Raw genomic sequence first — 57,671 nt, 5'->3', positions numbered from 1 at the left:
ATGATGCCTAACAGCACCTAAAGCACTTCCACCCATTAAATAATATTCTATATCATATTTCTTACAAAACTCATCAAAATAAAACGCTATTTCTAATATTTTATATTGAAAATCTTTAATATCAACATTCATAGTAGTAATTTAAACTAGTTTATCACGCAATATAGTAGAAGAAATACCTTTAGTATAAGGAAAATAAACAACTTTAGCTCCATTCTTATTCAACTCAGCTTCTACTTCCTGAAACAAAGAATTACCTTTCCAGTCATCACCAACAAACATCACATCGAAATGCAAACGATGATAAGCAGACATTTTATCTCGATTAACTTGAGGAACTACTTTATCTACATATTTGCAAGCCTCAACAATTGCCTTACGATTATCATAAGAGATTATAGGACTTTTATGCTTATACTCTCTTACCAATTCATCGGTACTAACACCAACAATTAAAAAATCACACAATTCCTTAGCTCGTTTTAGTATGTTTAAATGACCAATATGAAACATATCAAACACTCCAGAAGTGTATCCAATAATAAAATTTTCGTGACACATAATTATATATTATTTCAACAAACTATTATACAAATCCACCCACCTTAGCATAACATTTTTTACAGTAAAATAATGGAGACAATTAAAAGCATTCTCTGAAAGTTTACAACGCAATTTTTCATTAGTAATTAAGTCATAAATCGAGCGAGAATATTCAGATATGTCCAAAGACTTAATAACTTTTGAATTAACATCATTAATTAAGAAACCTCGAATAGCCATACAATCATCAAAAGCAATAGGGACTACTTTCATCTGCATAGCTTCAAGCAGACTTAGTGGAGCACCTTCTAATAAAGAGGTAAACATTAGTATTGACGAACGTTCAAAATATTTCTTTGAATCATCACGCCCAACCAATTTCACATTTACAATATCATTTTTATTTATAAAGTCTTTATAAACAGATTCCCACTCTCCATAACCAACTATAGTTAAACACCAATCTCTCACGTCATAAGTAGATAAAAAATGTTTCCAAATTTTTAATGCTAGTAATATACGCTTAGATATTTCATCAAATCGAGCCACAATTAGCAATTCATTTGTTTTAGAATAGTTACGCTCAACATAATCAAATGAGAGAAAATTGGGAATTGAGACCATCTTAGAAGAATCCTTCAAATTAGCAATAGATCTATAAATGGGTATATAAGCATCAGATAGGAGAACTAAAGCATCTGAGTATTTATAGATAGATTTATACTTCCTTTTGGTAGTATATTTAACTAGAAAACGAGTAATAGGGTAGAAGAATAACAATAAAAGATAAATAAGCCACTTAAAAGAAATCCGCCTATTAAGAACTTGAAACAAAAGAGATTGCTTATTATATCTAATATTCTCTGTTCCTGGAAGATTATGCAAAACTGATATAATTTTCACTTTTAATCCCGCAACAGCTTGACCAAGGAATTTCATATTAACAGCTCTTGATGCCTGATTATGAATAATAGAAATCTCATTATCAATAAGAAAAGAACGGAAACCATCTAAATCATTATAATCAATTTTAAATTTCGCATCAAAGACTAATTGAGAGGAACTATATTCAGAATCTTTAAAATAAGCTATAAAACAATGAATTCCAACACTAGACAAATATTTGGCAGACAACAAAGTGACTTTTTGATTGCCACTACCTGATTCAGAAGGATCTAATAAACTAATAAACAAGATATTCATGATCTATACTTATCAAATAATTTACGATATATTTTCTGAAAAGGAATATAGTGATTCTTATAACCATCTATAACACATATGCTTTTATAAAAATTTATCGTGTGCAAACCATCCGAGTAATATGACGAGGAATCAGGATAAAGGGATATTACTTTTGTTTCATTATAGGACTTATCTGAAATATCCTCAACTTTATACAGAATAATACCTTTACCATACCCTTGTAAACAATCCTGAGCTGGTCTGTATACAGTATTATTTACGTACATGAAATCACCAGCCATTCTGCTCCCAAACAAATTAGATTTTATTAATATTGGAGACAAATCGTATCCATATAATCTATTATTTGAAGTCCACATATACAAATCCTTATTATATGCATTTCTTGAAGTTGCAAAAAGATAAAAGGCTCCATTATAAGGCAAGATTGTAGCATCCGCAACTGCAACAGGAAGCATAGTACTGAAATGTTCACAAGAATGTAACAAAGTATTATACTTATAAACATTAAGTTCTGTAGAATACGAATTTTCAGGAACAATATAAACCTCATCAAGAGTATCACCTCTAATAATCAAGGGATAAGAGTTATGTATATTATCATCTATCAACGTATATTTTTCAATTATTTCACCTATACATTTATCGACAGACAAATGACATATTGTTGCTACATTTTTACTACCTAACAAGATATCTTCTACAAGCAAATCAATAGTGCAGTCAGATACATTTAAAATGAATGGATCTGCATAACAATGAAATTTAGAGTCTCTCCTTAACCAAGTGATATTAGACAAATCAATATTATCACTGACTAAATCTTCTGGAATAGCATTAAAAAATCCCACATTCCATTCTTTATAAGATATTTTTTTCTTTAAATCAAAAAACATATAAATAATTAATTGGTTTTACCACAAGAATACTTACCCGACATTACTATCCAAAAAAACAGACCTCCCCAAAGATATGTATTAATAATAGCACTTTCGGACAAACTCAAAAATAAATATTGAAGCATTACAGGAATGAGAATCAAATTATAATCAAACTTAGAAACAGCCTTACAATATAGATTATACAAATATGCTAAAGAAAAAATTCCAGAAGACAGCAGCAATGATATATACGCAACATCTATTATAATAGACTCATCAATATTAGTTGCACCAATCAACAAATTATTCGGAGTTAATTCGCCAAATACGAGCAAAGAATACCTTAATCTACCAGAACTAATTTCATGAATAAAAGAATACTCTGATTCATTAAACAAAACAACAATAAAAAAGAATAGTATCACAAATGGATAAGACAACAATATATATTTATTAAAGAAACTTTTTTTTAAATTTGTTTTTTGAACAAAAGATAAAACAAGCAGAATACAGCCAGAGAACAGAACCGTACGAGAATAAAATGATTCATATATAACAAAGACTATAAAAGCGACAAGAAATGTATTAATTTCTTTCTTTAAAACCACAAGAAAAATAACCAAGAAAAACAAATACAATGAAAACAGGTTAGGATTTCCATATCCCATATCACTAACAACGCCTCCAGACTTATAGAAAAAAATCAGAATATTCTTCATGCAACACTCCTAAAATCAATAAACCGTAATTTATAATTAAGAATAATACAGTTAGACAAAAAGAATATTTAGCCATTTTATCAATATAAAGATTCCTAGATATTGATACCAGCAATGACACAAACAACATTTTAGATGCTTCCACACGAAACAATGAAAGTATAAAAAATAGAACTATCCAATAAATATTATCATCTATCTTTGTAAAAAGCAACGAAATAAAAGAAATACCAATAATAAGTATAGATAAATTAGCTGTAGCAAAGTCTGATATATTTAGTGTCATTTTAAGATTAACAAGAAATATTATAATAAAGAACAATATCTCTAAAATTCTATTCTTCTTAATAACAAATGAGCCAGTCATAAAATACTATATATTTCATTCATTGTTTTTTCAACATCAAACATCAAAGAACGTTTTGCTGCTTTATCTTGATAGACAAAGACCTTATTATAATCATTGACAAATAATTTAATTGCATTATACAGAGATTCATCATCATTGTCTGCCAAAACCCCATACTCGGAATTTGACCCTAAAAGCTCTACTGGACCAACTGTTTTTGTAGACACAATTGCTTTTCCCAGACATAATGCTTCCGCCACAACTAAAGAAAATCCCTCTGCCAAAGAACAACTCACAAATAAATCCGCACACTTTATATAGACATAAGGATTAGGCTTATAACCTAAAAGGTGTACATTATCATCCAAATGTAAATCATGGATCATTTTACTAAGATCTGACTCCAAACAACCTGCACCAACAATCCAAAAATCTATATCATATCCATTATCTACAAAAATTCTAGCAACTCTTATAATACTATCAAATTGTTTTTGTCTAACCAATCTTCCTACTAGACAAACCGTAAATTTCCTTTTCTCAACTTTAAACTCATTTGCCCGCAAGACAATTGTCTTACAATCTATCAAATTATATATTACTTTTGTGGATGTAGTCACATTAAAAAGTTGTTGAAATTTATTTTTCGCATCATTAGACACAAAGATCACATCATCCATTAATTCATAACATTTCTTCTCATGCTTATTACTTTTGAAATACCTTTTTGTCCAATGGAAATTAAACAGATCTACGTGCACCCAAGATAAATGCCTAATTCCTTGCTTCAATATAAAGCTATGATACACCAAACTCCGTCCTTCTAAAAAAGATATTATCGTATCATACTTTTCACCTTTCATCTTATCAATTATTATCTGTCTTCTAAAAAATAATATATAAAAATAATATAAACCAAAATAGGACATTATTTTTCCTATCATTCTTTCTAATAAGGGTCTATTAATATTATAGAATAATATTATTTTTCTCACTTCTAAAGGCACTAGATTTGCATAATTTCCAAAATCATGTTCTAACAAAAGATCTATATCATATTTACTATAATCAAAATTATTAAGCATATCCACCAATAATTTTTCCGCTCCACCATCATAAAGGCTTTGCATCACGAACAGAATTCTTTTTTTATTGCCACAAGTCATATATAAATAATTTAAATTCAAATTACATCAAATATATTCTAGTTACTTAACATGATTCAATAACCCTACATTGCTTATATACTATTTTTACTCTATTAATAACAAAAACAACTATTTAACAACAAATCGTTTTAGAGCCGCATGCAATATCATACGCTCACTTGATTGCAACAAACTATAAATAACACTAAAGCCAATAAATACGGAAAGCGAAAAAACTATCAAGAAACGAAAAACTGAATCATTAGGTTCGATTAACATCAATATAGAACCGACTAACACCAATGAGAATGTAAAAATTAATATAGGCCTAACAACATCTCGAAAGTAATTTCTCATATTCAACTGTATTTGCCTATGAATATCACACAAACTATAAAACCAATATCCTACATTTGCTAAAACCGCAACAATAAATGGGACAAGCGGATTAGCATTCAATCTTAACAAAAGATAGCTTATAGGTAATATCGCCAACGTGAACATTCTACCATATACTTGACTGTTTTTTATATGTCCAGTTGCATTTGCCGCCATCCATAGAGGTGGTATAAATACTCCTATCAAGGATTCACACAGAACAAGACGAGTGAATGATATAGTATGGCTTGGAACCTCACCTAACCAAACCTCCAGTATAAACTCTATCTCAACCATTACAGGTATAGCTATCAAGGCCGCTAAGAAATAAGCATATTTAGAGCTTTTCTCAATTAGTGTCACCATGTATTCACAATCACCGGAAGCATATGATTTAATTATTTGAGGTTTAACCGCTGTCATCATATTCTCAGTAAAACGTGTAACAACTGCGCTTACTTGCACAGAAACCGCTCGTGCCGCATTTACAGCGGGACCAAAGAATATATTTAAAAGGATATTTGTTCCTTGTACACCTGCAGACCAAGCGAAACAGCCAAATAAATTTTGACCTATAAACTTTGACATCTCTGCGACCAAACTATAATTCCAATAAAACCTAAATTTACATTCGGTAAATGACCTTACACTATATATCGCATAAATTAGCCAGACGAAGACAGAAACTATAGCCATAAGCAAACCATACAATATCAACGAATCGATTGTTCCAAAAGCTTCAAGCAAATAGACTATGAATAATCGAGCACAAGCCTCAAAAAGACCAAGATAGGCATATATATTCATTCGCTCATGCGCAACTATAGCCCCCATTAATGGGACTTGATTAATAGCGGAAAGTATGGAGATCAATGAAAAATGATATACCCAAACGGCAGCACCTAACCTCTCTGGAGGTATCACTAACTTATTGTATACAAACCAAAGTCCCAATGTTTCACCAAACAGCAATAATAATACGGATAACAGCCACATGAGGGTTAGGCTCTGTCTAAAAGCACATCCTGTCTCCATTAAGTCTTGTTTTCCCAAACCTATATTCATATATCGTTGGGTAACATTAGATAAACTAGAAATAAAAAAGCTCATGATGGAAACTACCCCTCCCACCACATTATAAATGCCGAAATCCTCTACACCCAAAACCCTCAACACGACCCGACTGGTGTACAGCGTCACCCCCATAATCAGAAGCATGCGCATGTAGAGGAACAACGTGTTCTTAGCTATTCGCTTATTGTTTTCGGAATTTGCAGACATAAAATCGTAATCGAACAATCCAAAGCACACACTTTATTAAGACACACCAGACAATGCAGAGAATAATATTTCATGACTTAAGAGCAATTAAAGCACATATTTTTTTATGTATTTTACAATAAAATGCAATATACAACCCAATAATACACTAGAAATCACATACACTACAAAAGCAAAAAAAGGATTATCTATAATACGCATTAAGGAATAACGTCCTTCACTAACAACCTCAAACATCAAATATATCTCAAAACTAATAAAAAACAAAAATGAAACATATTTATTAGGAACAGATTTTTTACATTGAAATGATAATCATCCACAAAATAAAGGAATGCAAACATTAAAATCAGAAATGGATAATATGTAACTGAAAGTTTAAAAAATCTTTGTTTCAGAAAAGACATATCATATTCCATCCGGCTATTATTATTCCATACAATACCAAATAGCATACCAGACATTGCGATAAACAATGTTACAAAGACACCTCCGAAATAATGTCCTAAAAATGAAATTGAATTATAATTATGACAAAAATGGCATAGCAATATACCGGTAATAGCAAGAGCCCTTAAATAGTCGAAGGCAACAATACGTTCTCTCATCTCTCTATTAATAAATCATTTAAATATTATGCAAACTCAATACAAGGCGTACACTCTAGGGGAGGCTCTTTGCAGTACCCTAAACCTAGTCATATTAACAATCAATTTTGATTTTAACATTATCTGTGTCCAATGTAATGTTATTAGGAACTTTATTCACATAATTCCTACACCCATTATCAGATCACACCGTGGTCTCACCAATGTACAAGCTATTTCCAAAGCATACTCAACCGAGAAATCCCTGTTACCTTATCATGTAAAGGTGGTTTACCAGTACAGGTAATAGTGATTTACCTGTACTGGTAATAGCGATTTACCAAATATGTCAGATCTCATCCGGGCTCTCGCTATCGCCACCGCCATCAGCAGGCTTTCCGCCCACCCAAATTTGCGTACTTACGCTACGAGGCGTTTTCAGTATGTGACCCGCACTACCATACTGCGTCGTCACAGTCAGCGTGTACTCACCTTCCGCCAAATCAGCCGGCAGGAGCAACGTGAGCGAAGAAGGGTTGTTGATGGTGATCTGGTCGTCCGTCAGTTTCGTGGTGGCACCTTTGGAGTCGGTCAGCGTAACACCTACCGACTCGTGGTCGCCAACCACTTTCAACATCGCCCCACGGACGAAGAAGTTGTGACCCGCAGTGGCGCTGCCGTCTTTCAAGCCCGTCTTACGATCCTCGGTCTCCAGGATGTACATGATGTTAGACTTCTCGCCGAGGATCTCCACCACGGTCTTGGCGATCGCCTCGCGCAGAGCCTTGTCTTGCGTGAAAGAGACGTAGATGGAATTATTCTCCTTGTTCCAAACGCCGCCCTCAACCACGCCTTTCAACTGGGGGACGGCACGGAACAGACCCGTGTTCACGCTATAGCCGTTTAAGATCAAGTCCATTACTATCCGATGGTAGAGGGTCACAGAGTGACGCATCGTCTCCGGGCGTAGACCGGTGTCTTGCTTGTACATCTCCTCCAACACGTCATCCAAAGTTAAACTTCCGGCCGAGGCCAGTAACAAGATCTTGTCCGTCTTGTTGTCGGTGGTCACCGCATTATCGATGAGCCAGCCTTTCAATACTTTCTTCATGGTATTTTGATTTATAGGAAGGACGGAATTGCCCTTCCCGGCTTTCCTTGTCTAGAACCTCTTGTCGAATGCCGATTCCCTCTTCTGCCGATTCCGGGCGATCAGCCAATCGATCACCAAGTGAAGAACCGTCCATAGAGACAGGTTTAAAAATAATATACAATTGACATTCAAATGATTAGCCAATACAATATTCAATGCGATAAAGAAAACGGACACGCAAATGATCGTCACCATCACCATCCGCACCCGCATACCCGTGCGCAACAACTTATGATGGAAATGGTTCTTGTCCGGCAAGAACGGGTTCTTGTGCTCACGAAGGCGGCGCAGCACCACACGTACCACGTCCAGCAACGGTACCAAGACCGTGGAAAAGGCAATCACCAAATAAGGATTCGAACGCTCCGTAGAGGTACTATTCGATACGCATAAATGAATGATCAGGAAACTGATCACGTAGCCCAACGTCAAACTCCCAGCATCGCCCATGAAGAGCTTATGCCCGCAGTTGGCATTGCCAAAGACATTGTAGCACCAGAAAGGCATGAGGATTCCCAGCGTACAGATAGCGAGCAAGGCATAAACACATTGATCTTGAATGAAAAAGAACACGCTCAAGACCGATAAGGCGATACAGCACAAACCGGAGGCCAGACCATCGATCCCGTCAATCAGGTTGATAGCGTTTGTCACATAAACCACGGCGAAAACCGTGACTGGCACACCCAGCAAGGCCGGGACCGAATAGATCCCGAATAGGCCTCCCAGCGTATCGAGCCAATTGCCGGACAACACCAGCAGGAGGGCCGACACGACTTGTACGATGAACTTGTAGCGGTAACCCACCCCGACCAAGTCATCGCAGACACCCACCAGATAAAGAAGTGTCATGCCCACGAACAAGAAAAGATACTCATGGAGCATCTCGATCGAGAAGCTAGACAGATCCGAGGGCCACAGATAAAGGCGAAAGCCTATCACCAAGGCAAACGACATCAAGACCACGGGAAAAAACGACAGGCCACCCAAGCGGGGAACCGGGGTCGTGTGTACCTTTCGAGAATCCGGGACATCATACAGTCTTTTCTTGTGGGAGATCACCAAGATCCTCGGGATGATCACCATGCCCAAAGACACGGAGATCAGATATCCGGACAGTAATAACAATAATAGAATTTGCACCTCACTCATACGATCTCACTTAATGAAGGCAACCCCTTCACCTCGCCGGCATGCCACGCTTGGTAGTCCTCATGGGAGAGTTGGGATGCTGTTAATAATTTGTAATCTATGTCGTCTCTTCGCAAGATGTGCTTGCGGGCATACGAGCGGAGCGAACGATCCGTAACGGACACCATCACCACCGGGAACGGGTAGCCGAGCAAACGCATTGGCGTAATCTCGCTGTCCGGGAATACATGGCGCAACTGATAGGCCGAGCACTCAAATGCCACCCAGTAAGGCCCCGTGCAATACAGGTGAATCGAGTTTTGGTTCGCACGCTCGCGGCTCATGATATCATTTAAATGCTCGTTCAGCAACCGCACCAAACGAACGCCGGAAGGAAGGGAAGACATTGATTTTTGATTTATGATTTTTGAATTATTCATTATTCATTGTTCATCATGTCTCAGCCATCGATCGTAATCGTCCAAGCGACGGATTAAAGTCTGTTTGCTTTTCTTGGGCGAGGACTCACACCGCCAAGGATCCACCACCTCATGCGCCATCTGCCGGTAAAGGGCGCTGTCCGTGCAACCGTAGAGCGTCACCAGCAACAAAGCACGGGATTGCGGAGCTTTCACCACCGGGAGCATACCACGCATCGTGTCATGCAAACGTGTGAACTCCTCCTCATCGCCCAACAACTTGTAGGCAGAAAGAAGCAATGAGTAGATCTTGCAACGCATCACGTCCGTCTCCGCACGGAGCGAACCGTAGGATCTCAACACCTCACGGGCCAAACGAGTATCCTCCTCTGATACGTTGCCGGAGGCATGGTAACGTCCCAAGGCATCGTGCAAGCCTTCCCGCAGGCGGTCGTTGTCCAGATGGGTATAGACGTGCTTGCCCTTGGTGTTCAGCTCGATCAGCTCGTACTCGCCCGGCTTCACCTCCAACAAGGGGACCCACATGCAATCGAGGATACGAGCCATCACATCTTTATGACCGCCACCCGGCTGGATCACCACCTCCGCCTCCATACCGGTAAAATAACCGGACGTGATACGCACACGGTCGCCCTTCAGCAAGCGGTCGCTGTCCGGTACGTACACCGGAAGCTCGTTGGAATAAGATTCCGCCACCCAACGTAAATTCCCCATCTCGTCATCCGACAGATAAGGGAAATGAGTCATGCCTCCGGAAGAGACCCGGGGAAGGAAATTGTATAGGGGAAGCGTGCGCTTCATCTGAAAGATCTCCTCAACCGAGGACCGGACAAACACGTAGTTGAACAGCAGGGGTCGTTTCGTGTTGACCATCTTTCCGTCCACCTTCCTCACCTCCACATAGGAGGGGGCGAAATACTCGAACAACGTCTCCCCACGACGCTTGCGCCGGGAAAGCTCGGCATCCAAGCTTTTAGCGGGGCTGATCTTGTCACGTCGTGCCACACCCGTAGTAGGAAGCGTGAGCACGTACCAGCGTACAGTCTTCAGGTCATGACGCTTGCCAACCCGCGCCGTACCCCTCTCCGAGCGACCGTCTCTCAAAACATTCATCATTATGATTATCTTTTCCTAAGATTATAGCAGGATCTCCACTCAAGCCTCACGACAATTCAAAGCCCTACCAAGAGCACCATATTTACTCCTGATAAACAACACTTTATGTCTTTAAAAATGGCTTTTCTGAAAATCACCACCGCTTGAAATATTAAGCTACTCGGGAAGTAGCTTAAAAGGTTGGAAAATGGTTATTACCCAGTTGTAGAGACGGGGCGTGCTCCGTCTCCCACCGTCTGACAGTAATTTAGAATACCATTTTGAGGGGATGAGACGGGGCACGCCCCGTCTCTACAAGAATGTATGTTCGATTTTTAGGAGGGACGTGATGATGTAGGAAATACGAGATCATTTCGTCTCTATTGCCATGTCTATGCACTAGGAATAAGAACGAAGATTTAAGGAGAATCAAGGTCGGAGCACAAACTAATGAACAAACTAAGCCTTATGATTGCTTGTTATTTGTTATTTTTTATTACTTTTGCGCCGTGAAAGAATACGCTACTTCCCGAGTAGCAAGCCTCTTACCCCACTTTGGGTATCGGTTTACACACGCTCTCAAAACAATTCCGGTTCACCTTCGATAAACGTTCCAACGAGAAGCTCTTCAAATAGATCTGTGTTGTCTTAATAGACTTATGCCCCAACAACTCACTGATAACCTCGATCGATACATCTTGTTCTTTCAAGAACGAGGCGAATGAATGACGGATCGTATATGAGGTGACCGGAAGCGTAACGCCCGTCGATCTCGCCAACGACCTCAAGTCACGGTTAAAGCGGGACAAGGTCCTGTTATATTCTTTGTAGGCTGCCTCACCGGTTCTCCTTCCACTCAAAAAAGGAAATAAATAAAGGGATTCCTTTGCCGTACAAGCGGACAACTCATCCAACAGCCGCAACGCCCCGGAGGGAATCTCCAGCTGTATGAGAGACCCGCTCTTTTGTCGGTGATACTGCAATATCCCATCCCGGATATTCTCCCATTTCAAATGCGCAAGATCCACAAACGCTATCCCGCTGAACGCGAACATCAACCGAACGGTCAACTGTACACGCCGCAAGGATTGATCCTCCAATTCAGCGTTAAACATACGCTCCAGCATCTCTTGCGGCAACGCCTTCTTCCGCTTGCTTTCAACGCCCGTGAAGACATCTTTGAACAGGTTGGGTACAAAGGGAGCCTCGTTCGCCTCCACGGCTAAGTTATAAATGTGACGAATCCGACGCATATAGGTAGACACCGTATTCAACGAACGGCCCTTGTCCAACAACCATGACTGATAGCACAAAAGCCTGTTCCTATTAATATAGGCATAAGGAATCGCCTCCATACCGCAAAAGCACTTGAACGAGTTCAAGGCATCTTGATAACTCTTCGCCGTGGAATACCGTTTTTTCTCACGCAGACAAGCCATGTAGATGGACAGGCCCATAACAAAATCTTCTTCTTTTTTCATATCTTCTCCTTAATAAAAAAGCCAAAAATACTACCTTTGTACACTATTAATTAAGTAAACCATATTTAGAGTAAAAACATTACCATGAAGAGATTTTGGAGTATTCCACTTATGCTCATGCTATTCGCATGCCAAACTCCCAAAGAGAGTAGAGAGGAATTATCGCTTGCCGGTTGCTGGGAATTACGATTGGATTCAACAGATGTCACCGAGCAAGTTCAATTACCGGGTACCACGGACACCAACCAAAAAGGATACCCTAACAATGATAAGGAGGAGACAACTCATTTGTCTAGGCCCTTCCGCTATCAAGGTAAGGCTTGGTATCAGAAAGAGATCACGATTCCAGAGAATTGGGAAGGCAAGAGCATTTGGTTAATCTTGGAGCGAACAAAACCGACCCAAATATGGGTAGATAGCATATATGTCGGTTCATCCGACCATATTTCCACCCCTCAAGAATACGATCTGTCCGCATATCTCCGGGCTGGGAAGCATCACTTGACTATTCTAGTCGATAACGGTTTGAGCGTTCCGCCCCAATTATTGGACAATTCACACGCTTATACGGAATCCACGCAGACAAACTGGAACGGTATTATCGGAGACCTGAAATTGGAAGCCCGTCCACAATTCCATATCCGCCGGATACAAGTATATCCACATGCGGATCAAAAAACGGTGGACGTAAAAATAAAGCTTTCAAATCCATTCGAGCAAATGATCGTAGCCGCCGTTCAAATAGAGATGGAGGCTTTCAACACAGGCTTAGAGCACCATATCAAATTCAATAAGAATATCGTAGTTCAACAAGACGAGATCATATTCCAAATACCGATGGGTGATGACGCCTTGGAATGGAGCGAGTTCTCCCCTACCCTGTATCGCTTGACCGCGAACATCCAAGGAGAGAATATCCAAGATAGCCAAAGTACTACTTTCGGATTAAGAGATTTCAAAGCAGAAGGAACACAATTCAACATCAACGGATTGACCACCTTCCTTCGTGGAAAACACGATGCTTGCGTATTTCCGCTTACAGGCCATGTACCGATGGATACCGCAGCATGGAGACGCTATTTCCGCATCGCCAAGGAATACGGTATCAATCATTGCCGTTTCCATTCATGGTGTCCTCCTAAAGCTTGTTTCGAGGCGGCCGATATCGAAGGTTTTTACCTCCAACCGGAACTACCTTTCTGGGGAAAGATGGAAAAGGGCGATACCACTTTGATCCATTTCCTCACCAAAGAAGGATTACAAATACAGGAGGCTTACGGGAATCACGCCTCTTTCGTCATGATGGCGATCGGCAACGAGCTTTCCGGGGATCAAGAAGCGATGGTAGACATGATCGCCCGTTTCCGTAGTGAGGACGGACGGCATTTATACGCATCTGGATCGAATGACTATCTAGGCTTCAACGGCCCTGCGGCGGGTGACGATTACTTCACGACCTGTCGAGTCCCCGGCGCTAACGTATTCAGCAACCATACCCGGGGTTCCTTCTCTTTCGCAGATGCGGAGGATGGCGGTTATATCAACCATACCTATCCAAACTCGGTCATGAATTTCGAATCCGCTATCGAACAATGTTCATTGCCTATCATCGGACATGAGACCGGGCAATTCCAATGTTATCCGAATTATGAGGAAATCAAGAAATATACCGGGGCACTAAAACCTTGGAATCTGGAGATATTCCGCAAACGACTGGGCGAGTCCGGTATGGCCGGACAAGCGGATGATTTCTTCAAGGCTTCCGGTAAATGGATGGCGCAACTTTACCGGGCCGAGATGGAAATGGCGTTCCGTACTCCGGGAATGGCCGGCTTCCAATTATTGGATTTACAGGATTATCCGGGACAGGGCACGGCGTTAGTCGGTATCTTGGACGCTTTTATGGATAATAAGGGCTTGATAACCGCCAAGGAATGGAAAGAGTCTTGCGATGATGTCGTATTACTGGCTCTCCTACCTAAATTCTGTTACTCTGGGAATGAGGCGCTCAAAGGCTCCATCAAGGTAGCGAACTATACACCTACCACTTTAAAAGGGAAACATCTAACTTGGACCTTGACGAATAGTCAAGATCAAGTAATCGCCCAAAACAACATACCGCTGCAAATCAATCAAGGTACGTTGGCCGAGGTAGGCCCATTAAATATCGCTTTACCTGCCATTCAAGAGGCTGAGACCTATACTTTACGGCTGGCGATCGAGGGCACGGATTATCACAATCATTATCCGTTATGGATTTATCCGGAACATAATAACGTGCAAATCCCTACGGATATCAATGTTATTAAGAAATGGGATAAACAGGCCGAGAACTTATTGGCGAACGGGGCGAAAGTATTGTGGTTCCCGGATGCCAAGACTTACAAGAACGTGACGGTAGAAGGATTATTCCAGACAGATTACTGGAATTACCGGATGTTTAAGTCCATCTGCGAATGGGTAAAGAAACCGGTCTCTCCGGGTACCCTCGGATTATTAATGAATCCCTCTCATCCGGTTTTCGCTCATTTCCCGACGGATTTCCATACAAACTGGCAATGGTTCACGATGATAAAGAATAGCCATCCGTTGATACTGGACCAGCTTCCGGATAATTACAGGCCAATCGTACAGGTGATCGATAACGTGGAGCGTAATCATAAATTAGGGATGATCCAAGAATTCAATGTCGGCCCGGGCAAGTTATTAATCTGTATGACAGACTTGGAAACCCAACAAGAATACCCGGAAGTCCGCCAATTATACCATAGCTTATTAAGTTATATGGATTCCTCCGAGTTCTCGCCTCAGATGACATTAACGCCCGCTCAATTGATTGAGTTATTCACGCATCAAGTCGGAGATTCGAAGATTAAGGAATTAGGGAATATCTCGTATGATGAGTAAGCGACCTCACTTTTGACGTATATTCACATAGAGACGCAGCGTGCTGCGTCTCTTTCCCTATAATATTCATAATCATCAAACAAGATAGTCTTTCGTAACGGAACGCTCGCAGGATAGTAACTCCTTGGGAGTACCACTAAACAAGATCTCACCCCCCATTAGTCCGCCTCCAGGACCTATCTCGATCACATAGTCCGCCGCTTTCAAGACATCCAGATTATGTTCGATCAAAAAGACACTATTGCCTTGATCTACCATAGAATCGAATAAGGAGATAATATGCCTGACATCTTTCACGTGCAAGCCATCCGTCGGCTCATCCAAGACAAAGACCTTGCTTTGGGTTCCTAGATAAGACGCCAGTTTCACCCGTTGCAACTCACCTCCCGATAATGTGGATAAGGCTTGGTTCAAATGCAAATACCCCAGACCAACCAGCATAAGCGGACGGAGTTTCTCCGCTATCACCGTTCCCGCAAAACGAAGGGAAGCCTTGCGGACTGTCAAGTCCATCACCTCGGCGATCGTAAGACCATCCACTGTATACCGCAAGGCTTCCGGGGAATAACGCAATCCTCCACAAGCCTCACAAACGGTCTCGATCGAATCCATAAAAGCCATATCAGACACGATCACGCCTTTTCCCCCACAAACCGGGCAACCGCCTTTTCCGTTAAACGTGAACATACTAAGCCCAGCCTTACTTTCCTTAGCGAAAAGTTTACGAATATCATCCGCAACTCCCAGATAAGTGGCCGGAGTGGAACGCAAGCTGATCCCGATATTCTTTTGGCTGATATAAATCACCTCCTCGGGGAAATCCCGGCGGAAGCATTCCATCAACGAGCTTTTCCCTGAACCGGCTACACCGGCGATCACCGCCAGTACTCCCATAGGAAGATCTACCGTCACGTCCTTCAAGTTATGAAGACGGGCATGCTTTACCGTAAACCAACCGGACGGGATCCGGAGGCTTTCCTTCAGAGGGGTATTTTCTCCTAGCATACGGCCGGTCAAGGTATCGCTACGGAGTAAGCCCGCATAATCTCCCTCGTACAAGATACGGCCGCCCTCCATACCCGAACCCGGCCCCATATCCACGATATGATCGGCGATCTGTATCATTTCCTTATGATGTTCCACCAGCAAGACCGTATTCCCATGATCCCGCAACTTTCGGACCGAGGCTTTCAATAAATGGATATCGTGGCTATGCAAGCCCACGCTCGGCTCATCCAACACATAAAGCATATCGGAAAGAGATGAGTTGATATATTTAGCGATCTTACAGCGTTGCGCCTCCCCGCCGGAAAGGGTTTCCATGGAGCGATCCAGCGTCAAATACCCCAAACCGATCTCCAATAAGGCGGATAACCGGCCTCCGATCGCCTGCTTCATGTCTTTCGCCAACGGGTCATCAATCTCCCGAAGCCAAGCGATTATCTCGGGGATCGCCATATGAGTTACTTCGGCTATATTTCTCCCGTTGATCCGGCAAGAAAGTACCTTATCGTTCAAGCGGGTCCCACCGCAATCCGGGCAGATTCCCATCGTAACCATCGGTTCCAAGACCTTTTGATGGATCTTCCCTTCCTCGGAATTGATGATGCTGCGATACATACGGGTTACCAAGCCCTCATATTTCGCCGTCTTCGGCCAGTCGGCAGGAGGATTCTTCAAACGGATTTGCGGGGAATAAAGGAATAAGCGCAACTCCTCCGGCGTATAATCCCGGATCTTCTTATCCAGATCGAAAAGGCCGCTGCAAGCATAACGTATCCATCGCCATTGGCCGGGCTGGAAGGTGACGTAATGGATCACGTCCTCATCGTTCAGGCATTTATCAAAATCAACCAGCTTATGCACGTCCAGCTCACGAATCTCCCCCAATCCGTCACAACGGGTACAACGGCCTTGCGGATGATTAAAGGAGAATGTATCCGAATATCCGACAAAGGGTTTGCCCACCCGTGAGAACAACAGACGGAGCAACGAATAGATATCCGTATAAGTCCCCACCGTAGAACGGGCGTTGGGAGCGGGCTTCCGCTGGTCTATCACGATAGCGACCGGCAGATTCCCGATCCGGTCTACATGCGGACGGCCATATTTGGGCAGGTATTGCTGCACGAAACTGGGGAACGTCTCATTCAACTCCCGACGTGAACTGGCGGCAATGGTATCCAATACCAACGACGATTTCCCGGAACCCGAGACCCCGGTGAATATAGTGATTTGCTTCTTCGGAATATCCAGAGAGATATGTTTCAAGTTATTCTCATAAGCTCCCTCGATCTTGATATATTCTTGATTTGACATAACCAATGACTTTAATGAACGAATGACAAAGATACGATCTAATCCTGTCTTTTTAATAGATATAAAGCGTATCTTGTAACACTACCTTTTGAGAGAGGTTACCAAGTAGAGGAAAGAGGATAGCTATATATGGCGCTTTTTACTCAAAAAGGCCGCTTTTTATACACGATAGGTCATGAAAGCCTACGCAACTAGTCGTGTTAGGCAACGCCAATAGTCACGTTGGGCATCGAAAGCAGTCATGAATAGGGTTATGAACTGTCATGAATAGGCATCATAACCCTATCATTTCCCCATCGTACCCCTATGAGATAGCCCAAACAACCCATAAGATATGAATTACGATGAACTAATTTCGCTAGAATGAAAGGCTGTTTTTTGACATCTATCTATTTAACAGACGATTACTGATTTTTTCTTGCGTATTTAGGAGCGAGCCGTACTTTGTCCCGGAAAAATCGATTCTCCGGGACTTAACTTTACAATTTGTCAATTTGATTATTCTGTCGAAAGACACCATCTTATTAAGGCATTTAATTCGTCGCATGGAAAGGAGCCTTGAATTCCGGACGGAGCGTACAGGTATCTTCCAATGGGAAATCCCGAGGGGCCTCTTGCGTCACTTCCCCGGTGGCTGCCCATTCAGCCCCTCTTAGTAAGGTTACCTGAAAACCCGTACACTCCATCGAGTAAATCATATTCGGGTCATTGCCGCAATGCCCCAACAGATCGACAAAGACACGCCCCTTCCCCCACTTCACCGTCCACATCAACGGTTCATGGCGTCCACGCTCATAAGCGGTAACCAATATCTCCACATTCCGTACCGGACCACGCAAGCGGGTATAAATCTCGTCCTTGAAATGTTTCCATCTTATAGGCAGACCTTTCAAAATAGGGTGCTCCGGCGCACGATGCTCTAGGATCGTCTCATGCTGCAAGCCATGATAACCCGCATGACCGGGTGTATAATCGTATACATATTTGCCCTCTTTCCAATACAGGTAAGGGCCGTCTTTCTCGTTCCGACCCTCCCAAGCTCCCATGCCGATTATCTCGTTGTACGCTTTCCAACCGGCCATAGGTACCACGGAGGAATGGATAATCACGACCCCACCACCATCCGCTACATAGTTCTCGAAAGCTTTTTGGACAGGCTCGGGCCAGACTTCACCTCCGTAATTAACAACAACCAAGTTATATTTAGCGAAATCGGGCTTAAAGGTATTTATATCTCCTCCGAAATCCGGGGTAAAGACGAAATCCACCTTAAACATTCCACTGTTCTCTAAGATCTGCTTCATGGCCTCGCAAGCACCTCGCCAATAATGACTGCCATCTTGCCCGGCGATCATCATCGTTTTTATCACCTTTTTCTGGGCGTAAGAGGTTGAGGCTGATAAGGCGCAACAGATAAGCGCTATAAAATAGATATACTTTCTCATGGTTGTTGGGGTTTAATGTTTTTACTCTCGGGGCTCCATTCGATACGGTCGTAGCAACGGGTGGTCCGCAAATTATATCCTCGCTCATCAACCGTAAACTTCCCATCCTTGAAATAATCGATATATAACTCGGAGATCCCGTCATTATTGCGATCCTCCACCGTAAGCGCATATTTATCCGTCACATAGATCTCATCCGATATATATTGGATCTCTTTCGTATAATTATCCACGATCACGTAATAAAACTTAAACAGGTCGAAAGTAGGGTAATGCCCATTATCCCGCCCGAAAAGCATGACCTCTTCCATAGCGGCATCATCATCCATATTCGCTAAAACGGATTGTTGAAACCAAAAGCCGTCTTTTTGCGCTTGCGGAGGAATCCGGTCCCAACCCTCTTGATGGGCTGTCACCCGGAATTGGGCATGGGCGCCCATACAAACGAAAAGTAGGAGAACCCAATAAATCAATCGTCTTATCATGTCTATCATTTTTAATTATTATTCATATTTATAAGGCACAAATGTAATGATATGTCTCTTATTGATTATATTTGTCTTGTATTAAATTCACCTTTAGTCTAAATATATTATGAGCGATCAACCAATAGATTTTACGCAACGTAACATAGCCATCGACATCCTCCGGGCCGTCACGATGTGCGTGATGATCTTCGAAAGCGTACATCAAATTAAAAATTTAAACATTAAAACATATCGCTATATGAAAAAGATTATCGGACTATTCTTGCTTATATGGGCTATAGGTTCAGCCCAAGTTTCCGCCCAATCAGAGACAAACCGTTTAGATAGTATCATGCCCGTACGAGGCTTGGCCATCGCCGCTCCATCCGCACAGAAGTTGGATCTATTCTTGAAGTTCGTCCAAGAGGAACTGGCTCCCAGTCATTTCAACTTGTTGATTCTACGGGTAGACTGGAATTATGCCTATGAGTCCCATCCAGAACTGAGGGATCCGACCCCACTCACACGAGAGGATGTGAAAAAGATCGTAAAGGTTTGCCGGGATAACGGAATACGTATCGCTCCCCAGATCAATCTCTTGGGGCATCAATCATGGGCTGAGACTACCTACGCTTTATTACGTGAGTATCCGGAGTTCGACGAGACGCCACACGTGGATACCAAGAACTATACGGGTTGGCCCAACTCAGACGGACTTTATTGTAAAAGTTACTGCCCGCTTCATCCGGAAGTACATAAAATCGTATTCGCTTTAGTAGACGAGTTGACGGATGTTTTCGAAACTCAATTATTCCATGCCGGAATGGACGAGGTCTTTTATATCGGACATGATAGTTGCGTCCGTTGCGGCGGACATGACAAGGCTGAGTTATATGCCGGTGAGGTCACTAAAATACAAAACCACTTAGCCTCACAAGGCAAACGATTGATGATATGGGGAGACCGCCTGATCGATGGCAAAACTACCGGGATCGGCGCTTGGGAAGCCAGCATGAACAATACCTACCGTGCGATCGACTTGATCCCGAAAGATGTTTTTATCTGCGACTGGCATTATGAGCGTGCCGAGCAAACCGCTGTTTACTTTGCCATGAAAGGCTTCGACGTTGCTACTTGCCCTTGGCGTAAACCTCAGATAGCGCTTCAACAGGTAGATGATATGATCCATTTCCGCCAGCATTCAAATCCGGAAATGTCTCGCCATTTCCAAGGAATTATCGAGACAGTCTGGTCCGGTGCAGACAGTTTCCTTGAGGCCTATTATAACCCGACTACCTATAAGCAAGAGGTCTCAGACGCTGTCACGGTCAAGAAACTAATCGAGAAATATAAGACCTTGGAGAATCGGTGAATGTAATTTAGGTCATAATTCCTGTAATCCATCTACAAAAGTTTCTCCGGATTTCATCGATCTTTGCCGTTGCAATCGAAAAGGAATAAACAAACCAAGAAGTAGAACTTATTAAAATAGCAATTATGACACTAAACGAATTCTTGAAGTATGTAGAGACAAGAAAGCCTCTTAAAGGAGACGAGATCCATCAGTTTATGAACAAGATGAGCGATGAGGCCAGACGCATGACATTCGAGTTAAACGGCTCATATCACGCTCCCGAGGAAATCCGTGAGCTGTTATCCCGCTTGTTTAATAAGCCGGTCGATCCGTCTTTTCGTGTATTCCCCCCGTTCTATACGGATTTCGGAAAGAATATCACGGTAGGCAAGAACGTTTTCATCAACGCTTGCTGTCATTTTCAAGATCATGGCGGGGTGACACTGGGTGACGGTTGCCAGATCGGGCATAACGTGGTCTTTGCCACCCTCAACCACGGCTTCGCCCCCGAGGACCGGAGCACTACCTACCCTGCCCCGATCGTTCTGAAGAAGAATGTCTGGGTAGGCTCGAACGCAACGATCCTATCCGGCGTAACCATTGGCGAGAACGCTATAGTCGGAGCCGGCTCGGTAGTTACTAAAGATGTACCGGACAATGCCATCGTGGGAGGTGTTCCCGCCAAGGTCATAAAATACATCCAATAGCCCGTAACACAGATTACGACATCTGGGATTTCCGATATTCATTCGGGGTACACCCCACGGTCTTCTTGAATATGCGGCTGAAATGCTGGGAGTATTGGAATCCTAGGTCGTAAGCGATTTGGCTGACGGTCTTGTTTGTCCCTAATATCCATTCTTTCGCTAAGGAAATAATCCGGTCTTGTATATTTTCTTGGGCAGTTTTCCCTGTCTCTTTCTTGATCAGATCACCGAAATAGTTCGGGGACAAACAAATCTTCTCGGCGAAATACCGTACAGTAGGTAGCCCCTCCTGTCTTAACAGATCGCTTTGCAGGTATTCATCCAGTAATCGTTCGAACCTCACCAACACATCCTTATTCGTCTCCGCACGGGTCGTAAACTGACGGTCATAAAAACGCAGGCAATAATCGAGCAGCAACTCGATATTCATCGCGATCAGCCGTTTGCTATGCTTGTCGATGGAGTGCTCCAACTCGATCTGGATTTTCCTCAGGCAATCCACGAAGATCCCCTTCTCTTCCTCAGAGAGATGTAACGCCTCGTTTGATTCATAGGAGAAGAAAGAATAACGCTTGATGTCCCGTCCCAAAGCCGTACCACGGATCAAGTCCGGATGGAAAAGCAACCCATGCGCCAAAGGCCGGGTCCCATCCTTAAGCTCAATACCCGTCACCTGCCCGGGAGCGAATCCTACTACGGTTCCTTCTTGATAATCATAATATTGCCTCCCATACCGAATATCCCCGCATTTCGTATCTTTCAGGAAAAGTCCGTATATACCATAATTAACCCGGAAATTAGTAGGCCATGTCTCGGACTTGGATAAATCTACCACGCTCACCAATGGGTGCAACGTCTCCAAGCCAAACATCTTGTTGTATTGATCGACGGTATCGATCTTTATTAGATTCTCCATAAGGCTATCTGTTTTATTGGTCTCAAAGATAAACATTCCAAATATAACAACCTCATGCCATCAGGCAAAATCCATAGAACCGGATGATATCGTATTAAAATATGTATTAAAGGAAAATTTAAAAAGAGGAAGGAGAAATAAAAAGCGGTCTGGACGGGACTCGAACCCGCGACCCCATGCGTGACAGGCATGTATTCTAACCAGCTGAACTACCAGACCAAAATGTTATTCTTTATCGCTATTCCGTTGAATTGCGGTGCAAAGATAGGTGGATTTTTTGAATTAGCAATAGTTTAGGATGAAAAAATTAGAACAAATCGATAAATTTCATACTTTTGTCCCCATATATAATTAACACTAGCATGAAAAATACTCCTGTAGACTATCAGACAGCCAGACGGATTATCGATGGCTTTGGACTTCCCGATTTTGGGAAAGCGACTATCCGGGAGGTAGTTGCCATATCCACGCAATTGGAACAAGAAACGGGAACCGAGTTCATCCATATGGAAATGGGCGTACCGGGCTTGAAAGCCGCTCAAGTAGGCGTAGACGCTGAGATCGAAGCCCTTCGTAACGGTATAGCGTCTATCTACCCGAACATCAACGGAACTCCCGAAGTGAAAAAGCAAGCTTCCCGCTTTATCAAGGCGTTTATAAATATAGATATAGACCCAGAGTGTTGCGTACCCGTAACCGGTTCCATGCAGGGCACATACGCCTCTTTCCTTACGGCCGGACAATGTACGCCGGGAAAAGACACCATCTTGTTTATCGACCCCGGATTCCCCGTGCAGAAACAGCAAATAGCCGTTATGGGCTATAAATATGAGTCGTTCGACGTATACGAATATCGTGGCGAGCGATTGCGTGAGGCCTTGGAAGCGCATCTTTCCAAAGGCAATATTGCTGCGATGATCTATTCCAACCCGAACAATCCGGCTTGGTTTTGCCTCACCGACGAGGAGTTGAAGATCATCGGCGAGATGGCCAACAAATACGACGTGATCGTCATAGAAGATCTCGCCTATTTTGCCATGGATTTTCGCAAGGACCTCGGATGTCCTTTCGAGCCTCCTTACCAAGCGAGCGTAGCCCGTTATACCGATAATTATATCATGCAGATATCCGGCTCTAAGGCGTTCAGCTATGCCGGACAGCGTATCGGCGTGACAGCGATCTCCAATAAACTTTACCATCGCTCCTATCCGGGATTGACTCAGCGTTATGGAGGTGGTACGTTCGGTACGGTATATATCCACCGTGTCTTATACGCCCTATCTTCCGGAACCAGCCACTCGGCCCAATTCGCCTTAGCCGCTATGTTCAAGGCCGCCGCGGACGGTACGTTCGACTTTGTCTCGCAAGTGAAAGAATACGGACGTCGTGCGGAGAAACTAAAGAAGATTTTTACGGATCATGGTTTCACAATCGTTTATGATCACGATCTGGACCAACCGATAGCCGACGGCTTCTATTTCACGATCGGTTACCCGGGAATGACCGGCGGACAATTGATGGAAGAACTGGTTTATTACGGAGTAAGCGCCATATCTTTAAGTACCACAGGCAGTAACCAACAAGGACTACGGGCTTGTACCTCTTTCATAAAAGATCACCAATATGATTTGCTGGACGAAAGACTGAGATTATTCGAGGAAAATCATCAAGCATAAATTAACAATAAGCCCGGTCGATTCACGTTTATTAACTTGAATCCCGGGCTTTTCATTTGCTTCTTATTAAAAAACGCCTTATATTGTCGGTGAATTAGTAACAACCTAACATTCACGATCATGGCATCTTATAAAAATATATTTAAAATAACACATAACGATGTCCTTCCTATTCAAGGAAGTATTCTGATTGCCGAGCCTTTTTTACAAGATGCCTATTTCCAACGTTCCGTCGTATTATTAATAGAGCATACGGAACACGGATCGATGGGATTTGTCTTGAATAAAAAAACGGATCTTATCGTAAACTCTTTTTTCAAGGAGTTTGCCGAATTTCCGGAGATACCGATTTATCTGGGGGGGCCGGTCAGCCCCAACCGTTTGTTCTTTATTCATTCCTTAGGGGATAATATCATTCCGGACGCATTAAAGATCAATGATTATTTATATTTCGACGGGGATTTCAACGCATTGAAACGATACATCCTCAACGGGCACCCAATCAATGGGAAAGTGAAGTTTTTCTTGGGATACTCCGGATGGACCGAAGGGCAATTAAACCATGAAATCAAACGGAACTCGTGGGCCGTAAGCCATATCACCACCGATAATATCTTGTCTGCCGACGGGGAGGGCTATTGGAAAGATTCCGTAGAATTATTAGGCAATGATTATAAAACTTGGACAAAATATCCGAAGGACCCGTATTTAAATTAACTGCATTATGCAGACATCGGAATAACCATCCGGTGTCCTGATCCAGTCCTTAAGCGTCCCCGCCTCGACAAATCCCAGACGGGTAAATAATTTCTTGCTAGGCTCGTTCGCCACGGGAATATGCACATAAAGTTGATGAAGCTTCAAAAACGTATAAGCGTATTCCATCAATAGCCTTAACGCTTCCGTAGCGAAGCCACGTCCTTGATACCTACGGTCCAGCATAATACCGCAAGCCGCCCGATTCGGATGCGGCTCAAAATCGAATAAATCCACGATCCCCACGGAAGTCCCCGTATCGCATTCCTCGATCATGAAGCGAAGTTGGCGAGACTCATAGATACTCCGGTCGCTACCCGCTATATATTCCTTCAATATATAACGGGAATAGGGCGCCAAGGTATTCCCTACTTCCCATAACTCCGGATCATTCTCCCAACGATACAACAACTCCAGATCCTCTGGTTCCAATGCCCTCAAACGGACTCTATCATTCGACAACAACATATTTACTCAAGGATTACTTAAACAAGCCGACCACTCTTCTTCGTATATATATGGAAAACCGCTTTCTTGTTCACGAGCTTGTCCATGAACAAGAGCATCTGCTCATAGCGGGCATCGGGGAAGCAGAAAGCGTAGTCCGTAAAGCCTTTCATCTGGTTCTTGCGACAGATAGCATCCATCACACGCTCCACGTCCAAATCCCAGAGATTCACGAATTCCAGATCCGGCATAGCTTTCAGGCAAACGGCCTTTACCTCCTCAAAATGATCCTCCCTGCACAAGATCAAAAGGCGGCGATGCTTAACCGCTTTAGCCTTCTTGCGTAGAGGGGCTGAAATCATCGCCCAGCAAGCTTTCAGCAGGACAGCTAACCGGATCAGTATCCGCATCAACCAACCGGCTCCCGGATAATATTTCTTATAGAAAATCAACATGGCACCGTAAAAAGCCCTTATGTACCTCAAGTCACCATGCTTCGTACTCTCCCCCTTATAATGCAGGATCCGTTCCGGCACGTACAAGTTCTTATAGCCTCCCAACACGATCCGATAAGACAAATCGATATCCTCCCCATACATGAAGAACGACTCATCTAACAAGCCAACCTTATCCAACGCCTCATGGCGAAGCAACATGAACGCACCCGCCAGCACCTCCACCTTATGCGTCTGCTCTTTATCCAGATACGGCAGGCTATAACGTGCGAATGCCGGAGAGTTAGGAAACAGCTTTGAAAGGCCGAATATCTTGCAGAACGACACCCAAGGCGAAGGGAAAGCCCGTTTGCTCTCCGGCAAGAATACCCCGTGCCCATTCAGCATCTTCACGCCGATAGCTCCGATCTCCGGATCCTCATCCATTTGGAAGCACAGGCTGCGGAGGCTCTCCTCTCCCACCACGGTATCGGGATTCAGCAATAACACGTATTCCCCGGTGCACTGGCGAATCGCCTGATTATTGGCCTTGGCGAAACCGGGATTATCTTTATTCTCGATGAAAACCACTTCCGGGAACTTAGGCCGGAGATATTCGACAGATCCATCCGTCGAGTTATTATCCACCACGAACACCTCGGCGTCCATCCCCGTTACGGCGGCACGGACAGAATAGAGGCATTGCTCCAGAAAATACTTCACGTTATAGTTAACGATGATAACGGACAACTTGGTTTCTTCGTAGGTCATTCCGGATATTAATTATGAGTTATGATTATGAATTAGAAGAGGTGAGATTGAACTCAGTACGATTGATAATGGATCGTCCTAAGGTGATCTCGTCGGCATACTCGATCTCATCACCGATAGATACGCCACGTGCGATGACACTGATCCTCACATCGTAACCGGATAGCTTCCGGTAAATAAAAAAGTTAGTCGTATCGCCTTCCATGGTAGTGCTCAACGCCAAGATGATCTCTTTCACCTCACCTTCGGCCACACGTCGCACCAGACTGTCGATACGCAAGTCGCTCGGTCCGATACCATCCATCGGCGAGATGATCCCGCCCAACACATGGTATACGCCACGGAATTGCCCGGTATTCTCTATCGCCATCACCTCCTTGATATTCTCTACCACGCAAACCAAGGAATGGTCACGGCTGGGGTTGGCGCAAATAGAGCAAACCTCATCATCACATATATTATGGCAGATCTTGCAGTACTTCACGTCTCGACGGAGGGCAACCAAGGCCGCGGCGAAGTTTTCCGTATAGCCGACGTCCCGGCGCAACATATAAAGCGCTAGCCGGAGCGCTGTCTTCCTCCCCACCCCCGGCAAGGAAGCCAATTCATTCACGGCATTTTCCAACAAGGCTGAAGGATATCTTTGATTCATCTACTTTCTGTATTTGACTACAAAAATAGAAAGAATTTACGAATTAACGATAAACCTCAAATTATTTACTCGGCTTCTCCCCCATCCCATTCAAGTCGCACATCTCTTGCTTGATATGTACAACTATAACTGCTCTAGGTATAATTGTTCATGTCCTCAAGTAATAAACATTCTTTTTGCCATATACAAACATACTTGCTACTTGATCTATTTCCAAATGATCGCCGTGGGATGTACAGACCACGACGTGATTTGTATATTCCACGACTTGGTCTGTACAGATCACGCCGTGGTTTATAGAATTATACAGCATGCGAACAAGAATTCATACGCTACTGGGTAAGAATTCATATAGATAATTTGGGTACGGTTGCCCTAACTATTCTAAAGAATCCTTGCATGTCTCAGCCAGAAAACATAAATTTGTCACCCAACACCCGTTTGGTGGAGCTATTACGAACTAATAATCTAACATTTTAATATCGTGAAACCAGAAAATGAAGAAAAGGTAACCGGGCTGCCAGAAAACGCCTACCGAGAATTAAAAGAAGGGGAAAGCTACAAGCCTCTTATGTCTCCCAACAAACACTATCCGGAGGTTACGCTTTGGTCCGTCCTTTGGGGATTGGTCATGGCGGTGATATTCAGCGCGGCGGCCGCTTATCTGGGCCTGAAGGTCGGTCAGGTATTCGAGGCCGCCATCCCGATCGCTATCATCGCCGTAGGGTTGTCCAGCGGATTCAAGCGGAAGAACGCCTTGGGAGAGAACGTCATCATCCAGTCTATCGGGGCCAGTAGCGGCGTGATCGTGGCGGGGGCCATTTTCACCTTGCCCGCCCTTTATATCCTGCAAGACAAATATCCGGAGATCACGGTCAATTTCTTCGAGGTTTTCATGAGTTCCTTGTTAGGAGGTATCATCGGGATCTTGCTATTAATCCCGTTCCGTAAATATTTCGTATCCGATATGCACGGTAAGTATCCCTTCCCGGAGGCTACGGCTACCACGCAAGTACTCGTCTCCGGCGAGAAAGGCGGAAGCCAAGCGAAGCCCTTGATCTTCGCCGGATTAATCGGAGGTTTGTACGACTTCATCATCGCCACCTTCGGTTGGTGGGGCGAGACGATCAGTACCCGTATCGTCGGAGCCGGTGAGATGCTGGCAGAGAAGGCCAAGATCGTATTGAAAGTCAATACGGGCGCTGCCGTACTAGGTCTGGGTTACATCATCGGATTAAAATATTCCTTGATCATCTGCGCCGGTTCATTCTTGGTATGGTTGGTAATCATCCCCGCCATGTCCGCCATTTTCAGCGCCGACGTGCTTACGTTCGGAAATGACGCTATCACGGCGACCGTCGGGAGCATGAGCGCCGAGCAAATCTTCACCACCTACGCCCGCCACATCGGTATCGGAGGTATCGCTACCGCCGGGGTGATCGGCATCATCAACTCTTGGGGAATCATCAAGGGAGCCGTAGGCTTGGCGGCGAACGAGTTGAAAGGAAAAGGAGACGCTGTGGAGAGTAATACCATACGTACGCAAAAGGATTTGTCGATGAAGGTGATAACGATCGGTATCATCGTATCGCTGATCGTCACCTTCCTGTTCTTCCAGTTCGGCGTACTTCATAATTGGTTCCATGCCGCCATCGGCTTATTGCTGGTCGGGGTGATCGCTTTCCTGTTTACGACCGTAGCGGCAAACGCTATCGCTATCGTAGGGACGAACCCGGTATCGGGCATGACGCTCATGACGTTGATCCTCGCCTCCATCATCTTGGTCGCCGTAGGGTTGAAAGGGCCGGCCGGCATGGTATCCGCCCTGATTATCGGAGGCGTGGTTTGTACAGCGCTTTCCATGGCGGGAGGTTTCATTACCGACTTAAAGATCGGCTATTGGCTGGGGAGCACACCCGCCAAGCAAGAGACTTGGAAATTCTTAGGCACACTAGTTTCCGCCGCTACGGTAGGAGGCGTGATCTTGATATTGAACCAGACGTACGGTTTCACGACCGGACAATTGGCCGCTCCGCAAGCGAACGCTATGGCCGCCGTTATCGAGCCATTGATGAGTGGTTCGGGGGCACCTTGGGCTTTATACGCAATTGGAGCCGTCCTCGCCGTCGTATTGAACTTCTGCAAGATACCGGCGTTGGCATTCGCCTTGGGTATGTTTATCCCTTTGGACCTGAATACGCCGCTTTTGATCGGTGGAGCGATCAGTTGGTACGTAGGAAGCCGTAGCAAAGACCAAAGCTTGAACTCAGCCCGCTTGGAGAAAGGTACGTTACTGGCTTCCGGCTTTATCGCCGGCGGCGCCTTGATGGGCGTGGTCAGCGCAGCCTTACGTTTCGGCGGAATCAACTTGATGAACGAGGAATGGGCATCTAGCAATGCCGCCGAGATACTGGCGGTTGTCATGTACCTTGTCATGATCGCTTACCTCACATTTAATTCCCTGAACGCAAAAAAAGAATAGAATAAAGGAATAAGGATATGGAAGCACCTGTAATCAATGTGGGAATCATGACCCACAAAGCAATCTCATTTGTTTTTAACGAGGAGTATGTACATACGGAAACCGGCACGTTCACCATAGGCGAGCAACGTGCCCTCTGGGTAAACGGCAAGATCGTGTACAATGGGAAGCTTTATCAGGAGCTATTCTTCGAGCCGACCAGCCCGCAATCCTCTTTCGACTTGAAGGCGGTCACGATCGGCGTGGATTTTCACTGGCAACGACAGGAGGATCAACGCTTCAAGGGAGCGTTGAACCTCGTGGCGACCGATAAAGGTATCGTCACGATCAACCAAGTGGACGTGGAGGAATACCTTACCAGCGTAATCTCCTCGGAGATGAGCGCCAACGCTTCCAAAGAGTTGCTGAAAGCCCATGCCGTGATCTCGCGAAGCTGGCTCTTGGCACAGGTCGAGAAGAATTTCAACTTGAACGGATCGGTTACGCCCTATAAAAGTTGTTACCGCAACAACGAGACCTTGATCCGCTGGTACGACCGGGAGGACCATGATCTGTTCGATGTCTGTGCCGACGACCATTGCCAGCGTTACCAAGGTATTACCCGGGCATCGAACCCGATAGTCAGGGAGGTGATCAAAGAGACACGTGGAGAGGTATTGATGGATAACGATACGATCTGCGACGCCCGCTTCTCGAAATGCTGCGGAGGCGTGACCGAGAAATTCGAGAATTGCTGGGAACCGGTTCCCCACTCCTATCTTACCGCCTTGAGGGATGACGAGGTTCCCTCCTATCCCGACTTGACGGACGAGCGGGAAGCGGAACAATGGATACGTACCTCACCCGAAGCCTTCTGTAATACAACGGACAAGGAGATCCTTAGCCAAGTGCTAAACAACTACGATCAAGAGACCTCGGATTTCTACCGTTGGAAAGTAGAATACACGCAAGAGGAACTATCGGGTTTGATCCACCGGAAAACGGGTATGGATTTCGGGCCGATCATCGATCTCATACCGTTGGAAAGAGGTTCGTCCGGACGTATCACGAAACTCAAGATCGTAGGGGTACGCCGTTCGTTCACCATCGGCAAAGAGCTTGAGATACGCCGGACATTATCCGAGACGCATCTATACAGCTCGGCCTTTGTTGTCGATAAGAAGGATATCCGCCTTGATATCCCCTCCCGCTTCATCTTGACAGGAGCCGGATGGGGACATGGCGTAGGGCTTTGCCAGATCGGAGCCGCCGTGATGGGAGCCAAAGGATATTCGTACCGGAAAATCCTCACGCATTATTTCCCCGGAGCCTCTATTGAGAAAAGGTATTAAACAAGGGTGTCCAGATTTTGGACACCCTTGTCCAATTATTGGACACTCATAAACAATCGTACGCCACTCACCCCTCTGTTTTTCAACCACATAAACACAATGGCACGGTATTTGATTTTATCTTACCAGAAAATAATACAATAACAATATGAAAAACATCGGGATCGCAATTCGCTCCCTTTTTAAGAGAGGGCAACACAATGTAATGAAGATTATCTCCTTGGGTATAGGACTGACCATCGGCTTGGTGCTGATCGCTAAAGTCCACTTCGAGAACACCTACGATAACTTCTATCCGAACGGAGACCGGATCTATCGAGTATATGAGAAATTTTTCATGAACGGGGAAGTGGGCGACCACGGGCAAACGCCCGCCGGAGTAATCCCCCTCTTGAAACAAGAGACACCAGAGATCGAGGCCGCCACACGCTATACGTACTTCCGGGGAAACTCCCCTTTTACGATGTCCGACAACAAGCATCGGCTCAAAGCGACCTTCATCCTAGCGGACAGTTGTCTTTTCGACGTATTGCCCCGCCCCATGCTCATCGGAGACCCTAAGCAAGTTCTCTCCCAACCCATGTACGTGCTCGTATCCGACGAGATCGCCGAACGTATCGGCGGTAACGTGATGGGAAAACGCTTCGAGATTGACGACGCACCGGGACAAGCCCTCACGATAGGCGGCGTATTCAAGAAACTACCGGACAACACCGAACAGAGTTATGACATTATCGTATCCCTTTCCTCCATCAGCAAGTTCATGTGGGACGGAACCCATATGTTAACCGGAAACGACCGTTACCAAAGTTTCGTCAAGGTATCGCCGGGTACGACAGAGGCCCAATTGGAAGCGGGAATGAGACAGATGATCGACAAGCATTTCCCCGTAAACGACCTTAAGAAAGCCGGCGTGGAACTGACCTTCACCTTCCACAAACTACTCAACGTACATATGGAGGACGATATGGCCAAACGTATGGCCTTGATCCTCTCGTTCATCGCCTTCGTATTGATCTTCACCGCCGTAATGAACTATATATTGATCGTGATCTCCTCCATCGTGAACCGCACGAAAGAGATGGCCGTACGCAAATGTTACGGGGCGAGCGGTAAGGATATCCAAGGTATGGCGTTGTCCGAGGTAGGGACCCACGTCACCGTCGCGCTAGCGCTGGTCGTACTTTTGATCCTAGGATTTCAAGGAATTATAAAGGAGCTGATCGGCACGGGAGTCCGATCGTTATTCCTATCCACGGGTATGTGGGCGATATGCCTCACGGTCATAGTCGTACTGATCTCTACGGGCATAGCTACCGGCTGGTTCTTAGGACGCATTCCTGTAGCGGCTGTTTTCCGGAGCATCCGTGAGGCACGCCGCCTTTGGAAATTGGGACTCTTGTTCTTCCAGTTCACGGCAATCAGCTTCCTCGCCTCCTTATTGCTAGTGGTAGGCAAGCAATACGACCATATGGTGAATGATCATCCGGGATACAATCCCGAGAATCTTGCCTATGTGTATATCGGTGCCGTAGACTCCACGGGGCGTGCCAAACTGATCGAGGAAACCCAGAGATTGCCCGAGGTAGACGCCATCACGACTTGCTATAACCTTCCTTTCTGGGGAGCCTCGGGCAATAACGTCTATCTTCCGGGAGACGACCGGGAACTATTCAACATCGCCGACCTCTACGACGTAGGAAACGATTACCTGAACGTATTGGAAATCCCGATCGTAGAAGGACAGTACTTCACCGAGAATACCACCTCCTCGCAAGAGATACTGGTGAGCCGCAATTTCATTGAATACATGAAACCTTTCGCCGACTGGAAGGATGGAGCCGTGGGCAAGACGGTACAAATAACCGGACACGATACCAAGTCCGAGTCGATGCCTCTCTTCACGATCCGGGGCGTATTCGAGGATTTCCGCCTAGGTTCCATAGCGGGAGAAGATCCGCGAGCCAAGATCATGTTCTATACGAAAGGGGCGGCCCAACATATGGTCATTCGGTACCATAGCCTTTCTTCCGAGGCCCTACGCAAGACACAGGATCTAATGGGGCAACTCATCCCGGATAAAGAACTCAACGTGATCTCCTTCAAGAGCGAGATGCTGGAAGGATACACCTCCTCCCGGAAATTCCGTGATTCCGTCATGATCGGTGGCATCGTCACCTTGCTGATCGTCTTCATCGGATTGATCGGATACACGAACGACGAGGTGAACCGTCGCCGGAAAGAAATGGCGATCCGTAAGATTAACGGAGCCACGGTAAAAGACATACTCCATATTTTCTTGAAAGATATCATCACCATGGCATTGCCGGCCATCTTACTTGGTTGCGGTATCGCTTTCTATATCTCCCAAAAATGGCAAGAACAATTCTCGGAAAAGATCCAGCTATCCTGGTATCTATTCGTGGGAGGAGGCGTATTGGTACTCACCGTCATACTGGCGGTTTCCGGATATAACGTATTCCGTACCACCCACGACAATCCCGTAAACAACCTCAAGTCTGAATAAATCAAAAGGGCCGCATCTTATCCGGACGGCGGCCCTTTGACTTAATGTTTACCTATTTCCCGGTTATGATGAACAACCGGTTCGCTTTCACTCTCACGAGCTATTACTATGACACAAAGGTAGGCCGAAGGTTTAAAACGATCAAAAAGAATTCGACGAATCAGGCGTTTTCCTCGGTGAATCCCGTTATTTTTCCTACTTTTGTCCCTATTAATACATACAACCATGGGACTGAAAAAACAATTCGTATCAGCGATTTTGCTAGGCAGCGCACTAATCGCTCCCCTATTCGCGCAAGATATCGCCACCCCGTCCAGCTCGATAGACACTTTAGCCATTTTCTCATTCAACGATTTCCATGGGGCTTTCGCCTCCGACGGGATCACGCCGGGAGCCGCCCGGTTGGTACAAATGACACAAAACGAGAAACAACGCTATCCGCATTCCATCGTTGTCTCAGGCGGAGATAATTTCAGCGGAAGCTATTTCTCCAAGATCACGAAAGGCGAGCCTATCAAAGAGATGTACGAGGCGATGGACGTGGAAATGTCCGCCATCGGTAACCACGAGTTCGACTGGGGGTTTCCTTATCTAGTGGACACCGCCGCCTTGAATATCCCCCATGTGGCCGCCAATATCACCGAAGAGAAGAGATATACTCACCCCGACTGGTTGAGTCCCTACCGTATCGTAGAGCGTAAGTTGAAAGATGGCTCCTCCCTGCGCATAGCCTTCATCGGACTGACCACGACGGACACCTACGTCAAGACCAAGCCGGAGAACCTGAAAGGGCTTCAGTTCACGCATCCGCTGGGAGCGGTGTGCATACAAACCGTCTACCAGTTAAAGAAAGAGGACCAGATCGATATGATTATCCTCTTGATGCACATCGGCACGGATATGAAAATGCCTTACCGCATCACCGAGGAGAACGCCCAAGGACTGCCGTTCATCGATAAGGTAGACGCCATCATATCCGCCCACTCGCATGAGCTGGTGCTCGATAAGATCAATAACATCCCCATCATCCAAGCCGGAGTAAACGGTACCCATATCGGGAAACTGCTGTTCCAGATACAGGATTTCAACGGACACCGGGATATCTCTTTCATCCAAGGGGATACCGTGCGTGTAGCCTGCGAGGAGAACCCGGAGATGCGAGAGGCCGTGGAGAAGATCATGGATAAATATCGGCTGAACGAGAAACTTGCCACGGCAAAAGAGGCCTTGATCCACGACCGTACCATCAATAAGTTCGACTATACGCCTATCGGGGCGTTGGTCACGGCCGCATACGCCCAGCGTTTCCAAAAAGAGATGCCCGCTTACAAGGATCAGCCGGTGATCGGCGTAAACCATTACGGAGGTATACGTGCGGCCCTCCCGAAAGGAGATATCACCCGACTGCGTGCCGGCAACATCTTGCCTTTCGGCTCCGCTATCGTTGCCTATCGTTTCGACGGCAAGCGGTTGAAGAAGCTATTGGAGGATGGACGGAAGAATCCGAACGGTTTCCTTCAATCCTCCGACCTCACGCTTACCCTAAGCGGAAATAAGATCGAGAAAATAGTCTATACGAGAGACGGGCAAAAGACCGAGATCGAGGACAATACCCCTTGCGTGGTGACCCTAGACGCTTTCATCACCGATGGCGGAGACGGGTACGACGCCTCTTTATTCAAGGGCTACGAGATCCCGGAATTCGATAATTTAGGTATCATATCGACCGACGCTTTCATGGACTACCTAAAGGGCATCAAGAAACCCATCACGGTAGAATCCACGCATATGCCCGTTATTTCAAAGTAAAGCCGTATCTTTGTGGAGAAAAAGAAAGAAGTTAGCAATACATGAACAGCTATATCATCCTTTTTATTATCGCTGCCTATTTCACCGTCTTGCTGCTGATAGCATGGATCACGGGGCGTAATAACAGCAACGAGGCATTCTTCCTCGGGGACAGGAAATCACCTTGGTATATCGTCTCTATCGGCATGGTAGGGACATCCTTATCGGGGGTGACGTTCGTATCGGTACCCGGCATGGTGCGGGCGATCGATATGACGTATATGCAGACTGTATTAGGCTTCTTCGTGGGATATATCATTATAGCCAAGGTATTGCTACCGCTATACTATAAGTTGCAGCTTACCTCCATCTACTCGTATCTGGATGACCGGATCGGGAGAAGGGGGTACAAGACAGGGGCCTCATTCTTCCTGCTCTCGAAGATCATAGGGGCGGCCGCACGCTTATATCTAGTGGTCTTGATCTTGCAAACCTACGTGTTCAACGCTTGGAACATCCCATTCGCCGTGACCGCTATCCTCAGTATCCTGCTGGTATGGCTATATACGTTCCGGAGCGGTATCAAGACGATCATCTGGACAGATACGTTGCAGGCCCTTTGTCTCGTGGCAATGTTGATCGTGATCATCTGGCAGGTGAAGGACAAGATGGGACTGGATTTCGGGGATATGGCGCAGACCTTGGTGGAAAGCCCTCATTTCCGGATCTTTGAGTTCGGCGATTGGCATAGTACGCAGAACTTCTTCAAGCAGTTCTTCAGCGGTATCTTTATCACGATCGTCATGACCGGGCTGGATCAGGACATGATGCAAAAGAACCTCTCCTGCAAGAGCTTGAAGGATGCCCAGAAAAACATGTACACATATGGCTTCGCCTTCACGCCGGTCAACTTCTTGTTTCTCGCACTGGGGGTACTGCTACTGACATTGGCGGCACAGCAGAACATCCAGTTGCCAACCCTCAACGACGATATCCTCCCGATGTTTTGTACCTCGGGGATCTTGGGCGGGAGTATCTTGATCTTCTTTACGATCGGTATCATAGCGGCGGCTTTCAGTAGCGCCGACTCGGCGTTGACAGCGCTCACCACCTCTTTTTGCGTGGATATCCTCGGCGTGCAGAGAGAGGAAGCGAAAAGGGCGAAACGTACCCGCCTAAAGGTACACGTGATGATATCCGTCTTGTTCGTCTTGATCATCTTGGCGTTCAAGGCCGTAAATAACCGAAGCGTTATCGACGCGATCTACATGATAGCGTCGTACACGTATGGTCCTCTATTGGGGCTGTTTGTTTTCGGGCTTTTCACGAAGCGGAAACCCCGTGACAAATACGTGCCCTATATCTGTATAGCCTCCCCGTTGATTTGCCTTGCCACGGATTTCTTAGTGAAACAATACGTAGGCTATACGTTCGGCTACGAGATGCTTATGGTAAACGGAGGCATCACGTTCGCCGGGCTGTGGCTTTCGGCAATTGAAAATGGAAATTTGAAAATTGAGAATTAAACCTAGCCATTATTCAATACTCATTATTCATTAATTTATATTTTATGGAAATTAAAAGCGCAGAATTTGTTATCAGCAACACAGACGTAAGGAAATGCCCCGAGGGTAATAAGCCGGAGTATGCCTTCATCGGACGAAGCAATGTAGGCAAATCCTCTTTGATCAATATGCTTACCAACAAGAAGGGCTTGGCGATGACTTCGCAAACACCGGGTAAGACTTTACTTATCAATCATTTTCTTATCAATAACGAGTGGTATCTGGTAGATCTTCCGGGGTATGGCTTCGCCCAACGAGGCAAGGAGAACCGGGAGCAATTGAAACGTATCATCGAGAACTATATCCTCGATCGAGAGCAACTGACCAACCTATTTGTCCTTTTGGACTGCCGTCACGAGGCGCAAAAGATCGATCTGGAGTTTATGGAATGGCTGGGTGAGAGCGGGGTTCCTTTCTCTATCATCTTCACGAAGATCGACAAGATCAGCAAGGGACGCTTGAAAGAGAACCTAAAAGTCTATACGGATAAATTACTGGAGACTTGGGAAGAGCTTCCTCCGATCTTCCTCTCTTCCTCGGAGAAGAAAGAGGGACGGGATGAGATTCTGGACTATATCGAGTCTATCAACAATAGCTTGAATAATTGAAAATTAGTTGAGTTGATATGGGATTAGCTTCGGTTCTTCTGGTTTTATCTCCGTTTACGCAGATCAATACGCCTTATCCTTCCACGGCTTACCTAAAAGGTTATTTGGAGGCAAAGGGTGTACATGCCGGGCAGACCGATCTGGGTATCGAGACAATCTTGGCTTTGTTTTCCACGCAGGGTCTCGGGGAGTTATTCGCCGAGATCGAGCGACGGAAAGGTAAATATCCGGCTAAAGTCCGGGGGATGCTAGCTAATAAGCAACGGTATATCGACACGATAGCCGCCGCCGTCGCTTTCCTTCAGGGAAAGAACGATCCTCTCGCTTATCGCATCTGTAACCAAGATTACCTTCCCGAAAGCGACCGCGGGAGCCAAAACGAGGAGGAGCTGGAATGGGCGTTCGGCACTTCGGGATTACGGGATAAGGCCCGTTATCTGGCGACCTTGTATCTGGAGGATCTCTGCGACTTGATCAGGGAAACGATCGACCCGGATTTCGGCTTCAGTCGATATGCCGAGCATCTGGGCCGCTGCGCCTCCTCTTTCGACGAGATCGAGGAAGCCCTCCAAAAACCTTTCGGCTTTATCGACCGCCTGACGCAACCGCTATTGGAAAAGCACATCGCCAAGAGCAAGCCCAAGGCGATCGCTTTCAGCGTACCTTTCCCGGGGAATTTATTCAGTACCCTCCGGCTCGCCCAATGGCTACGGCAGGCACATCCCGATATCCCGATCCTTATGGGAGGTGGTTTCGTGAATACGGAACTTCGCTCCATCACGGATACACGCTTCTTCAAATACATCGATTACCTCTTGCTAGATGATGGAGAGGACCCACTCTTCCAAGTGTTACGCTATCTGGACGGGGCGATCCAAAAAGAGGAACTGGTACGCACCTTCTCCTTGGACGAGAACGGTAGCCGGGTCGTTTATCAAGATAATCCCGCTTACCCCGCTTGCCGGCAAAGCGAGACCGGATTCCCGGATTACGAGGGCTTGCCGCTGGACAAATACATCTCCGTCATGGAAATGGCCAACCCGATGCACAAGCTTTGGAGCGATGGTCGCTGGAATAAACTGACCTTGGCGCACGGTTGCTACTGGGGGAAATGCGCCTTCTGTGACGGCTCATTGGATTACATCAAACGATATGAGCCGAATACAGCCAAGACTTTGGTAGACCGTATGGAGCGCTTGATCGAGCAAACCGGCGAGATCGGCTTCCATTTCGTGGACGAGGCCGCTCCACCCGCCTTGCTACGGGAAATGGCGCAGGAGATTATCCGCCGTGGGATAACCGTCGTGTGGTGGGGAAATATTCGTTTTGAGAAAAGCTATACTGAGGAACTATGCGACCTTCTTCAACGAAGTGGCTGCATCGCCGTGTCGGGAGGTCTGGAAGTAGCCTCTCCCCGACTCCTCAAGCTGATAAATAAAGGGGTGACAGTGGCTCAAGTGGCACGGGTCGCCAACAACTTTACCGGGGCAGGCATCATGGTCCATGCCTATTTGATGTATGGTTTCCCGACCCAAACCGCTCAAGAAACCATAGATTCCTTAGAAACGGTCCGGCAAATGTTTGAGCTTGGGCTGATTCAATCCGGATTTTGGCATCGTTTCGCCATGACAGCGCATAGCCCTGTGGGGTTGCACCCCGCCGAGTACAGTTGCCGTGTCACGGAGCCTCCCTTTGGCGGATTCGCCCGTAATGACGTACAGTTCGAGGCGCTATCCGGCTGCGATCCGGAGCTTTTCAGCGAGGGGCTTCGCGTTTCCCTCTACAATTACATGAATGGAACAGGCTTCGACTTGCCCTTGCATAAATGGTTCGGCGGCATGAAAGTACCACGCACCACCCTGCCGCCGAATTATATAGAGAGGATAGTGGAGGAATAGCCCCGTAGAGGCTCGCCGGAGGATTGGAAACGGGTTGGAACTCTGCGGCGATCTCCGCCGGGCATCTTGAGTTCCCTTCCGATCCTCCGGCGACCCCCGCCGGGCATCCCAAGAGTCTTCCACATCCCCCGGCGATAGCCGCCGGATGCTTCAAAGTCCTTCCAACTCCCTCGGCAAGGCTCGCCGAGTATTTAATAACTGATCTTGCACCCCACGAAATAACTTCTAGGAATTCCCGGGCCATAGATATACCCGGCATCCCGATGCGCTCCCTTGTCGAAATCATCTTGATAGGAGTCGAAGATATTCTGTATTCCGGCGTTCACCTGCAAGGTTGCGGACTTGAAGATCGGGAAGTCGTAAGACAGCTTCAGGTTCAAGTCGAAGAAATCACGAGTCTTCTCCTCACGATCCTCGGGAATGTAACCCGCCAAGTGCTGCACCAACATGCTGCCCGTATAGGTTCCCGTCAATGAGGCGGAGAAACGTTTCACGGGCGTGAAGGTAGAGGTGAAATAGCCATATACGTCCGGAGAGCGGAACATCTTCTTCTGCGGGGTGATATTCGGGTTCTCGCTCCATTGCTCTGCCTCCTTGTAGCGGCTCCGTTGCAAAGTAGCGCCCGCCTGTATCTGCATCCAAGAATAGGCCATCTTACCCTCCAGATTGATACCCATCACACGGGCACCCTTTCCATTACGGCGTTCCATCAGCAGGTTATTGTCCTCGTCACGGCCGATCTCCTCCAAGATAAACACGTTCCGTAAATCCGTATAGAAACCTTCCACTAAGAAATTCACTTGAACCGGGCCGAAGCGATGATAAAAATCCACGGAAGCGCTCACGCTCTGCGAATTCTCCTCCTTCAAGTCCGGAGAGATCTGGATGATCGCCACGTCGCCCCCCACGGCGGTGATATGCAAATCCTCGTCGAACGCTTGAGGGGCCCGGAAACCGCTGGAGTACGACATACGCAGGTTGATATCCTTCGTCGGATTGAAGCGCACGTTCGCACGAGGGCTAAAGATCACATGATCCATCATGTTATGCTTATCCAAACGGCCACCGATCAAGAAACTCCAACGGTCATTCTTCCACTCGTTCTGGGCGAAGGCGCTACCGATATGCACGGTCTGGGCGATCGTACGGTGATAGCCAAGCATCTCGTCTTGCAGATCATCGTAGCTATATTCGGCGCCTCCCGTAAAGGTAGCGGGCATAAAAAGGCATTTATCCCATTCGTAGGAATATTGGGCGCCACCGATAAAGGTCATGTCCGTCGTGTTACCATAGGCGTTCGGATCTTTTCCGGCACCGTAATAACTCTGGCGTTTCGTATGCTGGGCGGAGGTATACACATTCAGCCGATGATGGTAGTCGCGAGAGAAAAGATCGAATTTCAGGCCTCCCCCGTTGATCTGGTGGTCGGTCTGCTCGGTGATATCCGTCTCGTGAGGCGGAAGATCCAATAAATTACCACCTCGCCGGAACTCGCTGATGTTATGGTACTCGAAAGTCAGCTTGGAATAATTGCTGGTCTTCAAGTAGGAACGGAATCCGAGGGTCTTCGCCTCCAGCTTACCCAGCTCCGAGTAGCCATCGCCATCATGGTCGTAAGAGGCACGGTGGCGGCCCTGCCCAAAGAGGTAGATACCCGCCTTATGATCGTCCGTCACCAACGAGGCGTTCACGGTCGTATTATTATCCGGACGGCTTCCCCCGATCATCGTCAACGAATGGGCAATCTGGGCAGAGTTGCGCATCGGTTCCTTCGTGATGATATTGATCGTACCGGCGATAGCGGACGAGCCGAACAAGGCCGAGCCTCCTCCGCGCATCACCTCTACCCGCTCGATCATATTCGCCGGGATCTGCTCCAAGCCATATACGCCGGTCAGGGCGCTGAAGATCGGCCGGCTATCCACCAAGATCTGGGTATAAGGGCCTTCCAGACCATTGATACGTACTTGTTGGAAACCGCAATTCTGGCAGTTATTCTCCACACGCACGCCGGGCTGGAAGTTCAGACCGTCGGCCAAGGAAGTGGCGTGCGTAGTCTCGAACACCTTGGAGTCGAGTACATTTACCAAAGAAGGAGCCAGACGGCGGGTCGTCTCGTTACGGTTTGCCGATACGACGACACCGTCCAAGGAGACAGCGTCTTCCTCGGCATTGAAATTGATCTCCAATGTCTTCCCTTTCTTAAGGGTCACCGTCTTCTCCTCGGTTTTATATCCGATAGACTTCATGACCAAGGTGTATTTTCCCTCGGGAAGATTCTTCATATAGTAATGACCGGTAGCGTCGGTGGTCGTACCGATCGTCGTACCGTGGAGGTAGACATTGATAAAAGAGAGATGCTCTCCTGTTTTCTTATCGAGGATATGGCCTACGATATTAGCGTCGGAAGGATTCAGGGAGGTATGATCGTCTCCCTCTGCCCACGCTGATGTAAAGACACAGCACAGGCATAGTATAAGTGTAATGAACTTATTCATTGCTTGATTAATAGTTGTTTGAATATTAATGATTACGAATTGCCGAGGAGACGGGCATGCCCCGTCTCTACAAACGGATATTGATTTCTGGATATGTAATCAAACAACTGGGGGAGCCCGCAGGTATCGCAGTCCCTCAACGGAAGTGACATGATCCGGATAGACCGGAGACTCAGAGAGATTAGATATTTTTAAAGAATAGAATTGTAAACGTAACAGGTGAATCGCCCCGTCCATCACGTGAATAGATGAGAGCATATGAAACAACTGTATCTCCGCCAAAGAGGTATGATGATGGCAAGTACCGTCCGCCGTCTTCTTGAAAGGGTGCGCATGCACGATGGTCGTACCATGCTCCACATGGACGTGCGTAAAAAGCGAGACACTGCTATAATACGCAATAAAAAGTACCGGCAGCAACCACTTTATATATTTAACCATCGTTTCCCTCACCCTGTATCATCGTTATTTCGTGGGCAAAGATACTACAATTTTTTTAATTGCTTTGTTTTATATATTTTTGCGCTTCTAAAGCAAAAAAGAAACTCTTATGAATTGGTTACTTGAGACGCTTACAGAACCCTCGATGATACAGGCCGTGGCCGTCATTTCTATCGTGGCGGCGGTTGGTGTGTATTTAGGGCGGCTAAAGATATTCGGCATTTCATTAGGCATCACTTTTGTATTCTTCGCCGGTATTATGGCAGGGCATCTGGGCATTACCGTAAATAAGGACATGCTGAACTTCGCTCAGAACTTCGGGCTTATCGTTTTCGTATATACCTTGGGATTGCAGGTAGGTCCCGGTTTCTTCTCTTCCCTAAAAAAAGGCGGGGTGGAAATGAATACGATGGGATTAGGGGTGATCGCTTTAGGACTGATTTTGACGTTGGTGTTTCATTGGATAACAGGAATTTCCGTCCCCGTTATGGTAGGGTTGCTATCCGGTGCCGTAACGAATACCCCGGCCCTAGGTGCCGCCCAGCAAGCGCTCTTACAAATGGATCCGGAAAATACGAGGAACGTAACGGATATGGCTCTGGCCTGTGCCGTAGCTTATCCATTAGGTGTCGTAGGCGTAATTCTCGCTATTATCATCTTGAGGTCCTTATTCGCAAAAAAGACACAGAGCACGCATAAGGAGCAAGACACGACAACAAACGTAGCGGAATTTCAGGTATTAAACCCCTCTATTTACAATAAGAGCATCCAGCAAGTCATGAAATTGACAGAGAAACATTTCGTGATCTCCCGCCTCTGGAGGAACGGAAAGGTGACGATCCCTACCTCTGAAACCATCTTAAAGGAAAAAGACCATTTGCTTATCATATCCGTAAAGGCGGATGTCGAATCCATCAAGGTACTTTTCGGAGAACAAGAGACTACGGACTGGAATAAGGAAGATATTGACTGGAACGCTATCGACAGCCAATTGATCTCCCGCCGTATCGTCGTAACCCGCAACCGGGTAAACGGGGTAAAGCTAGGCTCGCTCCGGCTCCGCAACCTATACGGGATCAACATCACCCGGGTAAACCGTGCGGGTATCGATCTGGTGGCCTCCCGTGACCTCCGTCTACAGATTGGGGATAAACTAACGATCGTAGGCGAGGCCAATTCCGTGAATAACGTGGGTAAGATATTGGGAGACGAGCTGAAACGGCTGGATAACCCCAACCTGCTTGCCATATTCGTAGGACTTACGCTGGGCGTATTAATCGGGGCGATCCCAATCGCCATACCGGGAATGAGTACCCCCATCAAGCTGGGTATCGCCGGAGGACCGATCATCGTTGGAATCTTGATGGGTGCGTTCGGCCCCCGTTTCCACCTAACGACTTATACCACCCAGAGCGCAAACCTGATGATGCGGCAGTTCGGTATAGTGATCTATCTGGCGGGACTGGGAATCGACTCCGGAGCTCATTTCTTCGAGACCGTCTTCCGTGCCGAGGGATTGTTATGGATCGGTCTCGGTTTCCTATTGACGATCGTACCGGTCTTGATCGTCGGGTTCATCGCCTCGCAATTCTTCAAGTTAGATTACGCCCACAACATAGGTATGCTATGCGGAAGCATGGCCAATCCGATGGCCTTGAGTTATGCCAATACGACCGTCGAGGGTGACGAGCCTTCCGTATCTTACGCTACGGTTTACCCGTTATCCATGTTCATCCGGGTGATTTCTGCCCAATTATTGATCATGTTATTCACTTGACCGCTTAAAAAGTCTAACATTCGACCTGTTTTTTGTTTCACTTACCTTATCTTTGCAAGACATTTGAAACAATACTTTGATGAATGAATGAAACTATACTCAATGGGCTACTAAACTTGTTCGCTATATTTGCGTCCTTGGCAAAAATAGAAAGTGATCAAGCACGTCAAGCTGTCAATTCTTACTTAACCAGTCACTTTGGTATCCGCTCCCATAAAGAATATATGGAGCTATTTGAAGAGATACAAAGTGTTTACGATGACCCGGAGTTCGACATCGATAGAGAAAGCGTTATTATTAACGTATGCAACCAGCTCAAGCCCAAATTGATCGCGGAAGACCAACTATTGCTTCTTCTCCGTTTCATGGAGTTCGCCCATGGCAACAATGAAGGATTGAACGAGAACTTAGCCATTTTCCATAAGATCGCTACGATATTCAATATCGATACGGATACCTTCGACAACCTATACGCCTTTGTAGTCGGTAAAAAATCCCCCTCCATACTTACGATCAACGCTGATGATAGCGATAAAGACGTCAACCATATCTACAGAAGGGGGTTGGAGGGCGAGATACGGGTGTTGAGACTGACCCGGTTCGACCGAATGGTCTTTATCTACCAAGGCAGCGGACGGGTATTCATGAACGATATCCCGCTTACTTCCGGTATCTTCTATGGCTGGCAACGCAGCAGCGTAATCAAAAGCCCACTATTCTTGCCGGTTTATTATAGTGATGTCCTCGATGTATTCAATCAGAATGAGCATAAGGAACGTATTTTATTAACCGGGAGGGATATCGAGTTCAGCTTCAAGAATAGCGAGAACGGTATGCACAATTTCTCTTTCAACCTTGAATCTGGCCAGTTGGTAGCCATCATGGGAGGAAGCGGCGTTGGTAAGTCGACCTTGTTAAGCATCTTAAATGGGAATATTATCCCCGGAGAGGGAAATGTATGCCTGAACGGACATCCGCTGAGTGATCCGGAATGCAAGCAATTGATCGGTTTCGTGCCTCAGGATGACTTGCTGATCGAGGAGCTGACCGTATTCCAAAATCTATGGTATACCGCCCGCTTTTGTTTCGCCAACCTGACCAAAAAGGAGATCGAGGATCGTGTCAATACGATACTGGAGGATTTGGATCTGAGCAAGATCCGGGATTTGGCCGTCGGGTCTCCAATCCGGAAAACGATCAGCGGAGGGCAACGTAAACGTTTAAATATAGCACTGGAACTTATCCGTGAGCCGGCGATCCTTTATTTGGATGAGCCTACCTCCGGCCTCTCGTCCACCGATTCCGAAAAGGTCATCATGCTGTTAAAGGAACAAACACACCGGGGACGGCTCGTGGTTGTCAATATCCACCAACCTTCGTCCGAGATCTATAAACTGTTCGACCGCCTATGGTTATTAGATACCGGCGGTTACCCGATTTACGACGGTAACCCGATCGAGGCGATCACCTATTTCAAACGGATCGCCAATTATACAGATCAAGACATCAGTGTTTGCGGCACCTGCGGAAATATCAATCCGGAACTAATCCTAACCATTATCGACGCAAAAAAGATAGACGATAGCGGAAACCAGACAAACATCCGGAAGATAACTTCAAAAGAATGGCATGAGTTATATGTAGCTTCCCGCCCGAAGTTCCAAGAGGTTAAGCCTACCCCCCTGCCCCCGAATCATCAGCAGAAGCCCTCGATCTGGAAGCAATTCTGTATCTTCTTGGAAAGAAACATAAAGACCAAGCTGACCAATAAGCAGTACTTGTGCATCGCCTTACTGGAGACTCCTTTATTGGCGGTGATCGTGGCCCTGCTCACCCGCTTCGTACCCGATGACGGGTATTCTTTGCTGGCGAACAAAAATCTGGTATCCTACATTTTCATGGCGGTGATTGTCGCTACTTTCACGGGATTAAGTATCAGCGCCGAAGAGATCATCAAGGACCGGACGCTCCTAAAGCGAGAACGATTCTTGCGATTGAGCCGAGGCAGTTATCTCTCGTCAAAGATGTTCTACCTGCTTTGTATCTCAGCGATCCAAAGTTTGCTATTCATAGTGGTAGGAAATTTATTGATAGGCATTGGAAGCGAGATGTTCCTTACTTGGTGGATCACGCTATGGGCAACCTCATTCCTCGCCAACCTGACAGGTTTGGTACTATCGCAATCCCTAAACTCGATCGTAGCGATCTATATAACGATACCGCTGCTTTTAATCCCGCAGATCTTACTTTGCGGCTTAGTTGTCAAGTTCGACGATTTGAGCAGAAGCGCATCCAGCCGGAACATAGTGCCCCTTATCGGTGAGGTTATTCCCTCACGTTGGGCATTCGAGGCGTTGGTTACGGAACAATTCCGGAACAACAGCTACAACCGCCTATTTTTCACGGTCGAGAAAGAAAAGTTCCTAGCGCAATATTACCGGAATGTCCATGCTGACGAGGTGCGCAGCCTCATAAACAGCCTCAACCTGATCCCGGAGAAACGGGAAAAGAACACCCGGACGATCCACAACGAACTGGCCGTACTATCCCGTGCCGCCCGTATCGCCCCCTATACGTCCAAAGAGAGTTACGAGAGCTATATGGATAAAGTAGAAAAAGCCCTGCATACCCGTAGCGATAATTTCACGGCGTTATTAGAGAAAAAACGGAAAGAGGTCATTCAAGAACACGGCTCCGAATGGTTGAACACCTTGAAAAAGGAACATCATAACTCAGCCATCGAGGAGCTGGTACTCAACTCAACCAGTACCCAATTCTATAAGGAGGCCCACAACCGGATCTACCCTAAAATCGGGCAGATTTATCTGGAACCGGACAATAATTGGGGACGTGCGCCTTTCTATAGTCATGAGAAAAAATTCGCCGGTTATACATTTTCTACTTTTACATTTAATTTATTAATGTTAGGAATCTTTGCTTTATTGGTAATTATATCTATCTTCGCAGAGTTTCCCGGCAAGTATTTAAACAAAGGGAGCGATTAATGACAAAATATATAATCTAAAAATAAAGAATAACATGAAAAAGAGTTTTGTTAGCCTGCTAACCATAGCAGCGATTACATTTGGAATGGTATCTTGCAACAGCAGTAAAAAACAAGACGCCGCTGAGCAAAAAGTAGAGGAAGAAGCAGCTATCGCAGGAGAAGTATCTAAAGGTCTGCTTACTGCCGAGTTGAAAGACGAGGTTACTCGTTTCTTGAAAGATATGCCGGATTCGGAGTTGCCTTACAAAGTATCTACCGGCGAGGTTACGATCTCTGTCGCTAATACTGATTTTATGTTGCCGGTCAGCAAGGTTTCCGAATTGAACACACAAGCCCAGAAAGCACGTGCTTGCGGTATCTACTTCGCAGACTTGAACGTATTGAAGGCTATGAAAAAGCCGACTACAGATATCGAGAACGTATTGGTTAAATTGACTACGGATCTGGACATTCCATTCGCTATCGACATCATGAAAGAGTCCGCTCCCGCTAACGCCAGCAAAGAGGAGTTAAGCAAATTCATGAAAAACCAAGAAAACAAATTGATCGACGCTATGATGGAAAATGATAAGGCTGACGTTGAGCTTGAGTTGTTAGGGGGCATGGCTGTAGAATATGCCATTGTATACGCAAATCCGGGCTTGGTTGTTAAAGGCGACGCTATTTCCGCCGGTTTGAGCGAGAATATGGAAAAACGTATCGGTATCATCCAGCAGATCACAGCCGACTTAGCTAAATATTATCCTGACTTGGAGCAATTAGGGACTACAATCGCTCCGTTAAGCGGAATGGTAGCAACCATAAATACGGCTCGTGAGTCAAAAGCTAAGATTGAGGAAATGCGTGCGAATCTATTGAAGTAATATAAACCTCATATCATAAAAAGTGTATGGTGATAACATCATACACTTTTTTATATCCCTTCGGATATCACTGCAACAGGCTTTGCAATAGTACTGCAACAAGCCTTACAGTAGTACTGCAACAGGCCTAGCAGTAGTACTGCAACCCTTATGCAGTAATGCTGCAGCACCTATGCAGTATCCTATATCTTATGAGTTTTGATAAGTACCTTATCCCCATTTTCCAGAGTAGTAGCGAAAAGATAGATAGTTCCTCCATCCGCAATTTTAGTTCGCTTACGTAACTCATCCACCGAGAGGGGGAAATTACGGACTGTGATATTCGCTTGGGGAATCTGCCTCGACAAGGTCTTACATTGTTTATTCGTAAAGGGGATCACTTCGTCTACCACAAAAGAACGTCCCGGAAAACTAGGGACAACCTCATCCGACGTATATAAATGACTGTTGACATGCAATTTATTCAATCCAAAGCGAGTGGCGACCGCTTTAAACGCACCCGCCTTCAAGATGGAAGCGTTCGGTTCGTATAAATAACGCTTGACTTCTCCACGGATGGAAGCGACAGCTTCCCGTTCTTCCACCAATGAGAACACAAACAATTCCGGCTCTTCCTCCGAAGTGAAATTCACGCAACAGATTTGAGGACTCCCGCCTTTCGAGCCTCGCTCCAACACAAACAAAAGCTCCTTACATTCATTTTTCACCGAAAGCACCTGTATGGCTGTCACATCCGGAAGCAAATCCAACGTCATATGAATATCCGCCATCGGAGATAATTTAGCGATCACCTTAGGGGCATGACCAAACAAGACAGGAACCAACTTTGTCAAATCCGGCTCGCAATCCTGCAGCGCAAAAATCCGCTTATTCCCCTCTCCCCTACGAGCCGGATCGATATAAAACACATCTATTCCATCGATCTTATCTATCAACTCCGTAGAATCGCCATTCAATACCGTTACGTTACCAACGTCTAGCACCTTGAAATTATGGATAGCCGCCTCGCAATAAGCGGGAAAGCGTTCGATATAAGTAACCTGCCGTACTTTCCGGGAGAAGAAATAGCTATCGATCCCCAATCCACCAGTCAAATCACATACATGTGCCTGTGGATCTACCAACCTCTGTTTGTACAAGGCAGTCTGTTCCGAGGAACATTGCTCCGCCGCTATCTTCGCCGGAAAAACCAGTCGATCGTTTTGATACCATGAAGGTAGTTTATCCTTGATCTGCCGCCGAGATTTTAATTGATCCACCACGAAAGGGATATCGATCCCCGGATAACGAGAGGCGGAAAGCAACAGACGATTCAAATCATCCGACGCATGTTCCTTGATAAATCGTGAAAGTTCCTCTATTTGTTCCATGCTTTGTCAACCTATACGTTCTTTAGGCAAAGTTAGCATAAAACGGCTACCTTTACCATATTCCGACTTCAATTGTATCTCACCGCCGAAACGCTGCGCTATCACTTGGCAAATCGCCAGTCCGAGTCCGGTGCCTTGCGCAAACTCATCCAATTTGCAAAAACGATCAAAAACTTGCTTCTGTTTCTCCTCAGGGATACCGATACCAGTGTCTTCTACATAGATATGAAGGCAGTCGCCTTTCGTACAGAAATAGTATCCCACTTCTATATAGCCCGAAGTCGTGAACTTGATGGCATTATTGATAAAATTAGACAATACTTGTTTCAGCCGATAAGGATCTACCGCCACAACCACCGGGATCTCGGGGACACGCATGCGTAGCTCTACCCCCTCGGGCATCATCAACTGGAAAGTACAATAGATTTCATTGATCAAGACATTCAAATCATGGCGATCGAAAACAAAACTCATCTTTCCAGATTCCATACGGGAAAGATCTAAAATATCATTGATCAGTTTCAATAGTAAGTCGGAGTTCGTATTAATCAACTTCACGAACTGCTCACGCTCTTCCGGCTCCAAGACCTCTTCCGAGTTCATTAAATTCGAGAAACCGACAATCGCATTCAGCGGCGTACGGATCTCATGGCTCATATTCGCCAAGAAAGCCGACTTCATCCGATCCGACTCCTCGGCTTTTTCCCTCGCAGAGATCAAGACCTCCTCCGTATCCTTGATATTTTGGATATTCAAACATAAGCCATTGATTACATACCCATCATTCGCATCCTCTAAGCTTCCGTAACGAAATTCCCACCATTGGTAACCTTTCCCGTTAAAATCGCAACGATATTGAAGGATATGATGAGAGATCGTACCCGTACAAATGAAATCAATCAAGGAGCGCAAACTCTGCCTATCGTCCGGATGAGTCATCTCGTACAGCTCATCCAAAGGAATTTCCCGGGGAGAAATATTCACATAGCTAAAGAACTCGTTGTCAAACCGGAAGGTACCAGACTGTAATTTCCAAGCGAATATATTCCCCCCTTCCAACGCTAAAGAAAGATGCTCCTTCTCTTGCTTTAAATTAGCGAGCACCGCTTTCCTTCGTCTTGCTTCCCGCCAATAGAGATAAAACAAATAACCGATCAATGCCAGCAATAAGATCACGCCCAAGGAAGAGGCGATAAAAACCCCAATCTTATACCGTTCAGAAATAGGCATATTGATGATGTGAACATTAGTAGGGACCTCCTCCTTTGAGATACCTAAACGTTGCATCTCCCCCCAATCATACAGATACTCTTTAGGACTCTCTACGATCGGAACGGAAGAGACAGGCGTACCGGAAAGAATTTTAGCCGCCAACCGAGCCTGTTCCGCCGCTTGTATGCGATTCGAGCAAAAATAGCCTCCCAGAACTTCCACGTTTATATTAAAGATTTCCCGCACCGCCGTAAATGAAGGAGTCACGAACATCTTAGACAAACCTGCGGATGTATAGTCATAACGGATATTGAAAAATACGCAATAAGGATAGGTACCATTAATATTACTCAATAAAAACTCCCCATTGGCTTTACGAAAAGGCATGAAATGAATTACATTTTTCGAAGGACGTATCGCCTTCATTCTCATCTCGGTTCTAAACGTCATGGAATCTACCTTAAAGTCCGGGTCATTTAATTGGAAAGCCAATTGATTATAATTCAATACATATCGGCTCGTATCGACCGCTTTTATCAACTCCCGGAAAGCCAACTGCCCTAAGGAGGTCTTATCATAATTGATATAAATGCGAGACTTTCCCATTTGCTGATCGATCAAACGAAGGTTTTCCTTATAATCAATCTTGTCCCAACTACCTGTTACGTTCGGATATTTTTCCAGCAAATCCCAATTAGGGAAATTGACGCCAGAGAAAACAACCGGAACTTTCTTTACAAAAGGATGGCCGCATTTCATCAACGTATAGGTAGCCTGATCATCATTCACCAATATGATGTCGGGCTTCCAAAGACGTATCGTATCGATAAAGTTATACATCCGTTCCTCTTCCTCCTCAGCCATATAGCACTCACAATCGAGATAAAACGTGCGGATGTCCGCATTCACCCGTTTTTTTCTCAGTTCTTTCCGGATATCCGAGTTTAATTCCAGATAGTTCTTGTCATCCCACCGAAAAGATTGGATCACAAGCACACGGCTCCGCTTCGCCTCGGGTTTGCACCCCAACGCCAATAAGAGCAGAATAAAAACACCCCCGGCATAATTTAAAAATCTCATGTCCAAACTTTAAACAGTAAATGTGACAAAAGTACGACTATTTTCAGTATTCACATTCATTAGCTGTATCTTTCTTTCCTTTCATCCCTTCTAAAATGAATAAATAAATCTTTTATAGGGATTGTCAAGGAAAAGCCGTATATTTGTCCATTGGTTGAAAACCTTGTAAACTGTATATTAACAAGATTAATTCTATTAGTAAATGGGAAGAGTATTAGTTATTGGTGCAGGGGGCGTAAGTACCGTTGCTGTTAAGAAAATAGCGATGAATGCGGATGTCTTCACGGATATCATGGTAGCTAGCCGTACGAAAAGTAAATGCGACAAGATCGCCGCCGATATCAAGAACGTAAAAGTGCAAACCGCACAGGTAGACGCAGATAACGTGCAAGAGCTTGTTGCCTTGTTTAACGCCTTCAAACCGGATTTGGTGGTAAATCTGGCCTTACCTTATCAAGACTTGCATATCATGGATGCTTGTCTGGAATACGGCGTTAGCTATTTAGATACGGCCAACTACGAACCGCTTGATGAAGCCAAATATCAATACAGCTGGCAATGGGCCTATAAAGATCGTTTCGAGAAAGCCGGTCTTACCGCTATCTTGGGATGTGGTTTCGATCCGGGGGTTACCGGCGTATATACAGCCTATGCGGCAAAGCATCATTTCGACGAGATACACTATCTGGATATCGTAGACTGCAACGCAGGAGATCACCATAAGGCATTCGCTACCAATTTCAATCCGGAAATCAATATCCGTGAGATTACTCAACGTGGCAAATATTTCGAGGATGGGGAATGGAAGGAGACCGATCCGTTAAGCGTACATAAAGCCTTGAATTATCCGAATGTAGGACCGAAAGAATCGTATTTGATGTATCACGAGGAATTGGAAAGTTTGACCAAAAACTTCCCGACCCTCAAACGGGCTCGTTTCTGGATGACTTTCGGACAGGAATACTTGACTCATCTACGTGTCATCCAAAATATCGGTATGGCTCGTATCGACCCGATCCTTTACAACGGGCAGGAAATCGTTCCGATCCAATTCTTAAAAGCCGTATTGCCGAACCCGGGTGATCTGGGAGAGAATTATACTGGCGAGACTTCCATCGGTTGCCGCATCCGTGGTATCAAGGACGGTAAGGAATTAACTTATTACGTATACAACAACTGTAGCCACCATGCCGCTTATCTAGAGACAGGAGCGCAAGGTGTTAGTTATACCACCGGTGTTCCCGCCATGATCGGCGCCAAATTATTTATGCAAGGCATTTGGAAGAAACCGGGAGTATGGAATGTAGAGGAATTCAATCCGGACCCATTCATGAAAGAGCTAAATGAGCAAGGTTTGCCTTGGCATGAATTGTTTAACATTGACTTAGAATTGTAATATGGCAGTACAAATAGGCGATAAGGTTCCCGAGTTTTTGGGAACCGATCAAGACGGTAAAGAGGTAAAGATGAGTGACTATAAAGGGAAAAAAGTAGCGCTCTATTTCTATCCGAAAGATAACACGAGCGGTTGCACGGCGGAAGCATGCAGCTTACGTGACGGCTATCAAGCCTTACAAGCGAAAGGCTTCGAGATCATCGGAGTAAGCAAAGATAGCGCCAAATCGCATCAAGGCTTTATACAAAAGCAAAACTTACCTTTCCGTTTAATAGCGGACACAGACACGACCTTACAAGAACAGTTTGGTGTGTGGGCTGAGAAAAAAATGTACGGACGTTCATACATGGGGACTCTCCGGACCACCTTTATCATTAACGAGGAAGGTATTGTTACTAATATCATCGGGCCGAAAGAGGTGAAGACAAAAGACCATGCAAATCAAATCCTTAATTTATAAGGGACACATATGGCAAAAGAAGAAAATTTGTTCGAAGAAAAAGCGAAAGAAGAAGGTGGTAAACCAGCCGCTAACACGGATAAGCTAAAGGCTTTACGTGCGGCAATGGATAAAATCGAGAAGAACTACGGAAAAGGTTCGATCATGAAACTAGGCGATGAAAACATCGAGGATATCGAGGTGATACCGACAGGCTCTATCGCTTTAAACGCAGCGCTGGGCGTAGGCGGATATCCGAAAGGACGTATCGTCGAGATCTATGGTCCGGAATCTTCCGGTAAGACAACCATAGCGATCCATGCGATCGCCGAGGCTCAGAAAAAAGGAGGTATCGCCGCATTTATCGATGCGGAGCATGCTTTTGACCGTTTCTATGCTGAAAAGTTAGGCGTTGATGTAGAGAACCTATGGATCTCCCAGCCGGATAACGGTGAGCAGGCCTTGGAAATAGCCGAGCAGTTGATCCGTTCATCCGCCGTAGATATCATTGTTATCGACTCCGTAGCCGCTTTGACTCCTAAAGCTGAGATTGAGGGCGATATGGGAGACAGCAAGATGGGTCTGCAAGCTCGCTTAATGTCGCAAGCCCTTCGTAAATTGACAGCTGCGATCAATAAGACGAATACGACCTGTATCTTCATCAACCAATTGCGTGATAAGATCGGCGTAATGTTCGGGAACCCGGAAACGACGACTGGTGGTAATGCGTTGAAGTTCTACGCCTCAGTCCGTTTGGATATCCGTAGTATTGGAAAGCTGAAAGATGGTGACGAGATCAAGGGTAACCAAGTGCGTGTGAAAGTCATAAAAAACAAGGTGGCTCCTCCATTCCGCAAGGCAGAGTTCGATATCATGTTCGGTCAAGGTATCTCCCGTTCCGGAGAGATCATCGATCTTGGCTCTGAACTGAATATCATCAAGAAGAGCGGTTCGTGGTACAGCTACAATGATACCAAATTGGGACAAGGTCGTGATGCGGCAAAACAATGTGTCGAGGACAATCCCGAATTGGCAGACGAATTATCCGAATTAATATTTGAGGCATTAAAAGCCAACAAGTAATTTGCGGGGGCGGGCACCCCCCGCCCCTATACGAAATTGTAATGAGTAATAAAGACAAATATCGTTTACTTTGCAATACTGAAAAAAATATACCGATCTTCTCACATGACTGGTGGTTGGATACGGTTTGCGGAGAAAAAAAATGGGATGTCTTGCTTATAGAACAAAAGGGAAAGATACAGGCAACCCTCCCCCTTTACGTCCCCCATTCCGATATTGTCTCAATGCCTTCTTACACCCAAACAATGGGCCCTTGGTTCACCGCAAGTTCCTCCGACACGAAATATACGACCGAGTTAGGACGACGTCAAGAACTATGCAAACAATTCACGGAAGAACTAAAACGCTATCCGCACTTCCTGCAAAATTTCAATTATGACATCACGGATTGGCTTCCGTTTTATTGGGCGGGATATAACCAAACGACACGTTATACCTATTTATTAAAAAATATCCGGGATCATCAAGCGGTATGGGAGAATATGAGCCCCAATATCCGGCGAAATATTACGAAAGCGCAGAATAAATACCATATATCCGTAAAAAAAGGGATTCCTTTGAATGAGTTCCTAGCTGTACAAGCCCAAACATTTGACCGCCAGCATGTACGAATCAAGGAAGACACGAATGTACTGAAAGACTTGATCGCCACTTGCCGACAAAGAGGACAAGGTGATTTATGGGGAGGTTATGACGAGCAAGGCCATTTACATGCGGCCGCTTTCATCGTATGGCAAGATCGATCGGCTTACTATCTCGCTGGAGGAGGAAATCCGGTCTATAGAGGTTCCGGAGCGCAAAGCTACGTCCTGTGGGAATGTCTTCATTTCGTTTCTCAATTTACGACGGTATTTGATTTCGAAGGGTCTATGCTACCCGGAGTAGAACGTTTCTTCCGCGAGTTCGGAGCTATCCAAACCCCATTTTTCACAATATCTAGGGGGAAATTGAGTTTATTAGACAGAGCACGCATTAAACTAAGCAAATGGGTATGAAAAATCGCACTTTACATTATATAATACGTTTTCTTGTAGGAGATGATGTCCCTAGCGAACTGGTGGAAACGATCGGGTACACGGCTGATCCCAATAAATTCGACCGATATAACGTCGTTATCATTCCATCCGGCTTCTTTGATGGACAAACATACGGGACTCCTGCTTCCTTACCGGAACTCCCTTTGCAAGAGGTTCAAGGTATCCCCTTGTTATTCGGCTCGCCGAAAGAGGAATGGGTAAGAGATACATGGGTGGTTCATGCCGATATCATCGCAAGTACTTATTTTCTCATTTCCAGATACGAGGAGATGGTACGGCGTGGACTTCGGGATGAGCATGGAAGATTTCCCGGTAAAGAGTCCTTGCCCTACCGGGCCGGTTTCCTGCATCGTCCGATCGTGGATGAATATCGCATGCTGCTTCATCGTTGGCTACGCCAATCCCGGTTACGTGTACCCGAGGTAAAAAAGCAAATCCGGAAGATCTACCTCACGCACGACGTAGATTCTCCGACTCTATATCGTTCGTGGAAAGGTTTGATACGGTCTATTAGAGATAGAAGAGGTTTATATAAATCCTTTCAAGGTAAATTCGGTACCCTTGAGAAAGACCCGTTTTATACCTTCCCTTGGTTTTTCCGCCAGAATAGTATCCTTCAGGATTTGATCGGGAAGGAACAATGTCACCCTATCCTATTTATCCGGAACGGGGGGAAAGCCAAGCACGACAAACCTCATTACGATTTGAGGAATAAAGATATTCGTAAATTGATAAAAAGTGCTCTAGAGCATAATGTAACTATTGGTTTGCATAGTAGCTACCAAGCGGGTACGACTCCCAGCCTTATCCGGAAAGAGAAAACCGGTCTGGAAGATCATATCGGTAAAAATGTTCGGTTCAACCGTCATCATTTCTTGGCTATCCGGGAACCGGAAGATATGGACCAAATAGAGGCTGCTGGGGTTACGGACGATTTCACCATGGGGTATGCCGATGTCTCCGGATTCCGGTTAGGGACTTGCTACCCGGTTCGTTGGATCAATCCGATCACCCGCCGGCTATCTCCTCTCCGACTACATCCGCTTATTATAATGGATTGTACCCTAGAGGAGGAAAAATATATGGGACTGGATTTTGACAGGGCTTTAACCTATTGCCGGAATTTAGTGGAACAAGTAAATAATGTAGGAGGTGAATTGGTTTTACTATGGCATAATGACTCCGTACAAGAAGGGTCCGGAAGTTATTTACGTAAATTATACGCCCAGCTATTAAAAGAATTAGCGAAGCAGTGAAAACAACAAAATCCCTGTATTCAAATAAATCAGAAAGAATGATTACTAATTGTAAAAATATTTTAGTCCTCGCCCCTCATACGGATGATGGGGAACTTGGGTTGGGGGGAACTATCTCACGCCTGATAGAAGATGGTAAAAAAGTGACCTATGTGGCTTTCTCCACCGCACAGCAATCGGTTCCCGAAGGTTTTCCGAAAGATATCTTGAAGACAGAGGTCAAGCAAGCGACCCAGACCTTAGGTATAGAACCGGGAAACCTAATCATATACAATTACGAAGTAAGAAAACTGGGATACGCAAGACAAGAGATATTAGAGGAGTTAATACGCCTGAAAAAAGTATCCGATTTTGACCTAGTCTTCATCCCTAGCTTGCACGACATCCACCAAGATCATACGACGATCGCCCAAGAGGGTCTACGAGCGTTCAAAAACACGAATATATTAGGTTATGAGTTAATCTGGAACAACCTGACATTCAATACACAATGTTTTGTAAGGCTGGAAGAGCGCCATATCGACGCAAAGGTAGAATCATTGAAAGCCTATAAATCGCAAGGAGCGAGAGATTATCTATCCAAGGACTTTATCTATTCATTAGCAAGAGCACGGGGCGTCCAAGCAGGATGTACCTATGCGGAAGCGTTTGAAGTCATTCGTCTATTCTTATAACCCTGATTGAATCCATGAATAAACTCCTTATCATATGTGATATGTTCCCACCCGCTTTCGCCCCCAGAATGGGATATCTATGCAAATATTTGACAC

General features: G+C 45.5%; 46 protein-coding genes and 1 tRNA gene (2 of these 47 cut by a window edge). 22 read left to right on the top strand and 25 right to left on the bottom strand.

What is annotated here, in order from left to right; genetic code table 11:
• The 13 genes from HMPREF0999_RS20195 to HMPREF0999_RS20130 all read right to left on the bottom strand — a co-directional run.
• On the bottom strand, nt 1-132 hold the start of the coding sequence (locus tag HMPREF0999_RS20195; protein WP_005856279.1) for a phosphorylcholine transferase LicD. Its footprint begins 699 nt before the window's first position; the window shows 132 of its 831 coding nt (coding positions 1-132); the start codon lies at nt 130-132; the stop codon falls past the left edge of the window.
• Between the two features lie 9 nt (nt 133-141).
• The gene (locus HMPREF0999_RS20190) at nt 142-561 is read right to left on the bottom strand and encodes an adenylyltransferase/cytidyltransferase family protein (protein WP_005856277.1); all 420 of its coding nucleotides are present in this window, start codon (nt 559-561) and stop codon (nt 142-144) included.
• 9 nt (nt 562-570) lie between these two features.
• Nucleotides 571-1,746, bottom strand: a complete 1,176-nt coding sequence (locus tag HMPREF0999_RS20185) for a glycosyltransferase (protein WP_005856274.1) — start codon at nt 1,744-1,746, stop codon at nt 571-573.
• Nucleotides 1,743-2,645 carry a hypothetical protein gene (locus HMPREF0999_RS20180; protein WP_009276777.1) on the bottom strand — a complete coding sequence of 301 codons (903 nt, stop codon included), beginning with the start codon at nt 2,643-2,645 and terminating at the stop codon, nt 1,743-1,745. Before HMPREF0999_RS20180 ends, HMPREF0999_RS20185 begins: the two co-directional genes overlap by 4 nt.
• A gap of 8 nt (nt 2,646-2,653) precedes the next feature.
• Complete coding sequence (locus HMPREF0999_RS20175; protein ID WP_009276776.1) at nt 2,654-3,349, bottom strand: hypothetical protein; 696 nt, start codon at nt 3,347-3,349, stop codon at nt 2,654-2,656.
• Nucleotides 3,350-3,712: 363 nt separating this feature from the next.
• Complete coding sequence (locus HMPREF0999_RS20165; RefSeq protein WP_008778278.1) at nt 3,713-4,828, bottom strand: glycosyltransferase; 1,116 nt, start codon at nt 4,826-4,828, stop codon at nt 3,713-3,715.
• Nucleotides 4,829-4,975: 147 nt separating this feature from the next.
• On the bottom strand, nt 4,976-6,505 hold the full coding sequence (locus HMPREF0999_RS20160; protein WP_029257216.1) for a membrane protein: 1,530 nt from the start codon (nt 6,503-6,505) through the stop codon (nt 4,976-4,978).
• A gap of 236 nt (nt 6,506-6,741) precedes the next feature.
• Nucleotides 6,742-7,113, bottom strand: coding sequence for an acyltransferase family protein (locus HMPREF0999_RS20155; protein WP_005856250.1), 372 nt, complete (start codon nt 7,111-7,113; stop codon nt 6,742-6,744).
• Between the two features lie 328 nt (nt 7,114-7,441).
• Nucleotides 7,442-8,203, bottom strand: a complete 762-nt coding sequence (locus tag HMPREF0999_RS20150; protein WP_009276771.1) for a DNA-binding domain-containing protein — start codon at nt 8,201-8,203, stop codon at nt 7,442-7,444.
• A 51-nt stretch (nt 8,204-8,254) separates the two neighbouring features.
• On the bottom strand, nt 8,255-9,397 hold the full coding sequence (locus HMPREF0999_RS20145) for an MraY family glycosyltransferase (protein ID WP_005856244.1): 1,143 nt from the start codon (nt 9,395-9,397) through the stop codon (nt 8,255-8,257).
• Complete coding sequence (locus HMPREF0999_RS20140) at nt 9,394-9,783, bottom strand: hypothetical protein (protein ID WP_005856242.1); 390 nt, start codon at nt 9,781-9,783, stop codon at nt 9,394-9,396. The genes HMPREF0999_RS20145 and HMPREF0999_RS20140 overlap by 4 nt, the downstream gene beginning before the upstream one ends.
• A 36-nt stretch (nt 9,784-9,819) precedes the next feature.
• Nucleotides 9,820-10,932, bottom strand: a complete 1,113-nt coding sequence (locus HMPREF0999_RS20135; RefSeq protein ID WP_036745581.1) for a transcription termination/antitermination protein NusG — start codon at nt 10,930-10,932, stop codon at nt 9,820-9,822.
• A 524-nt stretch (nt 10,933-11,456) separates the two neighbouring features.
• A complete protein-coding gene (locus HMPREF0999_RS20130; RefSeq protein ID WP_009276769.1) occupies nt 11,457-12,392 on the bottom strand; it encodes a tyrosine-type recombinase/integrase in 936 nt (311 codons plus the stop codon).
• A gap of 84 nt (nt 12,393-12,476) precedes the next feature.
• Between HMPREF0999_RS20130 and HMPREF0999_RS20125 the strand changes: the two genes are divergently transcribed.
• Nucleotides 12,477-15,299, top strand: a complete 2,823-nt coding sequence (locus HMPREF0999_RS20125; protein ID WP_008780437.1) for a sugar-binding domain-containing protein — start codon at nt 12,477-12,479, stop codon at nt 15,297-15,299.
• A gap of 75 nt (nt 15,300-15,374) precedes the next feature.
• Here the strand turns inward: HMPREF0999_RS20125 and HMPREF0999_RS20120 are convergent, their stop codons facing one another.
• The 3 genes from HMPREF0999_RS20120 to HMPREF0999_RS20110 form a co-directional block, all read right to left on the bottom strand.
• On the bottom strand, nt 15,375-17,618 hold the full coding sequence (locus HMPREF0999_RS20120; RefSeq protein WP_009276768.1) for an ATP-binding cassette domain-containing protein: 2,244 nt from the start codon (nt 17,616-17,618) through the stop codon (nt 15,375-15,377).
• Nucleotides 17,619-18,151: 533 nt separating this feature from the next.
• Nucleotides 18,152-19,063, bottom strand: a complete 912-nt coding sequence (locus HMPREF0999_RS20115; protein WP_009276767.1) for a ThuA domain-containing protein — start codon at nt 19,061-19,063, stop codon at nt 18,152-18,154.
• Nucleotides 19,060-19,557 (bottom strand): hypothetical protein, encoded by a 498-nt coding sequence (locus tag HMPREF0999_RS20110; RefSeq protein WP_009017861.1) that lies wholly within the window; start codon nt 19,555-19,557, stop codon nt 19,060-19,062. Before HMPREF0999_RS20110 ends, HMPREF0999_RS20115 begins: the two co-directional genes overlap by 4 nt.
• Before the next feature lie 100 nt (nt 19,558-19,657).
• Here HMPREF0999_RS20110 and HMPREF0999_RS20105 point away from each other — a divergent pair, with 100 nt between their 5' ends.
• Both HMPREF0999_RS20105 and HMPREF0999_RS20100 read left to right on the top strand, forming a co-directional pair.
• Nucleotides 19,658-20,902 (top strand): family 20 glycosylhydrolase, encoded by a 1,245-nt coding sequence (locus tag HMPREF0999_RS20105; RefSeq protein ID WP_010184305.1) that lies wholly within the window; start codon nt 19,658-19,660, stop codon nt 20,900-20,902.
• Between the two features lie 125 nt (nt 20,903-21,027).
• Complete coding sequence (locus HMPREF0999_RS20100; protein WP_008771860.1) at nt 21,028-21,591, top strand: sugar O-acetyltransferase; 564 nt, start codon at nt 21,028-21,030, stop codon at nt 21,589-21,591.
• A 13-nt stretch (nt 21,592-21,604) separates the two neighbouring features.
• On the opposite strand, the gene HMPREF0999_RS20095 is transcribed toward HMPREF0999_RS20100, so the two are convergent.
• Entirely contained in the window at nt 21,605-22,507 is a 903-nt protein-coding gene (locus HMPREF0999_RS20095; RefSeq protein ID WP_005856223.1) for a helix-turn-helix domain-containing protein, read from the bottom strand.
• A 145-nt stretch (nt 22,508-22,652) separates the two neighbouring features.
• Nucleotides 22,653-22,726, bottom strand: a tRNA-Asp gene (locus tag HMPREF0999_RS20090).
• A gap of 143 nt (nt 22,727-22,869) precedes the next feature.
• Here HMPREF0999_RS20090 and HMPREF0999_RS20085 point away from each other — a divergent pair.
• Entirely contained in the window at nt 22,870-24,183 is a 1,314-nt protein-coding gene (locus tag HMPREF0999_RS20085; protein ID WP_005856221.1) for a pyridoxal phosphate-dependent aminotransferase, read from the top strand.
• A gap of 120 nt (nt 24,184-24,303) precedes the next feature.
• Nucleotides 24,304-24,900 carry a YqgE/AlgH family protein gene (locus HMPREF0999_RS20080; RefSeq protein WP_009276766.1) on the top strand — a complete coding sequence of 199 codons (597 nt, stop codon included), beginning with the start codon at nt 24,304-24,306 and terminating at the stop codon, nt 24,898-24,900.
• Here the strand turns inward: HMPREF0999_RS20080 and HMPREF0999_RS20075 are convergent.
• The 3 genes from HMPREF0999_RS20075 to recR are packed head-to-tail and all read right to left on the bottom strand — an operon-like array spanning nt 24,892 to nt 27,243.
• On the bottom strand, nt 24,892-25,407 hold the full coding sequence (locus tag HMPREF0999_RS20075; protein ID WP_005856217.1) for a GNAT family N-acetyltransferase: 516 nt from the start codon (nt 25,405-25,407) through the stop codon (nt 24,892-24,894). The genes HMPREF0999_RS20080 and HMPREF0999_RS20075 overlap by 9 nt on opposite strands.
• Nucleotides 25,408-25,424: 17 nt before the next feature.
• On the bottom strand, nt 25,425-26,591 hold the full coding sequence (locus HMPREF0999_RS20070) for a glycosyltransferase family 2 protein (RefSeq protein WP_005856215.1): 1,167 nt from the start codon (nt 26,589-26,591) through the stop codon (nt 25,425-25,427).
• Nucleotides 26,592-26,616: 25 nt separating this feature from the next.
• Nucleotides 26,617-27,243 (bottom strand): recombination mediator RecR, encoded by a 627-nt coding sequence (recR, locus tag HMPREF0999_RS20065; RefSeq protein ID WP_009276765.1) that lies wholly within the window; start codon nt 27,241-27,243, stop codon nt 26,617-26,619.
• Nucleotides 27,244-27,727: 484 nt separating this feature from the next.
• On the opposite strand from recR, the gene HMPREF0999_RS20060 reads away from it, so the two are divergent.
• From HMPREF0999_RS20060 to HMPREF0999_RS20030, 7 genes are all read left to right on the top strand, one after another.
• Nucleotides 27,728-29,725, top strand: coding sequence for an OPT family oligopeptide transporter (locus HMPREF0999_RS20060; RefSeq protein ID WP_008771855.1), 1,998 nt, complete (start codon nt 27,728-27,730; stop codon nt 29,723-29,725).
• Nucleotides 29,726-29,742: 17 nt separating this feature from the next.
• Nucleotides 29,743-31,056 carry a SpoIID/LytB domain-containing protein gene (locus tag HMPREF0999_RS20055; protein ID WP_005856209.1) on the top strand — a complete coding sequence of 438 codons (1,314 nt, stop codon included), beginning with the start codon at nt 29,743-29,745 and terminating at the stop codon, nt 31,054-31,056.
• 148 nt (nt 31,057-31,204) lie between these two features.
• Entirely contained in the window at nt 31,205-33,583 is a 2,379-nt protein-coding gene (locus HMPREF0999_RS20050) for an ABC transporter permease (RefSeq protein WP_009276764.1), read from the top strand.
• A gap of 225 nt (nt 33,584-33,808) precedes the next feature.
• Nucleotides 33,809-35,392, top strand: coding sequence for a bifunctional metallophosphatase/5'-nucleotidase (locus HMPREF0999_RS20045; RefSeq protein ID WP_009276763.1), 1,584 nt, complete (start codon nt 33,809-33,811; stop codon nt 35,390-35,392).
• Nucleotides 35,393-35,433: 41 nt separating this feature from the next.
• Nucleotides 35,434-36,897, top strand: a complete 1,464-nt coding sequence (locus tag HMPREF0999_RS20040; RefSeq protein WP_009276762.1) for a sodium:solute symporter — start codon at nt 35,434-35,436, stop codon at nt 36,895-36,897.
• A gap of 44 nt (nt 36,898-36,941) precedes the next feature.
• A complete protein-coding gene (yihA, locus tag HMPREF0999_RS20035; RefSeq protein WP_005856199.1) occupies nt 36,942-37,544 on the top strand; it encodes a ribosome biogenesis GTP-binding protein YihA/YsxC in 603 nt (200 codons plus the stop codon).
• 17 nt (nt 37,545-37,561) lie between these two features.
• Nucleotides 37,562-39,442, top strand: a complete 1,881-nt coding sequence (locus HMPREF0999_RS20030; protein ID WP_009276761.1) for a B12-binding domain-containing radical SAM protein — start codon at nt 37,562-37,564, stop codon at nt 39,440-39,442.
• Nucleotides 39,443-39,633: 191 nt separating this feature from the next.
• On the opposite strand, the gene HMPREF0999_RS20025 is transcribed toward HMPREF0999_RS20030, so the two are convergent.
• Both HMPREF0999_RS20025 and HMPREF0999_RS20020 read right to left on the bottom strand, forming a co-directional pair.
• Nucleotides 39,634-41,940: a TonB-dependent receptor gene (locus HMPREF0999_RS20025; RefSeq protein ID WP_005856196.1), complete on the bottom strand. Its 2,307-nt coding sequence runs from the start codon at nt 41,938-41,940 to the stop codon at nt 39,634-39,636.
• 99 nt (nt 41,941-42,039) lie between these two features.
• Entirely contained in the window at nt 42,040-42,393 is a 354-nt protein-coding gene (locus HMPREF0999_RS20020) for a hypothetical protein (protein ID WP_005856195.1), read from the bottom strand.
• 97 nt (nt 42,394-42,490) lie between these two features.
• On the opposite strand from HMPREF0999_RS20020, the gene HMPREF0999_RS20015 reads away from it, so the two are divergent.
• From HMPREF0999_RS20015 to HMPREF0999_RS20005, 3 genes are all read left to right on the top strand, one after another.
• Nucleotides 42,491-44,158: a putative transporter gene (locus HMPREF0999_RS20015; protein WP_005856194.1), complete on the top strand. Its 1,668-nt coding sequence runs from the start codon at nt 42,491-42,493 to the stop codon at nt 44,156-44,158.
• 83 nt (nt 44,159-44,241) lie between these two features.
• Nucleotides 44,242-47,163 (top strand): ATP-binding cassette domain-containing protein, encoded by a 2,922-nt coding sequence (locus tag HMPREF0999_RS20010; RefSeq protein WP_009276760.1) that lies wholly within the window; start codon nt 44,242-44,244, stop codon nt 47,161-47,163.
• Between the two features lie 34 nt (nt 47,164-47,197).
• Nucleotides 47,198-48,028 (top strand): hypothetical protein, encoded by an 831-nt coding sequence (locus tag HMPREF0999_RS20005; protein WP_009276759.1) that lies wholly within the window; start codon nt 47,198-47,200, stop codon nt 48,026-48,028.
• 182 nt (nt 48,029-48,210) lie between these two features.
• On the opposite strand, the gene HMPREF0999_RS20000 is transcribed toward HMPREF0999_RS20005, so the two are convergent.
• Both HMPREF0999_RS20000 and HMPREF0999_RS19995 read right to left on the bottom strand, forming a co-directional pair.
• On the bottom strand, nt 48,211-49,398 hold the full coding sequence (locus tag HMPREF0999_RS20000; RefSeq protein WP_005856188.1) for a THUMP-like domain-containing protein: 1,188 nt from the start codon (nt 49,396-49,398) through the stop codon (nt 48,211-48,213).
• A gap of 6 nt (nt 49,399-49,404) precedes the next feature.
• Complete coding sequence (locus tag HMPREF0999_RS19995; protein ID WP_009276758.1) at nt 49,405-51,690, bottom strand: ATP-binding protein; 2,286 nt, start codon at nt 51,688-51,690, stop codon at nt 49,405-49,407.
• A 202-nt stretch (nt 51,691-51,892) separates the two neighbouring features.
• On the opposite strand from HMPREF0999_RS19995, the gene HMPREF0999_RS19990 reads away from it, so the two are divergent.
• The 7 genes in view from HMPREF0999_RS19990 to HMPREF0999_RS19960 are tightly spaced (at most 41 nt apart) and all read left to right on the top strand, a layout consistent with a single transcriptional unit that may run on beyond the window.
• Nucleotides 51,893-53,086 (top strand): saccharopine dehydrogenase family protein, encoded by a 1,194-nt coding sequence (locus HMPREF0999_RS19990; RefSeq protein ID WP_005856184.1) that lies wholly within the window; start codon nt 51,893-51,895, stop codon nt 53,084-53,086.
• A 1-nt stretch (nt 53,087) separates the two neighbouring features.
• A complete protein-coding gene (gene bcp / locus HMPREF0999_RS19985; protein ID WP_005856182.1) occupies nt 53,088-53,546 on the top strand; it encodes a thioredoxin-dependent thiol peroxidase in 459 nt (152 codons plus the stop codon).
• Between the two features lie 9 nt (nt 53,547-53,555).
• On the top strand, nt 53,556-54,608 hold the full coding sequence (gene recA, locus HMPREF0999_RS19980) for a recombinase RecA (RefSeq protein ID WP_005856173.1): 1,053 nt from the start codon (nt 53,556-53,558) through the stop codon (nt 54,606-54,608).
• Between the two features lie 41 nt (nt 54,609-54,649).
• Nucleotides 54,650-55,603, top strand: coding sequence for a GNAT family N-acetyltransferase (locus HMPREF0999_RS19975; RefSeq protein WP_005856171.1), 954 nt, complete (start codon nt 54,650-54,652; stop codon nt 55,601-55,603).
• Nucleotides 55,594-56,901, top strand: coding sequence for a polysaccharide deacetylase family protein (locus HMPREF0999_RS19970; protein ID WP_010184336.1), 1,308 nt, complete (start codon nt 55,594-55,596; stop codon nt 56,899-56,901). The genes HMPREF0999_RS19975 and HMPREF0999_RS19970 overlap by 10 nt, the downstream gene beginning before the upstream one ends.
• 38 nt (nt 56,902-56,939) lie before the next feature.
• The gene (locus tag HMPREF0999_RS19965) at nt 56,940-57,575 is read left to right on the top strand and encodes a PIG-L deacetylase family protein (RefSeq protein ID WP_005856167.1); all 636 of its coding nucleotides are present in this window, start codon (nt 56,940-56,942) and stop codon (nt 57,573-57,575) included.
• Nucleotides 57,576-57,589: 14 nt separating this feature from the next.
• A protein-coding gene (locus HMPREF0999_RS19960) for a glycosyltransferase (protein WP_005856164.1) crosses the window boundary here: on the top strand, nt 57,590-57,671 show its 5' portion. Its footprint extends 1,154 nt past the window's final position; 82 of the gene's 1,236 nt are visible here — the first part of the coding sequence; it begins with the start codon at nt 57,590-57,592; the stop codon falls past the right edge of the window.

It is taken from the genome of Parabacteroides sp. D25, from assembly GCF_000307475.1.
In the GTDB taxonomy this organism is placed as follows: Bacteria; Bacteroidota; Bacteroidia; order Bacteroidales; family Tannerellaceae; genus Parabacteroides; species Parabacteroides distasonis.
Note: the sequence above shows the minus strand (reverse complement) of the source record. Positions and strands in the feature narration are given on the sequence as shown.

Excerpts from the sequence above, each read along its gene's own strand:
- HMPREF0999_RS20190 (WP_005856277.1), bottom strand. The coding sequence starts at position 561 with ATGTGTCACGAAAATTTTATTATTGGATACACTTCTGGAGTGTTTGAT.
- HMPREF0999_RS20185 (WP_005856274.1), bottom strand. The coding sequence starts at position 1,746 with ATGAATATCTTGTTTATTAGTTTATTAGATCCTTCTGAATCAGGTAGT.
- HMPREF0999_RS20180 (WP_009276777.1), bottom strand. The coding sequence starts at position 2,645 with ATGTTTTTTGATTTAAAGAAAAAAATATCTTATAAAGAATGGAATGTG.
- HMPREF0999_RS20175 (WP_009276776.1), bottom strand. The coding sequence starts at position 3,349 with ATGAAGAATATTCTGATTTTTTTCTATAAGTCTGGAGGCGTTGTTAGT.
- HMPREF0999_RS20165 (WP_008778278.1), bottom strand. The coding sequence starts at position 4,828 with ATGCAAAGCCTTTATGATGGTGGAGCGGAAAAATTATTGGTGGATATG.
- HMPREF0999_RS20160 (WP_029257216.1), bottom strand. The coding sequence starts at position 6,505 with ATGTCTGCAAATTCCGAAAACAATAAGCGAATAGCTAAGAACACGTTG.
- HMPREF0999_RS20155 (WP_005856250.1), bottom strand. The coding sequence starts at position 7,113 with ATGAGAGAACGTATTGTTGCCTTCGACTATTTAAGGGCTCTTGCTATT.
- HMPREF0999_RS20150 (WP_009276771.1), bottom strand. The coding sequence starts at position 8,203 with ATGAAGAAAGTATTGAAAGGCTGGCTCATCGATAATGCGGTGACCACC.
- HMPREF0999_RS20145 (WP_005856244.1), bottom strand. The coding sequence starts at position 9,397 with ATGAGTGAGGTGCAAATTCTATTATTGTTATTACTGTCCGGATATCTG.
- HMPREF0999_RS20140 (WP_005856242.1), bottom strand. The coding sequence starts at position 9,783 with ATGTCTTCCCTTCCTTCCGGCGTTCGTTTGGTGCGGTTGCTGAACGAG.
- HMPREF0999_RS20135 (WP_036745581.1), bottom strand. The coding sequence starts at position 10,932 with ATGATGAATGTTTTGAGAGACGGTCGCTCGGAGAGGGGTACGGCGCGG.
- HMPREF0999_RS20130 (WP_009276769.1), bottom strand. The coding sequence starts at position 12,392 with ATGAAAAAAGAAGAAGATTTTGTTATGGGCCTGTCCATCTACATGGCT.
- HMPREF0999_RS20125 (WP_008780437.1), top strand. The coding sequence starts at position 12,477 with ATGAAGAGATTTTGGAGTATTCCACTTATGCTCATGCTATTCGCATGC.
- HMPREF0999_RS20120 (WP_009276768.1), bottom strand. The coding sequence starts at position 17,618 with ATGTCAAATCAAGAATATATCAAGATCGAGGGAGCTTATGAGAATAAC.
- HMPREF0999_RS20115 (WP_009276767.1), bottom strand. The coding sequence starts at position 19,063 with ATGAGAAAGTATATCTATTTTATAGCGCTTATCTGTTGCGCCTTATCA.
- HMPREF0999_RS20110 (WP_009017861.1), bottom strand. The coding sequence starts at position 19,557 with ATGATAGACATGATAAGACGATTGATTTATTGGGTTCTCCTACTTTTC.
- HMPREF0999_RS20105 (WP_010184305.1), top strand. The coding sequence starts at position 19,658 with ATGAGCGATCAACCAATAGATTTTACGCAACGTAACATAGCCATCGAC.
- HMPREF0999_RS20100 (WP_008771860.1), top strand. The coding sequence starts at position 21,028 with ATGACACTAAACGAATTCTTGAAGTATGTAGAGACAAGAAAGCCTCTT.
- HMPREF0999_RS20095 (WP_005856223.1), bottom strand. The coding sequence starts at position 22,507 with ATGGAGAATCTAATAAAGATCGATACCGTCGATCAATACAACAAGATG.
- HMPREF0999_RS20085 (WP_005856221.1), top strand. The coding sequence starts at position 22,870 with ATGAAAAATACTCCTGTAGACTATCAGACAGCCAGACGGATTATCGAT.
- HMPREF0999_RS20080 (WP_009276766.1), top strand. The coding sequence starts at position 24,304 with ATGGCATCTTATAAAAATATATTTAAAATAACACATAACGATGTCCTT.
- HMPREF0999_RS20075 (WP_005856217.1), bottom strand. The coding sequence starts at position 25,407 with ATGTTGTTGTCGAATGATAGAGTCCGTTTGAGGGCATTGGAACCAGAG.
- HMPREF0999_RS20070 (WP_005856215.1), bottom strand. The coding sequence starts at position 26,591 with ATGACCTACGAAGAAACCAAGTTGTCCGTTATCATCGTTAACTATAAC.
- recR (WP_009276765.1), bottom strand. The coding sequence starts at position 27,243 with ATGAATCAAAGATATCCTTCAGCCTTGTTGGAAAATGCCGTGAATGAA.
- HMPREF0999_RS20055 (WP_005856209.1), top strand. The coding sequence starts at position 29,743 with ATGGAAGCACCTGTAATCAATGTGGGAATCATGACCCACAAAGCAATC.
- HMPREF0999_RS20050 (WP_009276764.1), top strand. The coding sequence starts at position 31,205 with ATGAAAAACATCGGGATCGCAATTCGCTCCCTTTTTAAGAGAGGGCAA.
- HMPREF0999_RS20045 (WP_009276763.1), top strand. The coding sequence starts at position 33,809 with ATGGGACTGAAAAAACAATTCGTATCAGCGATTTTGCTAGGCAGCGCA.
- HMPREF0999_RS20040 (WP_009276762.1), top strand. The coding sequence starts at position 35,434 with ATGAACAGCTATATCATCCTTTTTATTATCGCTGCCTATTTCACCGTC.
- yihA (WP_005856199.1), top strand. The coding sequence starts at position 36,942 with ATGGAAATTAAAAGCGCAGAATTTGTTATCAGCAACACAGACGTAAGG.
- HMPREF0999_RS20030 (WP_009276761.1), top strand. The coding sequence starts at position 37,562 with ATGGGATTAGCTTCGGTTCTTCTGGTTTTATCTCCGTTTACGCAGATC.
- HMPREF0999_RS20025 (WP_005856196.1), bottom strand. The coding sequence starts at position 41,940 with ATGAATAAGTTCATTACACTTATACTATGCCTGTGCTGTGTCTTTACA.
- HMPREF0999_RS20015 (WP_005856194.1), top strand. The coding sequence starts at position 42,491 with ATGAATTGGTTACTTGAGACGCTTACAGAACCCTCGATGATACAGGCC.
- HMPREF0999_RS20010 (WP_009276760.1), top strand. The coding sequence starts at position 44,242 with ATGAATGAAACTATACTCAATGGGCTACTAAACTTGTTCGCTATATTT.
- HMPREF0999_RS20005 (WP_009276759.1), top strand. The coding sequence starts at position 47,198 with ATGAAAAAGAGTTTTGTTAGCCTGCTAACCATAGCAGCGATTACATTT.
- HMPREF0999_RS20000 (WP_005856188.1), bottom strand. The coding sequence starts at position 49,398 with ATGGAACAAATAGAGGAACTTTCACGATTTATCAAGGAACATGCGTCG.
- HMPREF0999_RS19995 (WP_009276758.1), bottom strand. The coding sequence starts at position 51,690 with ATGAGATTTTTAAATTATGCCGGGGGTGTTTTTATTCTGCTCTTATTG.
- HMPREF0999_RS19990 (WP_005856184.1), top strand. The coding sequence starts at position 51,893 with ATGGGAAGAGTATTAGTTATTGGTGCAGGGGGCGTAAGTACCGTTGCT.
- bcp (WP_005856182.1), top strand. The coding sequence starts at position 53,088 with ATGGCAGTACAAATAGGCGATAAGGTTCCCGAGTTTTTGGGAACCGAT.
- recA (WP_005856173.1), top strand. The coding sequence starts at position 53,556 with ATGGCAAAAGAAGAAAATTTGTTCGAAGAAAAAGCGAAAGAAGAAGGT.
- HMPREF0999_RS19975 (WP_005856171.1), top strand. The coding sequence starts at position 54,650 with ATGAGTAATAAAGACAAATATCGTTTACTTTGCAATACTGAAAAAAAT.
- HMPREF0999_RS19970 (WP_010184336.1), top strand. The coding sequence starts at position 55,594 with ATGGGTATGAAAAATCGCACTTTACATTATATAATACGTTTTCTTGTA.
- HMPREF0999_RS19965 (WP_005856167.1), top strand. The coding sequence starts at position 56,940 with ATGATTACTAATTGTAAAAATATTTTAGTCCTCGCCCCTCATACGGAT.